The organism is Mucilaginibacter jinjuensis (assembly GCF_028596025.1).
In the GTDB taxonomy this organism is placed as follows: domain Bacteria; phylum Bacteroidota; class Bacteroidia; order Sphingobacteriales; family Sphingobacteriaceae; genus Mucilaginibacter; species Mucilaginibacter jinjuensis.
The window spans coordinates 4610206-4667876 of record NZ_CP117167.1 but is presented as its reverse complement, the minus strand read 5'-3'; the positions used below and the strand labels follow the sequence as shown (position 1 = coordinate 4667876).

At 42.1% G+C, this 57671-nt stretch carries 36 protein-coding genes (1 of these 36 running past the window's edge); 22 read left to right on the top strand and 14 right to left on the bottom strand.

Annotated features, from left to right (window positions below; genetic code table 11):
• Window positions 1-288 precede the first annotated feature (288 nt).
• Entirely contained in the window at window positions 289-891 is a 603-nt protein-coding gene (locus PQO05_RS20180; RefSeq protein WP_273629249.1) for a TetR/AcrR family transcriptional regulator, read from the bottom strand.
• A 21-nt stretch (window positions 892-912) separates the two neighbouring features.
• Complete coding sequence (locus PQO05_RS20175; RefSeq protein ID WP_273629248.1) at window positions 913-1647, bottom strand: SDR family NAD(P)-dependent oxidoreductase; 735 nt, start codon at window positions 1645-1647, stop codon at window positions 913-915.
• Window positions 1648-2044: 397 nt separating this feature from the next.
• On the opposite strand from PQO05_RS20175, the gene PQO05_RS20170 reads away from it, so the two are divergent.
• Window positions 2045-3262, top strand: coding sequence for an IS4 family transposase (locus PQO05_RS20170; protein WP_273629247.1), 1218 nt, complete (start codon window positions 2045-2047; stop codon window positions 3260-3262).
• Between the two features lie 196 nt (window positions 3263-3458).
• Here the strand turns inward: PQO05_RS20170 and PQO05_RS20165 are convergent, their stop codons facing one another.
• Window positions 3459-5477: a M13 family metallopeptidase gene (locus PQO05_RS20165; RefSeq protein ID WP_273629246.1), complete on the bottom strand. Its 2019-nt coding sequence runs from the start codon at window positions 5475-5477 to the stop codon at window positions 3459-3461.
• A 315-nt stretch (window positions 5478-5792) separates the two neighbouring features.
• Between PQO05_RS20165 and PQO05_RS20160 the strand changes: the two genes are divergently transcribed.
• A complete protein-coding gene (locus PQO05_RS20160; protein ID WP_273629245.1) occupies window positions 5793-7496 on the top strand; it encodes a DUF4062 domain-containing protein in 1704 nt (567 codons plus the stop codon).
• 34 nt (window positions 7497-7530) lie between these two features.
• On the opposite strand, the gene PQO05_RS20155 is transcribed toward PQO05_RS20160, so the two are convergent.
• On the bottom strand, window positions 7531-7971 hold the full coding sequence (locus PQO05_RS20155; protein WP_273629244.1) for a winged helix-turn-helix transcriptional regulator: 441 nt from the start codon (window positions 7969-7971) through the stop codon (window positions 7531-7533).
• Window positions 7972-8282: 311 nt separating this feature from the next.
• Complete coding sequence (locus PQO05_RS20150; RefSeq protein WP_273629243.1) at window positions 8283-8624, bottom strand: hypothetical protein; 342 nt, start codon at window positions 8622-8624, stop codon at window positions 8283-8285.
• Window positions 8625-9095: 471 nt separating this feature from the next.
• Between PQO05_RS20150 and PQO05_RS20145 the strand changes: the two genes are divergently transcribed.
• The 9 genes from PQO05_RS20145 (at window position 9096) to PQO05_RS20105 (ending at window position 17512) form a co-directional block, all read left to right on the top strand.
• Window positions 9096-10328 carry a DUF6515 family protein gene (locus PQO05_RS20145; RefSeq protein WP_273629242.1) on the top strand — a complete coding sequence of 411 codons (1233 nt, stop codon included), beginning with the start codon at window positions 9096-9098 and terminating at the stop codon, window positions 10326-10328.
• A gap of 212 nt (window positions 10329-10540) precedes the next feature.
• Window positions 10541-11161: a hypothetical protein gene (locus tag PQO05_RS20140; protein WP_273629241.1), complete on the top strand. Its 621-nt coding sequence runs from the start codon at window positions 10541-10543 to the stop codon at window positions 11159-11161.
• A 40-nt stretch (window positions 11162-11201) separates the two neighbouring features.
• The gene (locus PQO05_RS20135; RefSeq protein WP_420490476.1) at window positions 11202-11444 is read left to right on the top strand and encodes a winged helix-turn-helix domain-containing protein; all 243 of its coding nucleotides are present in this window, start codon (window positions 11202-11204) and stop codon (window positions 11442-11444) included.
• 52 nt (window positions 11445-11496) lie between these two features.
• Window positions 11497-14004: an XrtN system VIT domain-containing protein gene (locus PQO05_RS20130; RefSeq protein ID WP_273629239.1), complete on the top strand. Its 2508-nt coding sequence runs from the start codon at window positions 11497-11499 to the stop codon at window positions 14002-14004.
• Window positions 14005-14006: 2 nt separating this feature from the next.
• Window positions 14007-15344 carry an exosortase N gene (gene xrtN, locus PQO05_RS20125; RefSeq protein WP_273629238.1) on the top strand — a complete coding sequence of 446 codons (1338 nt, stop codon included), beginning with the start codon at window positions 14007-14009 and terminating at the stop codon, window positions 15342-15344.
• Complete coding sequence (locus PQO05_RS20120; RefSeq protein WP_273629237.1) at window positions 15344-15844, top strand: hypothetical protein; 501 nt, start codon at window positions 15344-15346, stop codon at window positions 15842-15844. The genes xrtN and PQO05_RS20120 overlap by 1 nt, the downstream gene beginning before the upstream one ends.
• A 12-nt stretch (window positions 15845-15856) precedes the next feature.
• On the top strand, window positions 15857-16234 hold the full coding sequence (locus tag PQO05_RS20115; RefSeq protein WP_273629236.1) for a ribosomal maturation YjgA family protein: 378 nt from the start codon (window positions 15857-15859) through the stop codon (window positions 16232-16234).
• Window positions 16235-16236: 2 nt separating this feature from the next.
• Window positions 16237-17004 (top strand): oxygenase MpaB family protein, encoded by a 768-nt coding sequence (locus PQO05_RS20110; RefSeq protein WP_273629235.1) that lies wholly within the window; start codon window positions 16237-16239, stop codon window positions 17002-17004.
• A gap of 175 nt (window positions 17005-17179) precedes the next feature.
• Window positions 17180-17512 (top strand): hypothetical protein, encoded by a 333-nt coding sequence (locus PQO05_RS20105; protein ID WP_273629234.1) that lies wholly within the window; start codon window positions 17180-17182, stop codon window positions 17510-17512.
• Window positions 17513-17517: 5 nt separating this feature from the next.
• Here PQO05_RS20105 and pbpC read toward each other — a convergent pair whose 3' ends face one another.
• The 3 genes from pbpC to PQO05_RS20090 form a co-directional block, all read right to left on the bottom strand.
• Window positions 17518-19890, bottom strand: coding sequence for a penicillin-binding protein 1C (gene pbpC, locus PQO05_RS20100; RefSeq protein ID WP_273629232.1), 2373 nt, complete (start codon window positions 19888-19890; stop codon window positions 17518-17520).
• 13 nt (window positions 19891-19903) lie between these two features.
• Entirely contained in the window at window positions 19904-25510 is a 5607-nt protein-coding gene (locus PQO05_RS20095; RefSeq protein WP_273629231.1) for an alpha-2-macroglobulin family protein, read from the bottom strand.
• Between the two features lie 126 nt (window positions 25511-25636).
• Window positions 25637-31801 (bottom strand): alpha-2-macroglobulin family protein, encoded by a 6165-nt coding sequence (locus PQO05_RS20090; protein ID WP_273629230.1) that lies wholly within the window; start codon window positions 31799-31801, stop codon window positions 25637-25639.
• Between the two features lie 475 nt (window positions 31802-32276).
• Between PQO05_RS20090 and PQO05_RS20085 the strand changes: the two genes are divergently transcribed.
• Complete coding sequence (locus PQO05_RS20085; protein ID WP_273629229.1) at window positions 32277-32846, top strand: RNA polymerase sigma-70 factor; 570 nt, start codon at window positions 32277-32279, stop codon at window positions 32844-32846.
• Entirely contained in the window at window positions 32843-33829 is a 987-nt protein-coding gene (locus tag PQO05_RS20080) for a FecR domain-containing protein (RefSeq protein ID WP_273629227.1), read from the top strand. The genes PQO05_RS20085 and PQO05_RS20080 overlap by 4 nt, the downstream gene beginning before the upstream one ends.
• A 35-nt stretch (window positions 33830-33864) precedes the next feature.
• On the opposite strand, the gene PQO05_RS20075 is transcribed toward PQO05_RS20080, so the two are convergent.
• From PQO05_RS20075 to PQO05_RS20060, 4 genes are all read right to left on the bottom strand, one after another.
• Complete coding sequence (locus PQO05_RS20075) at window positions 33865-35451, bottom strand: carboxypeptidase-like regulatory domain-containing protein (protein ID WP_273629226.1); 1587 nt, start codon at window positions 35449-35451, stop codon at window positions 33865-33867.
• Window positions 35452-35756: 305 nt separating this feature from the next.
• The gene (locus PQO05_RS20070) at window positions 35757-36545 is read right to left on the bottom strand and encodes a DUF4249 domain-containing protein (RefSeq protein ID WP_273629225.1); all 789 of its coding nucleotides are present in this window, start codon (window positions 36543-36545) and stop codon (window positions 35757-35759) included.
• A gap of 5 nt (window positions 36546-36550) precedes the next feature.
• Window positions 36551-38884 carry a TonB-dependent receptor gene (locus PQO05_RS20065; protein WP_273629224.1) on the bottom strand — a complete coding sequence of 778 codons (2334 nt, stop codon included), beginning with the start codon at window positions 38882-38884 and terminating at the stop codon, window positions 36551-36553.
• Between the two features lie 314 nt (window positions 38885-39198).
• Window positions 39199-39690, bottom strand: coding sequence for a cupin domain-containing protein (locus PQO05_RS20060; protein WP_273629223.1), 492 nt, complete (start codon window positions 39688-39690; stop codon window positions 39199-39201).
• A gap of 748 nt (window positions 39691-40438) precedes the next feature.
• Between PQO05_RS20060 and PQO05_RS20055 the strand changes: the two genes are divergently transcribed.
• The 4 genes from PQO05_RS20055 to PQO05_RS20040 all read left to right on the top strand — a co-directional run bounded on the left by PQO05_RS20055 (window position 40439) and on the right by PQO05_RS20040 (window position 49847).
• The gene (locus PQO05_RS20055; RefSeq protein ID WP_273629222.1) at window positions 40439-41524 is read left to right on the top strand and encodes an AAA family ATPase; all 1086 of its coding nucleotides are present in this window, start codon (window positions 40439-40441) and stop codon (window positions 41522-41524) included.
• Window positions 41525-41530: 6 nt separating this feature from the next.
• Complete coding sequence (locus PQO05_RS20050; RefSeq protein WP_273629221.1) at window positions 41531-43891, top strand: S8 family peptidase; 2361 nt, start codon at window positions 41531-41533, stop codon at window positions 43889-43891.
• A 115-nt stretch (window positions 43892-44006) separates the two neighbouring features.
• The gene (locus PQO05_RS20045; protein WP_273629220.1) at window positions 44007-45206 is read left to right on the top strand and encodes a hypothetical protein; all 1200 of its coding nucleotides are present in this window, start codon (window positions 44007-44009) and stop codon (window positions 45204-45206) included.
• A 414-nt stretch (window positions 45207-45620) separates the two neighbouring features.
• Entirely contained in the window at window positions 45621-49847 is a 4227-nt protein-coding gene (locus PQO05_RS20040) for a sacsin N-terminal ATP-binding-like domain-containing protein (protein WP_273629219.1), read from the top strand.
• Between the two features lie 50 nt (window positions 49848-49897).
• On the opposite strand, the gene PQO05_RS20035 is transcribed toward PQO05_RS20040, so the two are convergent.
• Entirely contained in the window at window positions 49898-50182 is a 285-nt protein-coding gene (locus PQO05_RS20035; RefSeq protein WP_273629218.1) for a hypothetical protein, read from the bottom strand.
• A gap of 338 nt (window positions 50183-50520) precedes the next feature.
• On the opposite strand from PQO05_RS20035, the gene PQO05_RS20030 reads away from it, so the two are divergent.
• Together PQO05_RS20030 and PQO05_RS20025 are read left to right on the top strand one after the other, a co-directional pair.
• On the top strand, window positions 50521-52479 hold the full coding sequence (locus PQO05_RS20030) for an AAA family ATPase (protein ID WP_273629217.1): 1959 nt from the start codon (window positions 50521-50523) through the stop codon (window positions 52477-52479).
• The gene (locus tag PQO05_RS20025; RefSeq protein WP_273629216.1) at window positions 52476-53444 is read left to right on the top strand and encodes a hypothetical protein; all 969 of its coding nucleotides are present in this window, start codon (window positions 52476-52478) and stop codon (window positions 53442-53444) included. Before PQO05_RS20030 ends, PQO05_RS20025 begins: the two co-directional genes overlap by 4 nt.
• Window positions 53445-54007: 563 nt before the next feature.
• Here PQO05_RS20025 and PQO05_RS20020 read toward each other — a convergent pair.
• On the bottom strand, window positions 54008-55108 hold the full coding sequence (locus PQO05_RS20020) for a Fic family protein (protein ID WP_273629215.1): 1101 nt from the start codon (window positions 55106-55108) through the stop codon (window positions 54008-54010).
• A 190-nt stretch (window positions 55109-55298) separates the two neighbouring features.
• Between PQO05_RS20020 and PQO05_RS20015 the strand changes: the two genes are divergently transcribed.
• The 3 genes from PQO05_RS20015 to PQO05_RS20005 form a co-directional block, all read left to right on the top strand.
• On the top strand, window positions 55299-56357 hold the full coding sequence (locus PQO05_RS20015; RefSeq protein WP_273629214.1) for an XRE family transcriptional regulator: 1059 nt from the start codon (window positions 55299-55301) through the stop codon (window positions 56355-56357).
• A 1-nt stretch (window position 56358) separates the two neighbouring features.
• Complete coding sequence (locus PQO05_RS20010) at window positions 56359-56814, top strand: hypothetical protein (RefSeq protein ID WP_273629213.1); 456 nt, start codon at window positions 56359-56361, stop codon at window positions 56812-56814.
• A 392-nt stretch (window positions 56815-57206) separates the two neighbouring features.
• Window positions 57207-57671: the 5' portion of a multiubiquitin domain-containing protein gene (locus PQO05_RS20005; RefSeq protein ID WP_273629212.1), read on the top strand. It continues 672 nt past the right edge of the window; only the first 465 of its 1137 coding nucleotides appear in the window; its start codon is at window positions 57207-57209; its stop codon lies off the right edge, out of view.

Genomic DNA, 57671 nt, shown 5'->3' with positions numbered 1-57671 from the left:
GTTTGATATTGTTTTATCCGGCACTAAAATAATAATAAATGTATTGAATTGAAAATCAAATATTTAATATAAAATGCAGGTGTTTTATGCTTATTAAGGCACTGTAACCTCATTTAGCAAAAAAGCCTTTTCAACTTATCATTGAAAGGGCTTTTTCTTGTCCCCGCAGGGGCTCTCGCAGAGGACCCTGAGCACGTAGGCAGGTTTGTTAAGCAATGCAGGGTCCTTTACAAAAGACCCTGCACGGACAAAAAGGGCTGTTTTATGATTGCTAAAGCGGAGAAGATATCAAGACAAACTAATGTCATTAATCACCTTTTTTGCCAGATCTAATAGGCGGTTTACATACTCCATGTTTTGGGTAGATCTGGCAAACAGGGAAGCGCCCTCAATGAGAGAAATAATATGAATAGCCGTGCCTGCTGCGTCGGTTTCAGGCTTAAATTCTTTTGCTTTAATGCCTTGTTCAATAATTGCTATTATATCGTTAGTCCACAAATTAAGGCCTTTTCCGGCTTTGTCCCTCAATAACTCATTGGTGTCATCGGCTTCGATAGTTGTGTTCATGAAAGGGCATCCACCTGGGGTAAACGGTGTTTTGGCCGATGGCAGATGAAGTAGCACATGGGCTAACAGTTTATCCTTAAATCGCTGATGCCGGCCAGCTTCATTATTGAGTAAAGTGCGCTTTAATTCAGCATTGAAGTCAAACACGGCAACCGTCAGGGAGTCTTTGTTTTCGAAGTTGCCGTAGATACTTCCCCTGGTCATGCCGGTTGCTGTTTCAAGATCTTTAATAGAAGTACCCGAAACACCTTTTTTATTGAATACTTCGGCAGTGGCCTTCACGATGCGCTGACGTGTTTCTGCTGATCTGGGAATAAATGTCATTACAAAAGAATTAAGTTTCAATTACCAGGCGACCACCTTACCGTCTTTAAAAAACTGACCGGTTGGCCCACCTTTAGGCAAAGTTGCTGCAAAAACAATGCTTGCCGCTCCCTCGCTTACCGGTCTACCGCCAAAATTAGCTAAAACTTCATGGGTTGCTGTTATCCCCGGCGTAGCTGCATTTACAAGGATATTATCGTTTTTTAAATCGAGGGCAGCCTTGAGTGTTAAGGCGTTGAGGGCCGCTTTAGAAATACTGTAAACCGAGATCACATCCCGCCACGGATTAGTAAGGCTATAACCTTCGCCACCAAAAGAACCCGAACCCGATGATACGTTAACAATCCTTGCATGCGCGCTTTTTCTTAATAATGGCGTAAGGTATTTAATGGTACTCCATGCGCCAATAAAGTTACTTTCCAGCACGTTCCTGATGTCGTTAAGCGCTACATCTACTGTATTGTATTGATCGGGAAACAGGGTGGCGTTATTAATCAGTACATCCAATCTGCCAAACTGCTTTTCAATCTGCCGGGTAATTGCCTGTACTGCTGTTTCTTCAGTTACATCTAATGCCATAGGCACAACATCCAGTCCTTCATTAATTAAAATATTTGCGAGTTGCTCAGCAATCTCCTGTTTTCGCGAAGTGATGATCACTTTGTAACCCAAGTCTGCGAGTTGCCTGGCGGTTTCGAAGCCTATTCCTGTTTCTTTACCTACGCCGGTAATTAATGCCAATTGTTTACTATCCATACTGTTTGTAATTTTAGATACAAATATATAACGATCGTTATATGAAAATTATTGTAGATGTAGAATTTACTGTTGGATGATAAAATGGTGTCTTTGAAAGGGCTGTTTTAAACCTTAACCGTCTCCGCAGAGTCTCTTGCAGAGAACTCTGCGACAGGTCTGTAAATCATTGCAAGGCCCTTTACAAGAGAGCCTGTATGAATAAATAGCTCTCTTTTGTCATTCCGAGAAACGAGGAATCTTCTTCGCCTTGTATAGTTGCCAATTATGTAGCAGAAGATTCTTCACTACGTTCACTGTTGTCCGGTAAACGATTTTTTTGAAAAAGATAAGGGGTAGCTTTTCGGCTACCCCTTTTTTGTGTTGATATTAGAGTTACCACACTTCAATATTCAACATGGGCAAAAGTACTTTTTTTACCGGACAGCCGGTATTGAATCAGCTGCTGAATTTGATTGACCGCAATTCAGTAAAGGCATTGGCAAGAGCGGGACAATATGACCGTTATTATCGTTATTTTGATACGCATACACATTTAGTCACCATGCTTTATTGTGTGTTAAACAAGTGTACAAGCAGCCGGGAAGTGGTTAGCGGGATGAAAGCCTGTAGTAATAAACTCGAACATGCAGGTATACAAAAGGCGCCGGGAAGGAGCACACTATGCGATGCCAATATGAAACGTTCCTATAAGGTTTTCGAGTTATTATATGAGCAGATTTATCGCAGGCATAAGCAACTTTTACCGGACAGCCGGTCGGTAAATAACCTCAAACTTTTTATAGCGGATGCCTCTACCATCACTTTGTTTCAACAAATACTCAAAGCCCCCAGTCCGGGTAAGTTCAACGGTAAAAGGAAAGGCGGTATTAAAGTACATACGCTGATCGATGCAACCGATGACGTTGCCATTCAGGTTAGTTTCACGGCAGCGAGTGCAAATGATATGACCTTTCTAAAGGAGATCAACCTGGAAGCCGGTTCATTTATCGTTTTTGATAAAGGCTATGTAGATTACAGTCAATATGAACGTTTAACTAATGAAGGGGTATTTTTTGTCACCCGCCAGAAAAAAGATGCCCGGTATGTGGTTACTGGTTCAAATGAAGTTAGCCCTGAAGACAAGGCATCTGGTATAATTGCTGACCGTTTGATCACCCTCGGCACACGCACCCATCGTAAAAAAATCAAGCTTAAAAGCCGTCAAATTACCTTTTTCGATAAGCAAAAAGCCAGAAAATTTGAATTCCTCACTAATAACTTTTCATTATCACCACTACAGATAGCTGATCTTTATAGAAAACGCTGGCAAATCGAGATCCTGTTTAAAAGGATCAAACAAAACTTCCCCCTCAAATACTTCCTGGGAGACAATGAAAATGCGATCAAGATCCAAATATGGGGTGCTTTTATTGCCGACCTGCTCATTAAACTTGTACAGGTTCAACTTAAAAGGAAATGGGCTTTCTCCAATTTGAGTGCTATTATCAGGTTACATCTGATGAGTTATATACATCTATTCAATTTTCTGAACGATCCTGAAAGGCTGTCCACTACAATCACCGGGGAAAAGCAATTAAAATTAGGGGGCTCACAATTTGGTTTTAAAACTTAATCCCTCTAAAACCCACTCAATGCCTCTTTTACTATCTCCTTCATTTTTTACCGGACAACAGTGCACTACGTTCAGAATGACAAAAGCTTTTTGAGTACTTGCGCCTGTACAGGCTTCTCTATAAGAGACACTACACAAACAAAAAAGCCCTTTCAACTTTGCTGTTGAAAAGGCTTTTTCTCTGAGTTTTAGCTCCCTACCAGACCTTTACTCTTTGATCTTCAGCTTTATAATTCTTATCACCCGGCTGTATATTAAATGCCCGGTAAAAAGGTTCAAAATTCATTAATGGGCCGTTTACCCGCCACATGGCCGGCGAGTGCGGGTTGGTGTTAACATAAGTACGCAGAAATGCATCCCTTGTTTTTACCCTCCAGATCCTTGCTATCGAGATAAAGAAGCGTTGATCTGGTGTAAAGCCGTCAATTTTCTCATTGCCTTTTCCTTGTTCCGTCATCTTAAATGCATCGTAAGCAATGGCAACGCCACCGTTATCTGCCGTGTTTTCGCCTAAGGTTAGGTGACCTTTAACGTGTACCGTATCTAAAACTGTGAATGAGCTATATAAATCTGCCAGCTGATTGGTTTTTACTTTAAACTTTTGGTAATCTTCTTTTGTCCACCAGTTTTTTACGTTGCCATCTTTATCATACTGTGCGCCCTGGTCATCAAAAGCATGGGTCATTTCGTGGCCAATTACCATGCCTATACCGCCATAGTTGATCGCGTCATCTGCCGAAAAATCAAAATAAGGATATTGCAAAATACCGGCAGGGAAAACTACCTCATTTTGAGATGGATTATAATAAGCTGTAACTGTTGATGGCGTTGTAAACCATTCAGTTCTGTCAACCGGTTTATTCAGTTTTGCCAGTTCAACCTGGTAGCTGTTTTGGTTGAGTGAGAGCACATCTTCAAAGTATTTGGTTCTTGCAATCTGTACCCTGTCGTAATTCTTCCACTTATCCGGGTAGCCGAGTTTTTTTGTGATGGCGTATAGTTTTTCCTTCGCTTTTAGTTTGGTACTATCGCTCATCCAGTCCAGGTGATTAATCCTGTTTTCGAATGATTTTTGCAGGTTATTTACCAATACCAACACACGTTTTTTGGCATCCTCGTTAAAATATCTTTTCACGTAAAGTTGCCCCAGCGCCTGACCAAGGTAGCTGTCAACGTTTTCCGTCATAATTTGCCTGCGCGATTTTTGAGTGGCCTGTCCGCTTAATACGCTGCTAAACTGAAACGAAGCATCGATAAACGGTGTACCCAATGTTTCCGCATAGTTTTCGAGTGTGCCGGCTTTTAAATATGTTTTCCAGTCTGCGATTGAAACAGACTTCAATATCGTATTTAATTTATCGTAATAGGCAGGTTGGGCCATATCAACCGAATCTGTAACGGCACCTAAATTGGCAAGCAAGGTAACCCAACCTATATTGGGTTGTGTTTTGTTGATAGATACAATGGCCAGTTTATGATAATTGGCGTGTACATCCCTGCGTTCGATATTTGTTTTATGCGAAGCTGCCAGTTGCTTTTGGATATCATAAACAATAGCTGCATCTTTTGCGGCAACAGCAGCAGAGCTGCCGGTTAGCTGAAATAAGGTACTAATATATTGCTTGTAAGCTTGCTGAATTTTGAGCGTAGGTGAATCTGTTTTGAAATAATAATCCCGGTCGGGTAAACCGATACCGCCCTGGTACACATGGGCAATATTGATCTTGCTGTTTTTATCATCGGGAGAAATACCGAAAGCGATAATAGAGCGGTTGCCCGATTTATATTCAGTTGCTACAAACTGGAGTAGCGACGGTACACTGGTGATGGCATTAATACGCGCCAGTGTTGGTTTAACAGGTTCGTATCCGCGTTTATTAATAGTAGCCATATCTATACCGGCTGCATAAAAATCGCCAACCTTCTGCTCAACGCTGCCCATGGTATTTTTACTTTTTGAAACACTATCGAGGATGTTTTGAAGCAATTTTTTTTGCGGGATATTCATAAACGAATAAGAACCCACACCCGATTGATCACTGGCAATTTTAACGGTATCGTACCAGCGCCCGTTAACATAGCGAAAGAAATTATCACCAGGCTTTATCGAAGGGTCTATCCCGGCCACATCAACAAAGCTTTTCTTCTGAGCATCCGAATAGGTTGATATACCCAATAATGCTGCCGTTAAGCACAAGTAAAGAGATTTTTTCATAATTGATTTATGCTTAAAGGTAATAAAATTTTGAACGAACGGAAGGTGGGGCGTTCAGTCTCCGTAAAGGCAGATAAACCCTTTTTGTCATTCCGAGGAACGAGGAATCTTCTTTGTCTGCATACTTCCGCAAATTCTGGCGCAAGTATGCAGCGTTGGGATGTGGGGTTTAGTACTTGTGCTTATACAGGTTGTTGTTTGTCGATAATGTCACAAGTACTCAGTTGCACAAGGCTTGCGCTGCATACTTGCGCCAGAGAAGGGAGAAAGAATAAAATTATTGGATTATTACTATATGATTGTATATTTAATATTATGTCGACAAGCGAATATAAGTTCCCAATTTTTATAAGTTCTCCCGAGTATAATCTTATTGATCTACGAGCTGAACTATCAAATTTCTTAGGAGATTTAGGTTACAATCCTATTTTAAGTTCTTCAGAAGGATTTCCTGATTATACACCAGAATTTGAACCATGGGAATCTTGCCTAACTGTTTTAGACTCGTCGTTCATAACACTTCTAATTATTGATAACAGATATGGAACGCCTTTAGAGTGGAAAGCATTTTCAGAAATAATATCAGATAAAATATCGCCCACTCATGGAGAGTATAGATTCGCTCATCACAAAAAGAAAAGGATATTAGTTTTTATAAGAAAGGGGTTACTTGAATATTACCAGATATATCGGGAAGCAATAAAAAAAGCAAAAGGGGACGAAAATTTGGCAAAAAGAAGATTAGGAAAAATTTTACCAAAAACGCTTGATTACCGGACATTGGAATTTATAAATGAAGTGAAAACTCGATCACCAATTCCGTGGATAATTGAATTCAAGAATGTTGTAGATATAAAAAAAGAGGTTCAAAAAAAACTATTAAATGAGTTAGCTGATGTATTCTTATTCAAGCAAAGGAACCTTGAAGCAGTTTTACGTGCATTTGAGATCACTATGCAGGAGTTACCTGAAGATAAAAGGTCAGAAACTTTACTTAAAATTGGAGTGACCGCAGATCTCTTAGAAAGAATAGATTCGTTAACCGAAAAAAAGCGAGAGTTAGAATTAAGTTATACAAAAATTGAAAATGATCTAAAAAAGCTAAAAACTAACAGTTCAAAAGGTACGTTGGAGTTCACTTCAAAAATTGTAACGGATCAATATTACAAAGTCAATGATTCTCTTAATTTAGAAAAAGAAACTCTTTACGAAAATATACTAACCCGTCCAAAGTTAGGCCTTGATGGGACATCATCGGTATTAGGTTCGGACAAAATAACCGGCCTTACTGGTCTTAGTAGATCAGTATTAGGCCTTGATGGGACATCATCGGTATTAGGTTCGGACAAAATAACCGGCCTTACTGGTCTTAGTAGATCAGTGTTAGGCCTTGATGGGACATCATCGGTATTAGGTTCGGACAAAATAACCGGCCTTACTGGTCTTAGTAGATCAGTGTTAGGCCTTGATGGGACATCATCAGTATTAGGTTCGGACAAAATAACCGGCCTTACTGGTCTTAGTAGATCAGTGTTAGGCCTTGATGGGACATCATCGGTATTAGGTTCGGACAAAATAACCGGCCTTACTGGTCTTAGTAGATCAGTGTTAGGCCTTGATGGGACATCATCGGTATTAGGTTCGGACAAAATAACCGGCCTTACTGGTCTTAGTAGATCAGTGTTAGGCCTTGATGGGACATCATCGGTATTAGGTTCGGACAAAATAACCGGCCTTACTGGTCTTAGTAGATCAGTGTTAGGCCTTGATGGGACATCATCGGTATTAGGTTCGGACAAAATAACCGGCCTTACTGGTCTTAGTAGATCAGTGTTAGGCCTTGATGGGACATCATCGGTATTAGGTTCGGACAAAATAACCGGCCTTACTGGTCTTAGTAGATCAGTGTTAGGCCTTGATGGGACATCATCAGTATTAGGTTCGGACAAAATAACTGGTCTTGGTAAATCAAAGTCCTCAGATGAAAAAGCCAATGATCCTGAAAAATCAAAATCTTAATCCCTTATGCCGACGAACGCGTGTCTCGTGTGTTTTACGCTTGCACAACGTCCGCCGTCAAATGCTCCTCCCTTAACAATTTCTGAAAACCCTCAATTCCAGCCTGACCGGCTGCGAATAAATCTATTGCAGGTTTATATTTCTGCATGTTTACAGGCTCGTATTTAATACTCCAGCCGATGGCCGATACTAAAACAGGGAGCAGATCAATGCTTTTTTCGGTAAGGCTGTAGGTTACTTTTTGTTTGTGGATATCATCGGGGCCTTTGCCTTTGGTAACCAGGCCTTCTTTCTCAAACATGGCAAGCCTGTCCCTTAAAATATTGGATGCGATCTTTTCTTCCGACTGGCGCAGCAGTTCGTTAAAATGGCGCCTTTTATAAAAGATCATATCGCGCAAAATCAACAAGCTCCATTTATCACCAATTACCTCAATTGCGAGGTTTACCGGGCAATATGATCTGTGTGGTTCCATTTTTTTAAATTATTAAGTAATAAGCGCACTCCTGTCTCCGCAGGGTCTCTCGCAGAGGACCTTGAGTACGTAGATAGGTTTTTAAAGCATTACAGGGTCCTTTACAAAAGACCCTACACGGACAATAAAGCAATAAATCACAATTAATTTTCGGCATCCGAAGGTGTGATTTACAACTGGTTGCAAATATACGAACCCGGAAGTGATTTAATTGTCGCCTTAATGTATGGATAAATTGCAAAATGTATATTTACCTAAAAAGCCTTTAAACATAATGCTTAAAGGCTTTTTAATAAGGGAGTAATTGCTGATTAAGCCTGATTTAAAAGTAAACGCAGCGGACTTAATGGCCCAACCGGGATCAGGTTAAACTCCATTAATCCGGCTACGCCCAGTGGTAATGCTTCCAATAGCGTGTGTGCTTCTTCAACGGTGGTTACATTCATAATGAAGATAACACCGGTGCCATCAACCTTTGCAAACCAATTATCGATTTTACCGCCCAGGTACAACTGAACAGTGGCTGGTACTTCACGTTGTAGAATAGCAAACCTTTCGGCTTTGTCTGTTTGTAAAGCTTTTTCGTTAAGGCTACCAATGGCTATAACTTTGCTGATAGCGATGGCAAGTGGATTTTGTTCTTGGGTACTCATGATACTTTGATTTAATAGAATGTTTTTTTATACTTTTAATTGTGTTTTAAAACCAGTTGTTATTTAAAACTACATTGCAAATGTATTTGAATTAATTTAATTGCAACTGGTTTTAAAATAAAAGTAGATAAGAATGACAAAAGCTCGTCACAAAAAATAACCTTTAAGTCAGTAAAAGTGTAACAGGGTGCGATCTAAAAAGCATTAGAAATCGGATTTAATTATCTTCAAATCAGTATATTGTAATTATACTATTCGGTATAATAATTACTTTTAAGTCTGTAACATGGAACTTTCCACTAAATAGTGAGCTTCTTGTTCTATCCAACAACCTCAAGGGTGGGCAACTTATCCCCCGGATATTACGTAATTAAAGTAGCGCCTGCCTGCCAATTTTAAGGAATAAAACATTTATGTTAGAAACCGTATTTTTGTATCAGCCTGTGAGATATAAATTAACCCCTAAAAGCTATGAACAGAATTCCTAAAAAAGGAATTGCTACAATATTGCTATCTGCAACATTCGCAATGATATTCGATCCTGTTTTTGCCGGTATCGCACCGCAAAACCAAAACCAGGATCAAAAGCCGGTGCAGCAACGCCCAGTACGCCAGTCAAATGGTAACGCTCCGCAGCAACGCCCTCAAAATAATAACCCACAGCAACAGCGTCCACCGGCCAGCAATGGCGGTCAGCGTCCGCAAGGTGGGGGATGGCAACGCCCGCCTGCAAACAATGGTACACAACCAACGGGTGGCCAGCCGCCGCAAGGTAATGGTGGGCAACGCCCGCAAGGTGGATGGCAACGTCCTCCGGCCAATAATGGTAGTCAGCCAACACCAGGTAATAGTGGCCAAACCCCACCCGTAAATAATGGTGGCCAGCCTCAGCAGGGAAATAACGGCCAGCCTCAACAAGGCAATGGTTGGCAGCGGCCTTCGCAAGGTAATGGTAATCAACCACCTCAAAATAATGGAGGCCAACGCCCACCGCAAGATAATAGCACGCAACCTCAACAAGGTAATGGAGGCCAGCGTCCGCCGCAAGGTAATAACGGTCCGCCGCAGAATAATAATGGCGGTCAGCGTCCGCAGTGGAATGGTGGTCAACGCCCTCCGAATGGCTATTACAGGCCGGGGAGCAATGGCGGTGCCCGCCCTGGTGGTGGTTATTACAGGCCACCGGTGTATCATCCCACCCGCCCGGTTTATGTTTATCGCAGGCCAACTTATGTGTACAGATACCACCCGTACCGCCCATATTACTGGGGACCTGCCTGGCATCCAATAGGTTTCTTCGCAGCAGCTTTAGCTACTACGGCTGTTATTGTTGCGTTAAATAACCAGCAATATTACTATGATAACGGTGCTTATTATGAGCCTGCTGCCAATGGCTACCAGGTTATAGCTGCCCCGATAGGTTTGGTAGTAAATGGCCTGCCCGAGGGTTACAACACCATAGCAGTTGGCGATTATACTTACTATTATTTCGGTGGTGATTACTATGCGCAGGTACAAAATGGCTACCAGGTTGTAGATGCGCCTATAGGTGCAGTGGTAACCAACTTGCCCGAAGGTGCATCAGAAACGGTTATCAACGATGAAACCTTTATTTACTATAACAATACCTATTATCAGCCTATCAATATTAACGGGCAAAATTGCTACGAAGTGGTAGATATGCGCGAGCAGCCACAGCAGTAAATTAAATTGTGTTTTTAGAAAAAGTCCCTCAGCTAACGTTGAGGGACTTTTTTGTTATGTAGAAACTTAAACCGTGAAGGTGGATCAATAGCACTAAACAAGTTTGGTGGAGATTCATTACTACAAACTTTTGTATGCATCCTCTAATTTCTTTAAATAAAATTTGGATAAGTAAATTAATTCAACTTACTTTGAATCACAAAGTACTTTATATGGAAGAAAAAGATCTTTATTCCGAAATCAGTTCCATCCGTACGCTCATGGAGCGGTCTACCAAGTTTATATCCCTGAGTGGTTTATCGGGCGTAATGGCTGGCATATATGCTTTAGTAGGGGCAGGCATTGCTTATAAGCTACTTTATTTAGACCATATCGAGCTGTACGTTAATAGAAATGACACTATTATGCAGTTGTTTTTTGTGGCGTTAATTGTATTAATACTTTCTGTAGCAACAGGTATTTGGTTAACTGTACGCAAAGCAAAACGTAAAGGCCAAAGCGTATGGAACCAAAGCAGTAATTTGCTGTTAAAAAACGGTGCATTACCTTTGCTAACCGGTGGCTGCTTTGTTTTGCTGTTGTTTATACAAGGGCATTTTGGCATTATAGCACCGGGCTGCCTTATATTTTACGGCCTGGCATTGGTTGCCGCAAGCCAGTATACTTATGGCGATGTAAGGTGGCTTGGTTTAAGCGAAATTGCTTTAGGCCTTTTAGCAACCATATTACCGGGTTATGGTCTGTACTTTTGGGCCCTGGGTTTTGGTGTACTGCACATTTTATATGGCAGTGTGATGTACTTTAAATACGACCGTGAAAATAACGCTAACTAATTTCGATAAAGCTTTTGAAAACCGCGTACGCTTACAAATTATGAGCGTACTGGTGGCTAATGAGAGTTATGATTTTAACTCGCTGAAAGACTTGCTGGAGGTAACCGACGGCAACCTGGCATCGCATTTAAAAGCTTTGGAGAAAGACGAATATATTACTGTAAACAAATCCTTCCTGGGGCGCAAGCCCAATACTCGTTACCAGGCATCGGCAAAGGGGATTGCTGCGTTTAAAAAACACCTCGAAGCACTCGAAAATTTAATAAAGCAACAGAAGCTTTAAATTTTTTTGTCTATTAACTTTGAAATACAAAGTACTTTTAAATAAAATAAAAATGAAACGAATCACAATCTTACTATCACAAGATCGGCTGTATCTGGCAGGCATTATTCTTATCATCATCTCGGCAATGATATTAGCTGTTACCGATCAGTTTACCCGGCAATCAGCTTCAGGGGCCTTCTTTTTTAATTATGCGTTATCGGCAGGCTACTTGTTCGTGTTGCTTTTTGGCAAAGTATCCAAACGGGGGCTAAATCTTTCAGAACGGAAGATAGGGCATATCATTATGCTGCTGGTACTGTGGTTTATCAGCGCATTTGCATTAAACCGCGAAATGAATGTGTTTGATCAGTCAGTACCGTGGCTTAGCGTATGGATCGTATTATCAAGCGTAGCGTTGATACTGGCGTCCATGTACCAGGCATTACCGGGGTTGTTAAATTATATCACGTTCTTTTTGTTGGGTGGTGCTTTTTTGCTATTCAGTTATTATGCCATTTACTTGTTGCCTCTTTATGTCTTTAGCATTATTGGCATTATTGCGATAGGTATTTCGTTGCACACCTATGTGCCGCTCGGGTTGGCTATTGTTACGGCCATTTTAATTTTGAGTGTATCGCGCCAAAACATAAAAATGCTTTACATGGCTATCGCCGGGTTTGCTTTACCGGTAATAGGTTGCATTAGTTTTTTGATCTGCTGGAATACAGCCAATCAGAAGATTAACCTGCTGATTAATCAAAACGCTTTAAATGACGCTAAGCTACCCGCCTGGATTAACGTAAGCCAGCACATCGACAATTCATTTTGGGCCGAGCGTATTTTGAAGGCCGGATTAGTGTATCATGAAGTTTCAAATGATCATTTTTTCTGGGGAGGTATGCCGTCGCACTCTTTCGATGAACCGAAGCAGCACGATCCGCTGGTGGTTATAGCAACGTTACTTTTTAAAAAGCCAAACCTCGACGAAAATGACCGTATTAAGGTCTTAAAATCGATGTACAACTCACGCCACCAGGCACAAGAGCGCCTTTGGTCGGGCGATAACCTCGAAACCATTAGTGTGATCAGTAATGTAAAATTGTTCCCCGAATACCGGATGGCCTATACCGAAAAAATGCTCACGGTAAGGAACAATGCCGATTGGAACTGGAGTAAGCAGGAAGCCATTTATACTTTCCATTTGTCAGAAGGTGCGGTGATATCATCCCTGTCTTTGTGGATAGATGGCCGCGAGGCAAAATCAAGGCTCACTACCAAAGCTACGGCCGATTCTGCTTATCATCAGGTAGTAGGGGTAGAGCAGCATGATCCATCTGTGGTGCACTGGCAGGAGGGCAATACGGTAACTGTTCGTGTATTCCCATGTACCACTACCGAAAATCGTCGTTTTAAAATCGGCATTACCAGTCCGCTTACTAAAAAGGGCGACAAGCTGATTTATGAAAATGCTTCATTTGAAGGCCCGCAAGCAGGTAACGCTTTAGAATCTATGCAGGTTACAACGGCAGGTAATGCTTCTGAGTTGCAGTTGCCGGCTGTATTTAAGCAAACTACTTTAGGTGTGTACCGTGCCGACAGGACTTATCAGCCCGACTGGCAAATTGCCTGCAAGGCGCCGGCTCTTGCTACCAGCGCATTTTCATTTGCAGATACAGCCTATCAGGTCAAAAACTACGAGGCGAAGCTGGAAGATTTTACGCCTGATAAGATTTACCTCGATTTGAATAAATCGTGGTCCGAATCAGAATTTAACCAGATCTGGGATAAAATAAAGACCAGGCCGGTATATGTTTATGATGACAAGCTGATGCGCCTTACTGATGATAATGTAAAGGATGTGTTTGATATCATGAGCCAGCAAAATTTCAGCATGTTCCCAGTCAATGCAATTAGTGACCCGGCAAGGGCGCTGATCATCTCTAAAAGCACCGACAGTGCACCAAACTTAAGTGACCTCGAAGGCAGTGATTTTGAAAAGGATTTGACTACTTATTTAAAAGTACCTACGCAGATCAGGTTTTATAACATAGGTAATCAGCTTAGCCCATATCTTAAAGCCTTAAAAGAGTTACGAATATTTAATTATACCGATGGTGAACCCAAAGATCTGATCGCTTTATTAGACCAGCACCAGTTTGTGAAGAACCAGGAAGATGACCAAACCGTGGTACTGAATAATGCGAAAGTGATGATCCAGAAAACAACTTCCACTGACATTAAAAATGCGCCCGACCATGTGTTGCGGTTGTTTGCCTACAATGATCTGATGAAGAAGGTTAGCGGCGACTATTTCAACCATAATTATGTACAGCCTGCAAATATTGCCGAAGCCGAAAAAGCGTTCATCGTATCCCCGGTGTCGAGCCTCATCGTGTTAGAGACACAGGAAGATTATAATCGTTTCGGGATCGATGAAAATAAGAACAGCCTTAAAAATGCATCGATGAAATCATCAGGTGCAGTGCCCGAGCCACAGGAGTGGTTATTAATTGTATTATGCCTGGGTGTTGCCGCGTATGTATTATACAGTAAAAAGTTAAAGCCTCAAAACCTGTAAACATGTTAGCAATAAGGCTTAAAAAAACAATTGTGATGCCCTACCTGGCTATTGCCTTTGGCTTAACCTATCTTTTTATAGCGCTTTGGCTACTGCCTGCCTATTTAACCTGGGACGCCAATTTATTTGTAGGGCTGCTGCTGGCACCTTACATCTGCACGGCCGACGAAAGCCGGTATTCGTTACGGTACCTGGTCCCCGCTTTATTAATGTTGGCGCTGGCAATTGTGGTGCCGGTTAAAACCATGCTTTTTATAGCCATGCTGTTTGCCATATTATTATTGTTAGAAAATAGCCTGGGCAAGCTCAGCGAATCATTTTTGTTCCTGTTGTTCTTTATTTCGCCGGTGTTTAAGTACATTATTAGTATGGTTGATTTCCCGGTAAGGCTTTGGCTTACATCAAAAGTTGCCGGTCTGTTAAATATGATGGGCATTAAAGCTGTAGCAGCCGGGAACCAGATCCAACTGGATAAATGCGATTTCTCTGTAGATCCGGCTTGCGCAGGGCTTAATATGCTGATTATATCACTTATCATCTGCCTGTTTATTTTAATGCACTATCAACGGCAAACCGGTAAGCGGCTGCGGTTCATATATCTAACAGGCTTGTTTTTAACAACCATCGGCTTAAACGTGATAGGTAACTTTTTCAGGATACTGATATTGGTGGTTTTTAAAATTATGCCGGGTACATTTTATCATGATGCAGTAGGCATCGCTTGCCTGGGTATTTATGTAATTGCGCCGTTGGTAAAAGGAGTAGGGCCCTTACTAAATTATGTAGGCATTGCACCTAAACCAATTATTGCATCTAAAAAGAAGCATAGTTTTTATTTGATCAGGTATCCCATATTACATGCCGGTTTTGCTACCCTGCTTTTATTGGTAGCCCTTAATGTGGTAAGTGCTGATAAGCTGATCCCTGCATCGAAGGAAATAGAGCTCGATGGCTTTTACAAGCAACAGATGGACAACGGCATTATGAAGTTTGATGGTAAACAAACGCTCATCTATATAAAACCAAGCGCCTTTTATGTACCCGGCCACGATCCCATGATTTGCTGGACAGGCAGCGGCTATATATTTAACAACATTAAAAAAGAACAATGGAACGGCATTGAACTATATACCGGCACCTTACAAAAAGGTAAGGATAAAATTTATGCCGCCTGGTGGTTTGATAATGGCTATATGCGAACTACAAATCAACTGCAATGGCGTTGGGAGGCCGCAAAGGGTAAGCATCCGTTTTATCTTATCAACGTTAACGCCGCTAACCGGCAGGTGCTGCAAAGACAGGCAGGTAGTTTATTAACAAACCCAGCTTATCTTAAATAATGATGAAAAAACAAACCGAAACCCGGCTTATACAATATATTAACTGCTGTATCTGGATAATGATAGCAGCCCTGGCCCTAAGTGGAATAACCGCCTTTCCCTTACAAACAGAACTAAGCTGGCTGGTTAACCACAGCCAAAGTTTACCAACATTGATGAGCCAATGGTTACAAACCATTTATCTTGCCATTGCAAGCACCAATAAAAACTATCCATACTTAAGTTATGGTACCGATTGGCTTGCTTTTGCGCACCTGTTACTGGCTTTGCTTTTTATAGGGCCGCTGCGTAACCCGGTTAAAAATGTGTGGGTGGTTGAGTTTGGGATAATAGCCTGCCTGCTTATTGTTCCGCTTGCTTTTATTGCGGGGAGTATCAGGCATATTCCGGTTTTCTGGCAACTGATCGATTGTTCATTTGGCGCAATAGGCATTATCCCGCTTATAATATGCTACAAATACATTAACCTTTTAAAATACATTAAAGTAAAAAGCTTATAACTAAACCTTATCATGTTTAAATTCAATCCCGCTTATTTTATTCTCGCTGTCGTATTGTTTTTGGTCGAATTTTTTATCGGCTTCTACATGCACGATGCTATTATTCGCCCTTTCGGGGGCGATTTCTTAGTTGTTATCCTGCTGTATTGCATGGTTAAAAGTGTTGCCGATACCAGGGTGGCCGTTACCGCAATAGGAGTGCTGCTGTTCTCTTACGTTGTAGAAACCCTGCAATACTTCCACATTGTGAATATACTGGGCTTACAAAATTCCCGTGTGACTTGTATTATTATCGGTACCGGTTTTTCATGGATAGATATGCTGATGTATACGCTCGGCATTCTGCTGGTATGGCTTATTGAAGTTAAAATACTCCGTAAACCCAAATAACGATGAAGTATTTTGTAAAAGAAGATTCGATAGTGCGGGAGATTTGGGGCAAGGCTGATACGGTGCTGTTTATTTTTGCGGCCTCAGCCGCCGAATTTGCCCTGAACAAGGCAGTGGACTGGCTATACTTTACCGGTAAGCTGCCGGCCGATCCATTGGGCAGATTATTTTCTACAGTTACCTATGCGCAACGAATTATCTTCTCGACTAATAACGAAGCCTGTGCTGCCATAGATCAAATTACGGCTATTCACAAACAGGTTGAGCATGCGCGCGGTAGCCAGATCCCCGACTGGGCTTACCGTGACGTTTTATTTATGCTGATTGATTATTCGATCCGCGCGTACGAGCTGTTAGAATGTAAGCTGACACTGGCCGAGAAAGAAGAAGTGTTTCATGTGTTTTGTAAAGTAGGCCTCCGTATGGGGTTTGAAGGCTTGCCTACAACTTATAATGCTTGGAAAATTATGCGCGAAATACACCTGAAGCAAGACCTTCAGTTCAGTAATTTTACCGTCGATCTGTTTAAACAATACCGGCAACATTTAGGAGGTGTAAGATTCCCCTTATTAAAGTTGGTACAGGCCTTAATGGCCCCTTCGGATGTAACAGATTTGTTGAAACTCAAACAGATCAGGCGTTTAAAACCTTTGCTTTATCTGTATAAAATAAGTAGCCATATTAAATTACAGGTATATCTTAAAAATGCACTTTTACCTGTGAAGTATAAAATTGAAATCCAAAATCTGGATACCTATGGTGGCCGGTAACAAATGTTATTTATGTACTCTCCCGTACTTATACGTGGTAATATTGAAGTATAAATACGCAAGTAAATTAACCAGAATAGCCAATCAATAACGTATGAGGTAAACTCATTTTAATATTTTGATAGTTATATAACTAATCAGTTTATTCATTCGTAAAAGCTCTAAGTTTTGCGATATGTTTACAAAAACCTTGTACACCTTAATTACGGATAATGGGTTTAGAGTTTTGGAAGTAATGCCAATTTTCCAGAAATCGGAAAGGGGGCAGCTTTGTATACCTGAGAATTATATTATCCACGAACAATTACTTCATATTGAACATTCTCCACGCTATGCGGTAGAGTCTGAGCTGGCGTTTTTAGGGGCTTTGATAGTTCCTTTAAATAGCCATCATTGGACCTGGTATGGGCGTACACCAGGTTTTAGTACGCATGATTTTGAAAAGATCGTTGGTTTTATCCGCCATTACAAGATGCCGCATTTAAAAGATATTGGTATATATGACTAATGTCTTTATTTCCCCTTATCTAAAACTTCAAAATAAGATTGCAGGCGGTTGCCGTTTGCATCAACCAGTGTTAGCACGTGTTTACCTGCTGATGGGTTTAAAGCCATTTGATGATAGTCTTTGGTTTCCCCTACGTATTGATTATCCAGGTGCCAGAATATTTTAATGCCTGTTTGCCGGTGCGCTGCATTGCATATCATCCGGCCGCGTGTGCCATCAGCTTCTAATGGTACATATACTTTTGCACCATCTTTTGGATATATTAATTCCATAGGGTGCTGCAAGGTAGCCGCACAATCTGCCCGGAAAGGGGGGAGAGGTTTATAACTATAATTATGGCTGCGGTAATAAAACTCCATAGATGGGGGCAGCACAAACCAGGGCACATGAACCATGTTTGCAGGTGCCTCACATACAGAAGTTACCTGCCATTTACGGCTTGCATCTAAATGTACTAATTGATGAAAGGGGCAAACCGGAGCTTTTAAGCCACTTTTGGGCATAAATAAGGTATCAACATGGTCGCAATTTTCACCTGCACGGTAACCGCTTTCGTGGCACACTGCCATCATTGTCATCTCTCCCGCAGGCACCGCAAACCAATCACGGGTTACAGGGAGTTGCCTGAAGATCTCGAACAAAATAGGGGCAGCAGTGTTTACGCCGATTAATCCGGGGCGGCCTTCACCATTGGTATTACCAACCCAAACACCTACAACATAACGTGGGGTTACACCAATTGCCCAGCCATCCCTAAAACCGAAGCTGGTGCCGGTTTTCCATGCAATGCGTTGCGTGGAGGTAAATTGCTGCCATAATAATTCATCACCAGGGCGCATTACCTCCTCCATTGCCTGAAAGGTGTAGTAAATAGATGCCGCATCCAGCAGTCCGCCTTTTTCTAACTCAGGGGTAACGCGAGGTGCCGGTTTGTATACGGGGTTGCGATAATCGTTTGGATTATATTTCCCTTTATATTGTTGATAATGGTTTAGTACACGTGCCATATCCGCGTAAGCACCGCTTAGTTCCCATAGTGTGTTTTCGCTGCCGCCTAATATTAATGATAAGCCATAATGGTCTGCCGGTTGTTTAAGCGTGGTCATCCCCACATTACGTAACAGGCTGTGAAAGCGGTCGTACTTATACTGTACCAGCATTTTAACCGCCGGTATGTTTAATGATCTTGCTAAGGCTTTTGAGGCGGACACAGCGCCATCATACCCAAGATCAAAGTTTTGGGGGTGATACCCAGCAATTTGTGTAGGTATATCGGGGATGAGGCTATTAGGCAATATCAACCCATCGTGCAGCATGGCAGCATACAATAATGGTTTTAAAGTACTGCCGGGACTGCGCGGCGATGCTATTACATCTACATCGCTTTCCATATCCTTATTTTCGGGGTGACTGATATTACCCACATAAGCTAAGGTTTGCCCGGTTTCCACATCTAAAACAATAGCCGCCGCGTTGCGGATGTCATTGCCCTTTAAAAGCTGGTGGTGTCTTTCAATAATATCGGTAACATTTTGCTGTAAAATGCTGTTGATGGATGTTTTTATACGGCCACCATTTTGTTTATGGGCGATATTATCGGTTTTAAAACGCTGCAGTAAATGAGGCGCAAGCGTTGGCAGGGGGAAAGGCTTTTCGGGCACAGGCTCCAGTTTGGCAAGCGAGGCGGTGGTAGCGTCAATAATATGTTGCTGTCGTAAATGATCCAGCAATAAATTGCGTTTTCGGAGTAGTATCATCCTGTTTTTACCCGGATGCACCAGCGAAGGCGAATTGGGCAGCACGGCCAGTACGGCCATTTCGCCCCATGAAAGCTTATCGGGTGCGCGGCCAAAATATCGCCACGATGCAGCATCGAGCCCTACAACGTTGCTCCCAAATGGTGCATTGCTTGAATATAAAGCCAATATCTCGCTCTTTGAATGCGTAAGTTCTAGTCTTAAAGCTTTAAATATTTCGAGCAGTTTTTGCCATACCGTGCGGTTTTTTCGGGTTGATAAACGGATCACCTGCATGGTTAACGTACTGCCTCCGCTTACCACGCGCCTTGCCCTGATGTTTTGTTTAATGGCACGGCCAAAAGCCAGAAAATCAAACCCGGGGTGGTGCTCAAAACGTTTATCCTCAAAGGCAATAATACAGGCTTTGAATTTGGGCGGCACATCAGCATTATACGGAAACCGCCATTGCCCGTCGGATGCGATTGATGCACCTAATAACTGCCCCTGGTTATCATCAATTACAAACGAAGTTGGGGCGTTAAACAGATGTTTAGGGATACAAAACCAAAACAGTATAATCAGTACCAGTACAATACCGGCACTGATTATAGTCTTAGGTTTTTTATATATCGTTCTCAATGTTAAACAATCCCTACTTCACCACCTCAACCCATTGGCCTTTTGCCAATGCGCTTATCGAATTGTTATACATGGCATCGCAATAAATAGCAGGCAGGTAATACTTGCCGAGGTACGAAGCATTAAGCATCACATAATAAGTCACCTCTTTATTTTCCGGCAGACTGAAATAAGTATTTACCCGGTCATCACGAATATCGCGGTAATCAGACTCTGATGATTTAAATGCATCATCACCTTCCATCAATCTGGTGTTCAGGATCTCCCATCCCGAAGGGAAGATCTGGGTAAGCGCCATGTTATCGTATCTACCCCGGCGCCCCGGATTTTTAATAGTTACCTGTGCCACAAAATCGGTTCCTTGTTTTAACTGCGTAGGGTCAACAGGTATGCCTTTCAGTGTAAAATAGTTTATACGCATTTGTAGCACATCCGGGTTATTGATAGGCTTAACATCCTCGCCGGTAACGGGCTGGCCGTATTGTATCAGCCTGATATATAGTTTGGTACTGCTGTTGTTTTTTAGCCCCAGGTTACCGTTATCAGCTACCTTTGTTTGTGAGATATACGAATTGGAATTAACCGTACCATGCGTTGCGCCAGCCTGATAGTTAAACATTAGCTTGCTGTGCGATGTGTTTTTACCGCAATATTCGGCAATGGCAATTAAGCTATAGGCTGTGGTTTGGGTGCTGTACCACGAGTCTTGTGATAAACGAGCCGCCACAGTTTTCAGCATACCTGCCGCTTGCTGTTGTTTGCCTAATAAAGTCAGCGTTTCTAATATCATGGCCTCATCGCGCAGGTCTGAGCCGTAGGTGCCCCACATGCTGTTGTATGGTTTTATCGTGAGTGGTAATCCGGCCGTCATGCGTAAGCCAACCTCTGGCTGTCCGGCTAATTTGTAAGCGGCAGCCAAACGCCATTTGGCCTCGACGCTGATGTATGGGAATTCTTTTAACCTGTTCATGGCCCCAAGTTCAGGCGCATGGGCTAAAGCCAATAAGTATAAGCGGTAAGCCTGGTCAAGGTCGGCACCATAAAAGCTGCGGGAATCGGGTGCCCAGGTTAATGCTTTCTGGCGCTGATAGGTTTTCCAGTGCTCTATAAAGCCAACCGGCAATGCATAACCTGCGGCTTGGGCGGCCAGCATAAAATGCCCGGCATAGTTGGTGCCCCAATCATCGGCCTGGCTACCATCTGGCCAGTAACTTAAACCACCACCAGGTAGCTGAAAGCCCGAAAGGCTGCGAATGCCTGCCTGTATATTGCGGTTTATAAATGCTTTTTGTGCCGATGACAGATCAGTAAGCTGATTTAGGTACAATTGTGGAAATACTGCCGAAGTAGTTTGCTCCACACAGCCGTGCGGGTACTCAATTAAGTAATCAAGCCTTTTTGCCAGGTTAAGCGGTGGGATGTTCGATGCCTCCAGTGTGGTTTTATTGGTGCCATTCATACCAATGGCTTTGTACGGGGTACTCCATGTTTCGCCGGGGTTTAGTTCTTTTTCCAACACACGCGTTATACCGGGATTAGGATTGCGTACCGATAGTTCGACATCATAAGCAGCCGTTTCATTACCGCTGCGGGCGGTCACTTTTACCTTACCAACGCCAATGAAATTTTTAACATCCAGCGCAAAAGTTACCATCTGATCGCCCGGTTTGGTAAATGTTACTGTTTGATGGTTGTTGCCGCCCAAATTGCTAAATACGGTCGATTGTACATCTACGCTAACCGTTTTAATGCTATTCTCGGTTGCAAAAACAGTGACAGGCAGTTGTATTTTTTCTGTCGGTCCCAGTACGCGCGGCAGGGTGGCCAGTATCATTAACGGTTTTTTAACAGTAACGTCTTTATCGGCAAAGCCGTAAGCGCCATCGTGCCCGGCAATTACCATTACTTTAACCGAGCCGATGTATTGAGGCAGGGTAAAAGCATGCGTTTGGCGTTCACCGGCATTTAGACGGAATGGCCCCATAAATTTTACCACCGGTTTAAAACGGTTAACGGTGATGTTTTTGTTGAGATTTCGTCCCCCGGCATCACCACCTATGCTGAGGATGCGTTCCAGGTCGCCGCCATAAGCGCCTATTACATAATCAAACAAGTCCCAGGTTTTAACGCCAAGTGCTTCGCGTGCATAAAATGTTTCGTGAGGGTCGGGTGTTTTGTAATTGGTGATATCCAGCAGGCCTTCATCAACAATGGCCAAAGTATAGGTCATTTCCTTGCCCGATGCCTCAGACACTGTTACCTCCGATTTTGTTTCGGGCCTGATCTTATCCGGCATGCTGATCACAGGTTTTAAAATAGTGGCTGGATTATCAACCAATAGTGGTATAGCACCATACATGCGGATAGGCAAATCATTAATGGTTTGCGAATGCGGTTGTAATAAAGTAACGTTAATAAACACGTTTGGCGCCATCGTTTCATCAACCTTAAATTTATATTGGGTTTGCCCTTTATTAGTATTTATCCAATCGGTTTTTAAAACTTTTGTGCCGTTTTCAAAGCTGATTAGCGCCCTGCCATTGGCCGGGGTAGGTATGGTAAGCACAGCTTCTTCGCCCACTTTGTAATTCTTTTTATCGGCGGTAAATGATAGCATGGCGGCCTCGCTCGGGTTATCCTGTTGTAACCTTTGCGCCCAGTTTGGCCAGTCTATATAAACCTCTTTGCCGGTGGTATGGCCGGTTTCTTCATCTTTAACCTTTACCAGAAACTGGCCCCAATCGGGTTGGTTAATCCGCATTTTCCATTTGCCGCGGCCGTTAACCAGCGTAATGGTTTCTGTTGTAATCAGCTTGTTGTACTTATCCTGTGTAAAGTTGCTGTTTTGGGTACCGGTATTATCCCACCACCAATGCCATTTAACTTTGTATAGTTCAACCTGTACGGTGCGCTGGCCTTTAATGAGGTTGCCTTTGGTATCCACATCAGCAATATCAAAAACATGATCCTGATCGGTAACCAACATGCCTGACAATGCGTTGCCCTTCGGCGCTTTTATACCCACATAACCCGGGTAAACGTTATATGGCAGGCTCATTTGGTTGATGCTGAAATTACCGCCCGGCTCAAATACCTTAACCATAAAATTAGCCCGTAGCTGGCCCGGGGCTTCTTTTTCGGCCTCTACATCTGCATTGATATTGGTATTACCTTCGGCATCCAGTCTACCATCAAAAACGGAGCTTACCTGGGTATCAAAAGTTTTGGTTGGATCATCAAACGAGTAATCGTCGAATCCCTTAAACACTGTTGGTTGTGATGATAGATAAGCATCAACCTTAGCTTTTAAATTTTGCGCGATACCTCCAAACAACCATTTGGCATTGAGGCTGCCCTCGGTGTTTTGGCCTTTGGTCAGTTCTGTTTGCCCTTTAAAGTCCAGCTTTATTTTTAAGCGGTTAGGCATAATGGTTTCAACCTTAATGTTTTTGGTAAACGTGGCGCCGCCAACCTTCACCTTGGCAGTCCAGTTGCCGGTAACATCGGTAACCTGTGTAGCCGTATGGAAGCTGTAAAACCCATCGACAGGTTTGTTCTGCGTAATACGGCTATACAGCTGCCCCATTGGGTTGTAAAAGCTAAACTCAACCGGCATATCGGGTGGCAGTTTTTTGCTTTTATCTTCCAGTATAAATGATACATAAATGCTATCGCCCGGTCGCCATACGCCGCGTTCGCCATAGATGAAACCTTTAACGCCGCTCTGTACCTGGTCGCCGCCAACATCAAAGCGGGTGAGGGGCAGGGCGTTGCCATCATCCAGTTTTAAATAGCCGCGCTCATCGCCGCGTTTGGCAACCAGCAGGTAAGGTTTGCGTTTAATATCAAACTTGGCCAAGCCGTAGGCATCGGTTGTTTGTTTTACGATGATCTGTTTTTGATAATCCTGCAGATCGAGTTCCAAGCCCGAGATAGGCTGAGCAGTTAAAATATCGGTAGCAACCACCACCATGCTGTTATCGGTGCCGCGTTTAGCAACTAAGCCAATATTAGAGGCTATGATGTTACGGGTTGCCCATTTATCTTTGGTGAAGTAAGAGTTGGTGCACGGGTTGTCCTTATCTGCCCAGTTATAATTTTCGGGGTAGTAGCTGTTGTACCGGCTCCAAAACTCATCGTCCTCATCACTTATAGCCCCAGAACCGTAATAATCTCCGTCTCCGCCTTCATATTCATACCCGTCTTCATCGGTTTTGGCAGATTTAGCAGGCCCGCCTGCACTGCAATTGTACAACGAGTATTCTTTACGGAAGCCGATGATCACCCTGTAAATAGCGCCTGGCTCTGTGCGGATCAGTTTATCCAGATCGAGCATAAAGCGGGTCTTTTTGTTTAGGTTGACAGATTTATCGGCATCCAAACGGATCGTTTTTTCGACCACCGGTTTACCAACGCGCCTTAACTCGCTTTTACCATCAAAATCATTTTCCTGAAAATATTGGGCTACATTATCTTCATAAACCTTAATAATACTCACATCAACCGCGTTAAGGTTAACGGCTTCGAAAGGCATCATTAACTTACCCGAACTTGGCAAAATAACACCCTTGCCCGGTATGGTAACCGCAGGCAGCTTGTTCTCAAAAAACACGTTGGCTTTATAGCTTTTCTTGATTTTTTGGTGCGAGATGTTTTCTACGCCGGGGTTTACAAATACGCTGTAATTACCATCCAGGCGTTCGGTGGCGTAAACTTTAACCATGCTGCCCTCAATGGTATAAGCAGGCTCGGTAGTATTACCAATGCCGATAAGTCCGTTTAGCTCCTGACCAACCATGATGGCATCAGAGAACTGAACCAAAACGTATTGTTCCTGATCCTGTACAGCGCGGATATCCAGTACCCTGAAATCGCCCACTGCCGGTACATCGAAACTTTTATTGCCTTTTTTAGTCACACTGATCGGGCTGCCATCCCAGGTTATTTCTAATGGGTTTGTAGCGTTTGCGGCGCGGGATATTTTATCAACCGTAAAAGTGTGTGTATGGTTGTAGGCATTATGCTGCCAGCTAATATGTGTAGCCGATGGATAATTTACAGCGATGATCTTTTCTATCTGCTCATTTTTTTCAGCATCGGCAGTTTGGATCGTGCCCTCCAGTTTCATTTTATCCATAGAAGTACGGGGCGAGGTTTGCAGGCCGTTAAATGTAACTGTAAAATCAGGCGCCATGGTTTGAAAGCCAAACTGAAACTCCTGGAAATGATCGGGCACGTCTGTTACCTTGCCCAGCTTAAAAGTAGCGGTATAAGCCTTGTTGGCATCAAGCTGTTTATCGGGCTTAAATTCAATAGTCAATGCATCAACCCAGTATGCCTTTCCTTTAATAGATGGGCTAAAACTGAAGATTCCATCTGGTAAGGCCTCGTTTTGTGCATGAACGCCCTGCACATGCGATACCAGTTTAATGCGGATACTGCTCTCTTTTGAAACAATACCCGAGGTATAGGATTCGATGTATTTGCTGAAGGATTGATCGACGGTTTTAGGCTTCGAAAAATGCTTTAATGCAAAGGCGGCTGCCACTATTAAAATAAGCAGCACAGTTGTGATAAGGATGCCTTTTTTACTTGTAAAAAAGGCTTTTATGCTTGACATATTAAGGTGATTTTGTAATGAAAATTATAAAATTTAAATCACAAATTATTTAATTATAAAAATATTTTTTTTCAGTTTAAATCTCTCCAAAAGTTGAATGTTTCTACTGATTTTGCTGATCTATTTTCAATTAGTTTTAATTTTTTCTGTACCGCTATACGCTGTCATGGCGGGTTGATACATGCATTGCAAAATAGCTGGCCCGCTTGCAAATTCGCCTGCATGGGCAACAACAAGGTCGTAAGTAATTTCAGAGATCCCTTTTGGTATGGCTTCAGTAAACACCTCTGAACCGGTATCTCTCACAGATCTGTAATAACTAAAGCCGTTGTTGTACTGGTAACCACTGTTGTTTTCTTTAGGTTCAAAAGCCGCTGCGCGTGGGTCGCTGATATGTACAAACTTTAATCGTTGGTTTGTTTCTATAATTAGTTTAACCCGTACCTCGTCTCCGGCTTTTAACAGGGTTCCCGGACTAAGTTTTTGCCAGCCTTTTTCCTTGTCGTTGGTATAAAATTCTTTAGTTAGTTTAACCGCTTTGTTAAGTGTATCCAGCTTTGATGGTTCGGCAAAATAGTACCAGGTTAAATTGCCGCTTGTGTTTGTACCCTGTTGTTTTAAGGTGATGGATGCCGGCATTTGCTTCGTCTTAACCAGGGCATTAGGCACGCCATCTAACAAACCATCAGAAACAGCCAGGTTATGGTTTTCTATTTGTGCCGAAAATGCTTTGGTTTCTCCAAATGTGGTGCCTTTGTCTTTCTGCAATAAATCAATGGCAGCTGCGGTGGCTTTGGTGGTTTGCCAATGCTCATCCTGTTTGGTGGTTAAAAGCCATTTTACGATGCCTGGTTGTATTTCTTTATACTTACCGCTTAATTCAAATGCTTCGGCGAGCAGCGCCATTGTTTCTTCTGCCGAATTGTTTAAGTCTTCGGTATCTGCAATAGCTTTCCAGCGCAAGCCGTTGGTAGCATCATTAATGGCTAACTGACTGATGTTTTTTAACTGTTGCTGTGCTTTGGCATTAGCTATGCTACCGTTGGCGCAATACCTGAGGCTGTTAATAATAAGCAAGGTTTGTTGTTCGAGGCTTTTAGTATTTGCAACTCCCCATGCAGATTCTAGGATTGAATTTATCTTCTCAGATAGCCCGGCTGGCAAAGGATTATCTTTAATCCAGTAAGACAGGGCGTAAAGCTGGTAAAGATCATAATACTTATCCTGCGCATTGCTTAGCAACAAATTTTGCTGATACTTAACCAGGCGGTTAATAAACTCAGTTTGCTGTGCTGATCGCCGGGAGGCTGCTACCCAGCCCATTTGTTTTAACTGGCCAAAACCTGCCAGTACATAAGCCGAAATGTAAGCATTGCTCTTTCCGCCTTCGAACCAGGTTATGCCACCATCGGCTTGTTGCAATTTGTATAATTTATCCAAATGCTGCTCTATGCCGGTTTTGGTTAGCGAGGTATCCAGTAAATGAAATAATTGCTTTTGTTGGCGAGCGGTTTGGTTGCCAATGTTTAACCATGGCATTGCTTCTTCGGGTAGTTCATCGGTTAACTGGTCGTTTTTAGGCTTATCTTTTTCTATAAGAACGGCGGCATTCTTAAACGCTTTTTGCGCTACGGTATCCTGCTGCATTAATTTGAGCGCAGTAACCTTTGCCCTTAGTTTATTGAACGATTGCTCCGCACAATCATACGAGTAATTGGCCAGCCACGGCAGCGCATAAATTAGCGAGGCCTGCGGTTTTTGGGTGATGGATAAACCCACACCGTATAGTAAAGCATCGGCGGGTAATTGGGCCGGTGATACTGTAATGGTTGGCTCATTTGTAAAATGGATTGCCTGGCTTTGGCGGGTAAATACTTTGGTTGATAATATGGGGATAATATGCTCTTCGGCATCTGCAACGCTGCCACTTGTTGCAGTAACTACAATTTTAAGTGGGTTAGGTTGCTGAGCCGGTATGCGTAAAGAAAATGAAACAGCGCCCAAACTCTTTTTATTGAGCTTAAAAGCTTGTGTGCTACTTTCAATTATGGCGGCGGTAAGGTCTTCGCCCGTTACAGCATCTTCTATTTTGCAGGTTGCTTTGCCTTGTATGGCCAAGGTATCCAGGTTGGTTATGCGGCTTTGCAGGGTTATTTTATCGCCCCGGTATAACAGGCGCGGCATATTAGGCTGCACCATTAAATTAAGCTGGGTTTGAAGCTTTTTTTCCAAATAAGCAAATTTGGCATTGCGGGTATGGGCAAGCATTTTCCAGTTCCATTCGGTAGCGGTTTCGGGCATGGTAAAACTGAAGGTATAATAGCCATCTGTGCCTGCATGTACCTGTGGTAAAAAGAACGCCGTTTCATTAAAGTTTTTACGGACTTTTGCTACCGGCTCTTCCGTTGCTCCGGGCAATATAATTGGCCCTTTGGTGCTGATGATCACCACACCCTGTGCGGCTTTGGAACCATAAAGAGCTGTTGCATCGGCACCTTTTAAAACCATGATCTGGGTTATGGAATTAGGGTTAAGTCCATTGAATTGACCCGAATAGATCTGCCCGTCTACAATAATTAAGGGCAGGTTATAATCATTAGGGCTGGCTACCCCCCGGATCATTATACCACTTACACTGCCTGTTACATCCCGTCTGGCTTGTGCGCCATAGCCAACTACCACAACTTCATTTAAGCCTTGTGCCTGGCCTATAGATGTATTTGCAAACAGCAAATCCTTACTAAACTTCTGCCCCGGTTTTGTGCGAATTTCACGCATCATTATTCTGGTATCATCTTCCATATAATTTCCGGCTCCGACGGTTCTGGTTAACCAAAAATTCCAGGCACTGTCAAAGTAATAAGGGTTAGGAGTAGTGTTTGGTACATTCCAGTGATGCTCCTCCAATTTATCTAAAGATGCATCATACAGGGTGGACATGATTTCGGCTGCCACATTTACACTTTTTGTTTTAACCGAAATTGTAAATGTTTCCTGTGCGCCGGGCACCATTACCTTCCTGTATTTCTCGACAATGATTTCGGGTTGGGCACCATTATCAATCATAATATCAACCCGTTTTAAATGCGTATTAATTTTATTATCCTGCACGGTAATGCGGTTAATCTGCAGTTTACCGGTTGCATCCATCGGGATCTTATATTTCCAAACCCGTACCCCGGCTTTTTCTGTCCTTGTTTCGTAAATGTTTCTGATTACCTTCTTTTTATTGATACCCACATAAAGCACCTGGTACAAGGTGTAATTCTCAGTTTTGCCAGAGCTGTACCAGGTTAGCACATCACCGGTTTTGGCTGCATTAACGGGCATATAATCAATGTCATCAACAGGAGTATTGCCTGTCTGGCTATCAAATACATTAAAGTTGTTGTTATACTGCCCGGTAATTTTTCCATTCTCTTTTACTTCGGCAAAAAGCTGGTAAAAGCCAACGGCAATCTTGTTTTTGGGTAGTATAAATTTACCGTGAGTAGCTGTGTTAATCACGGTATCGAGTATCAGGGTTTTCTCTTGCTTTACAGGCCGGGCATTGGCGTTGTTCGGAAACCAGGTGTACCAGTCGGCCTTATCATAATACCATTGGTCTACAGGCTTAATGCTATTCAGGCTAAAGCCGGGATTGCTTACCTTATAAAGTTTGATGTTTACGTTGCGGCTTACCACGCCCTCAAATTCGGCACTGGTGTTTACGTTCAACGCAGGGAGCGCCTGCCTGTCGTAAGTTTTATCTAACGGAAAGCTGATACTAACAGGGCGTGAGCTAATGTTGAACCTTTCACTCAGCTCGGTACTTTCGCCTGTAGCATCGGTCGCGGTTGCTTCTATGTGGTAGTTAAAATTCCAGATAACAGAATCGCTTAGGTTGGCTTTGGCAACTACCGTATCTGTCACCGGGATCGAAAGTTCACCTTTTTCATCAGTATAGCCTGTTTTGTTGATCAATTTAACATCAATATAATCATTGTGATTACTCTTTCCTACAAGAATGCGCCCGTTACGGCTTATGGTATAATTAACAGGCAGATTGCCCAGATCGGCACCGTTAAATGATCTTAATTTAAATTTGATCACAAAAGGTTCACCGGGGAGCAGCATTTTTTTCTGCTTCTCCATATTTAGCTCGATGGTAGGCCTTTTGTATTCTTCTACCCGGAAACTGCCATTGTTTTGGTAGCTACTTCTTGGTTCAGAATCAATTCGCCAATTGCCGGTTGCTGCAGTTTTGGGGATAGTAAAGGAGCCGGCAAAACTTCCGTAATCGTTTATTTTTAGTAAGGCAGAGTCTATTTTCTTATTAAAAGGATCCTGCAGCATTATTTTGTCGTTGGCATTCTGTAACCATTTCTTCAAATTGTCTTCCCCAATATTTGCGCTGTTAAAAAGTATAGGGTCGCCTGTGTTGGGGTCGTTGGTTAAAAAAATAATCTTGTAATGTACCGTTTGGCCGGGTCTGTAAATGCTTCTGTCGGTAAAAATCTCGGTTCTAACCTTTTCGTTGTAAAAATCGGCGAGGTTATCGTAATCGTGTTTGTTATATACATCATTACGCAGGTTATTGGTACGAACATAAAAGTTATAGCCGGTGGTATCGCCCTTGTATGTAATGTTGAGGCTATCGGCAGTATCTTCCTCAATATTGATATAACCATTGGCATTAATTACACCTTCAATAGCAACCCGTTCTTTTTTCTTAAACGCCTTAACCTGTGCACCAACCAGGGGGAACCCAGTTTTGCGGTCGAGGATATATATTCTCTCATCGCTGTTAATGGCAGTTATGCCGGTAACTTCAAAAGGCAGGTTGTTAATATCATAACTATCGGTCTTAATCGGCGTTTTACTAAACAGCAAGCGGTAATGCCCTGCGGGTAATTGCTTCAATTTTAAGTAAACGCCATGCTTGTTATGATCGGCAGGCAGGGGCAAGGCAAAATCGCCTTGTGCTACTGGTTCGTGGTTTAAAAGTTGCGCGGTAGCCTTAACCATTGCAGCCCCCGGCAGCTCGGTTGAACCAATACGGATAACCCGGTAATATAATTTATCGACGTTTCTGTACATAGCCCTGATCGGGATTTCATTGCCGGGGAGATGCTGATTATCCATTTCAATACGAATGGTACTTGCCTTGATTTGCAGCGCCATTGAATTAAGCACCGTATTAAACACTGGGTACTTTAATATCAGGTTTTTATTTTGCTCGTATAATTCAAGCGCCTTGGCCGGGTAAAACTGATACTGAGGGGCGAAATTGCGGTAAAAATCGTAAGTGTATTGATTCCCAAAACTGGCATACTTGTTACCCTCTTCATTCCAGGTAAGGCACAGTTGATACACCGAATGGGCTTTAAGTTCAGCATAAGGCGAGGTGATGCCTGCCTGCAAATATTTAATATAAATGTTGCGTGTGAGCGAATCGGCATTGCCATTCAGATAGATGTTTTTTCTTGCCAGTGATTCGATAAAAGCAGAAACACCGGCATCTGTTTTATGAAATGAAAGCCAGTGCTGATAAGCCGCCATAATATTGCTGTTTTTAGCGTAGGCTGCAAGGCTATCCAGTTTGCTTCTGAAATCTGTTGAATTTAGAGACAGCCAGTTTGTTAGTGAAGGCCTGGCCTCGTTACTATAAAAACGCCTCGATGCCAGCAGATTTACCCGTTCTGCTAAAACAATGTCCTCAAATTTGGGGTCGAACAAAAAAACATCAGGGTTGGATGAAAGCCAGAATAGTTGTTTGCCATCAATCTTTGTGTTACGGTATTGTACTGCTGCATTGAGGTCATTTTCTACCAAACTATCGCGTTGACTGCGGGTTAGGGCTGCATAATCAGTTTTTAAATCTTTAGTGCGATAAGTTGCCCCGTTAAAGCGTAATGATCTGCTATCAAAGTTACTGATGCGCTGGGCCCGCATAACCAATAAAATTGCCCTGAGGGCAGGCCGTGGTTTGTTTTGTAAAAGCGTATCAATAAAAGCGCTATTGCGGAAATACAAGGTGTCTTCCGTCCGCCTGTCGCGTATCTGCATCAGGTCATATAAACTGCGGGCTAATAAAACATCATTGTTGGCTTTCTGTGCCTGCTTCTTTATAACTTCCAGTTCCTGCCGGGTTTGTACCAACGTTTTGTTTTCTACAATTGCAGTTTCAAGGCTTTCAATACTTTTAGTATTTGACGAGTCGGAGGCAGTTTGGCAGGTTCCGTCTGTTAATTTAAACACCAGTATAGTAAGCAGAATATACTTAAGGAAATTAAGAGGAAGAGGTTTCATTGCACAAGGTTTGATGTTCAATTTAGTGATTTTTATTTAAGGATGCCTTAGTTATCACTTTTCCATAAATGAAGTGAAAATATTTTTATTCTGGGTGATTGAGGGAATCATTCACGCTGAGAGATTAAGTGGTTTTTGTTATCTTCATAAGCACGTCATTGCGAGGTACGAAGCAATCCCGACTTGAAGAGCCGCTCTGTATAGTTCGCGATTGCTTCGTACCTCGCAATGACGTGCTAATTGTTTATAAACAGAAAAGGTGTTTGATCATCGATCATGCTGTCGAACGCGCGCCCAATCTTAAACATATTTTTCTCTTACCCAATCAGGGTAAACCCTAATCAATGTGTCATCAAACAAAGCAAAGATGATGTTAATAGCTATCGGCACCTGGTTGTAAGTATGGAAAATAAAATAACGGGATTTGGAAATCTTGGATTAACTTCCCAAATGATGTCAAAATCAGTACCCAACAATGAATGAAAAGCAATTAACGGCAGGTTTATTTGGCGAGGTTGAATTTGAGACTTTGTTTAAGGCCCATTTTAAGGAGCTTCATGCCTATGCCTTTTCGTTTTTAAAGGATTGGGATAAGGCAGAAGAAGTGGTGCAGGGACTGTTTCTGAAGCTATGGGAAAAGCGCGAATTGCCGGAAATGCATACCTCGATCCGGTCGTATTTGTATAAGGCGGCTTATCATGACTGCCTTAACCTGATACGACGCGAAAAGGTGCATCAGCAATACCAGTCGAGGACGGCATTTGCCATGAAGGATGAATCTGACAATGCAGCCAATACGATTTACCTGCGCGATGTGCAATCCAAACTATCTGCAGCGCTTAATAAGTTACCTGAGAAGTGCCGGACAGTTTTCCATCTAAGCAGGTTCGAAGAGTTAAAGTACCGCCAGATTGCCGATGAATTGGGCATTTCTATTAAAACAGTAGAAACGCAGATGGGCAAAGCATTAAAAATTTTACGTGGCGAAATGAGAGAGTTTTTGCCATTGATAGCAGTTTTATTATTAAAAATATTCAGATCATGAAAGAGGAAACAGATGAAGATATGCTGATCAGGTATATTCTTGGGGAAACGACAGATACAGAGCGGGATGCCATGGAATTATGGTTGAAGGAGGATAAGGCCAATATGCACAAATTAGAACAAGCTAAGTTTATCCTGGAGCAGAGCCAACAACTTGCCCAGCAAAGCCCGGCGGATGAAAATGAGCAATGGGAGAAATTTAAGGTAAAAAGAGACGCTTTAAATAATAAGGGGAAGGTAAGATCAATTACTACACTTACCCCCTGGCTACAAATGGCAGCTGCGATTTTGATTTTTGCAGGCGGGGCTTCGGTAGCCTACTACTTCTATAACCAGCATGCCGGTTTAAACGGACAGCTGCAATCATTCACCAGTAAAGATAAGGCAGTGGTTGATACCTTATCAGATGGTTCCATTGTTCATTTAAACCGGTACTCGAGTGTAAGCTGCGTAACCGATTTTAAAAAGACCAGGGAAGTTAAACTAACAGGCGAGGCATTTTTTGAAGTAAAGCACAACGCTTCGGTACCCTTTATTGTACATACAGATGGCGTAAATATCCGCGATATCGGTACGGCATTTAATGTTAAGAGCCATACCAAAAATGTTGAAGTTGTGGTAGAGAGCGGCATTGTACGGGTTAGTAAAGATAAAGCAGCGGTACAACTTAACCCACAACAAAAGGTTGTTGTTAATAATGCCGACAAGCAGCTCCATGTGGAAGCGAGTACCGATTTGTTGTATAACTATTACAGGAGCAATGAGTTTATTGCCAATAAAACACCCCTATGGCGTGTAATTGAAACCATTAACGAGGCTTATGATTCGCACATTGTTATTGCAGATAAACGCCTGAGTAATTTACCGTTAACAGGTACATTTAAGAAAGAATCGGTAGATAAGTTCCTGCAGGTATTGTTACTCACCACTCCGGATCTTAGAATGGAACAGGTAGGGGATAATATTATCCTTAAAAGTAAATGAGGCTTTTAATTAACGCAGAATAATTTGACAGGATTTTACAAAAGGAATTGCAAGCCGTAGTTAAAACCAGAGCTCCAGACAATCTTGTTCCCGTTCTCGAAATGCTGGTTAATTACCCAGCCGGAAGTCTTCAGTTGATTATCTTCAGGGGAACGGGCCAGGTCCAAAGTTGGCCCGGCGAATAAACGGAAGCGGTGATAGGTATAAGTAGGCAGCATTTTTAGAGAGTGGACGTTGCCCTGCACACTGGTAAAACTAATCCCATTTTGGCTGGTATATTCTGCATCCAGACCAAATCGTTTCACCCTTAAAGTGTGGACACCAAAACCGAGGTCAAGGCCGCTGACACGACTGACGTTATTGTACTCATAACCAACCACACCATAGAGGGTATGCCCGCCCGAGCGAAACTCTAAATGGAGCGTCGATGCATTATCCGCACTAATACCAATACCCTTGTCTCCATTTTTAACCAGGTTTAGCACCCCAAGCGTATAATCGCTGCTATCGGCAATATTGATCAGGCCTATCTGGATTCCTTTCACTTTTTTAGCCCTGTTCAGAATAGCAGCAATTTGGGTTCCTGCTACACTTTTAGCCCTGTTAACTATATACGAAACCTGAACGCCGCCAGAGGTATCGACAAAGTTACCCACCAGGGTAGCTTGTACGCCTGATTTAAAATTGTGTGCGATATTAATAATCCCTGAAGCCTGAAAACCCGACGCATTGTTTACAACATGATTATATAACCCAGCCAGTTGAACGCCTTTAAAATTTCGGCCCACGAAATTGAACAAAGTTGCCGCCTGGAAGTATTTCACATCGCTACGGTCAATATTAAAACCGCCTGATAATTCCACGCCATCTATCCCGGCTGTATAACCACCTATAAGGTTGATTGAAACATGGTTAATTACCTGGCTGTTAAACATACCGTGCGAACTAAGCCCCGGTGTAAGTGATATTTGGTAAGGGCTGTACTGGAACAAACCGCCCAGGTTCATGTCCTGGATCATTTGTTTGGATGATACAAATAAGCGGCTCAGGCCGTTCCGCTTTTTAAATTTGCTTTGATCGGCGGTGGGATCATATTTATACCTTTTTTCTTTTACTGTTGAATTTACAATAACCACATCCTGAAGCAGGTAAAGGGATGTATCCCTGTAATTGTCTTTAGATGCAGTCAACATATATTGGCCATCGGGCTTTTTAAGCCTTAGTTCAAAATTCCCCTGCGCATCGGTGAGTGTAGAGGTGGAGAAATTCTTTTCATAAACGCTAACCCCGCTGATATTTTGATTAGTCTGTACATCCATCACATGGCCTTTGATCAGGATCTGATCTGGCTGGCTCCGGTCTGCATCGGCAACCATATAGAATCTGCCGGGCGCGTGCCTGATCACGATATAGCCGGGTACTTCCTTAAATTCATAATTGCTGCCAAAAAGTTTATTCAGGAAGTTATCAAGCCTGCCGTTATAGGGCCTAACAGCTACCACACTATCAGCACGTACATACTGGTTATTGTAAACAAAACTGAAATTGCTTTTGTAAGCCACTTTTTGGAGCAGGGTGCCCAGTTTCATTTTCTCATTACTGGCAATGCTTACCTGTTGCATCAGTTTGCCTTGCGCATGAGTTTCTAAGCAGCATAAAAGCAGGGCAGGGAGTAAAAAAGGTAGATGAGTGAGTCTTTGGAGCGAGTTCAAGAATATAATGCTAATTGATCGGAATTAATTGAGACCGGTTGTGCCCAAAGATTTCCCTGCACGGGCAAAAATATAAAAGTATAATCATTACACCTCATTAAATTTCTTACACAACAAAAGGCCAATAGCCGTTCTTTAAACAGAACAGCTATTGACCCGTTGTTAGTAAAAAATGATTAAGCTAAGTTTCTGGCATTATCACCATCCGGTGTTTATTACTCAAGTTTCCTTTTCTTGCTGCTAACCGTTTGTGCGCTGAAATAACCAAGGCACCCGCCGGATATGTTTGAAGTTGGCGTAGCCGGAGCTGCCTGTTGAGAATTATAGAAAGCAATGTTTTCTGCTTCTGATAAAAACGTGTATGCACCTTTGTCTGTGGTAACGAGGCTCACGTTAACGATGTCATTCTTTTTGATTGCACCGGTATCCAAGGCCACATCGGTGTTGATGTATTTACCATTAGAAAGGCGGTCTTCAAAAGTCTGGAACCGTTTTACCTTTACGCCATTTACCTCAACCGAAAACTTATAATAATTGGTATAAGCAGCAGGGTCTTGAAAATGCACCACGGGTTGTATCAGGTTTTTCACAATGGTATGATCAAAGGTGATCGAATCCAGCGCTACCGCGTAAGGCATGGTTGATGTAGAGGTATACGTTTTACCATCCAGCACTACTTTAAGTTGATAAGTGTTACCGGGTTTACCAACTATGGTATGGGTGGTATACGTTCCTGTCGAAGTTTCTGTCAGTACATCATTTACACCTGCAGTTTGATCTGTAATAGTTACCGTTGCGCCAGAAACGCCGGGGTAAGTATTATCAGCATAAAAATCTACCGACTTAGAGATGTTTACATGATAAGGGCCGGCGGTATCACTTACAGCGCCTTCAATAACCAGTTGCGGCGGTGAGTTAACCAGCGGTGGTTCTATTGTTTTGGTGCATGAATAAACCGTAATAGCGAGTGCAAATAATGCTATGATGGATCTGATATTTTTCATCTGTATTAGAATTTAAAGTTATAAGTAACGGCAGGTACAGTTTTGAAAAGTGTAGTCTGCAGTACCTGTGTTTTGTTTGCGTTTTTAGGATCAACCTGGAACTCGATGGTATAAGGGTTGGCATAACCATACGAATTATAGATCGAGAAAGTCCAGCTACTTTCATATTTAGCCGTTTTCTTAGCCAGCAGGGTTGCACCCAGGTCAAGGCGTTGGTAGGCTGGCATGCGGCTGCTGTTACGCTCGCCGTAGTAATAAACCGGTGCGCCGTCTACAGAAAATTTTTGCGAAGGCCATGTTACGGCGTTGCCCGTGTTGTAAACAAAATCGGCAGAGAAAGTCCATTTCTTAGTAGCCTGGTACATACCTACTAATGAAATATGGTGGGTTTGATCCTGCGTTGCAGGGTAATAGTTTCCATCGTTAATTCCGGCTATTTTCCTTTCGGTGCGCGATAGGGTATAGCTCAACCAACCGGTAAACCGGCCGGTTTTCTTTTTAAAGAAAGTTTCCCAACCATAAGCCCGGCCACTGCCATAAAGCAGATCTGCCTCTACATTCTCATTACCTATTAAATCCGCGCCGTTCTTGTAATCGATCTGGTTCTGGAGTTTTTTATAATACAACTCGGTCGAAAACTCGTACGCATTCTGATGGAAGGTACGGTAGTATCCGGTCGAGATCTGATCAGCTATTTCCGGTTTGATATTGTTGCTGCTTGGCAGGTAAACGCTTGTTGATGAGAAGGTAGAATTGCTCAGCAAGTGAATATTCTGCACGTTCCGGTCATACGAAAGTTTAATAGAGCTCTGCTCATTCAACTGGTAACTTGCAGCTATACGGGGTTCTGGGGTGAAGTATGATTTAACAATCTGCCCGCTGTTATAATGTGCACTATCGGCCTTATTGCCATTTTGATCATAAGTATAGAATGTGCCTGGGCCTAGCACGTTCAGTTCACTTAAACGAAGCCCGTAGGTGATCTTTAACTTGTTAGATGCATTCCACTCGTCGGAAACATATAGTGCGCTTTCCAGCGAGTGCTTTCTTTGCAACGAAATATCATTGTAGCTTGATGATTGGGAAGAAGCCGCATCACCCGGCTGCGTTAAATGCAACGTGGTTTCGAACCCAAAACTTAATTTATTAGCCGTGTTAAGGTAATAGTTGAAATCCTGTTTAAAGTGAAGATCATTGATGGCAGAGGTAACCTTCACATCATTGCTATTATCCTCAATATGTACGTTGTAATTGTATTTACTGTAGATCAACGAAGTATTAGAGAATAATTTGCTGCTGAAAATATGGTTCAGCCTTAAGGTACCGGTCATGTTGCCATAATCAAGGCCGAAAAGGTCTTTGATCGACATTACGTCCTTCCCAAAATAGCCTGATAAAAAGATCTTGTTGTTATCGTTGATCTGATAATTGGCTTTCAGGTTAAGATCATAGAAATAAAGTTTGCTGTTTTTAACCGTAGTATCCTTGGCAAAGCCGGTAAACAGATCGGCATAACTTCTCCTGGCGCTGATGATAAAAGAACCTCTATGGTCAAATAACGGGCCTTCTACAGTCAACCGGGACGCAATAAGACCAAGCCCGCCGCTTACGCCAAATTTCTGGTTATTGCCATCATTCATCTGGATATCTTCTACAGAAGAAAGTCGCCCGCCGTAATTGGCTGGCATACCGGCTTTATAGATAGAGATATCCTTGATCGCATCTGAGTTAAAAACGGAGAAGAAACCGAAAACGTGAGAAGCATTGTAAACAGTTGCCTCGTCCAGCAGCATCAGGTTCTGATCAGAACCGCCACCGCGTACAAAGAACCCCGCGTTACCATCGCCAGCTGAAACAATGCCGGGCAGGAGCTGGATGGTTTTCAAAATGTCTTTTTCACCCATTAATACGGGCACATTTTTCACCTCATTAATAGTGAGGCGTTGTACACCGGGAGGCAGGTTTAAAATGTTTTTGCTTTTAGATGAGCTGCTTTTAACCACAACCTCTTTCAACTGGTTTTGTCCTGAAGTAAGGCTTAAATTATGCAGCAAGTTTTTAGTGAGCTGAATTTTTACGGTATCGGTAATATAACCGGTATAGGTAGTAAGCATGGTGTAATTACCTTCGGGTAGGGCGATGGAGTAAAAACCATAGCTATTGGTGGTAATCCCTTTGCCGGGCAGTTCTAAGAAGCTCACGGTTGCGGCGGGCAGGGTTTCGCCGTTTGTTTTATCTTTAATTGTTCCTGAAATGGTAAAGTGTTTTTTTGTTTGCGCCTGCAACAGGGCAGGAAAAACGAGTAGTGAATAGAAAATAAACTGCTTTAATTTTTTCATGTGTTGATAGTTTCCGGGTCAGATTGACTAAATCGTCTAATTGTGCTTGTTTGATGGAGGACACACTTTTTTAGGTTTACCCTTACGCCAATTTGTTTTTTTCTGACTTGAAAGAATTTGAGACAACCCGGGCATGGTTTTGAAGAAGGCTACCGTACCTCGTATTTGGCATCTATAGTGAAAACAAAACACAGGTTCTTAGATCATAATCCTATAAAATCAAAAATGCCCGTTCGTATTCAGCGAACGGGCATTTTATTTTGGTGGAGCAGGAAGGATCAAGGTTGAACATTTTTCAACCTCAATAAATAATATTATTTATGGGAAGGGTCGTTTTTGGGATCAACATAAGTTACCCCGGATGGGCCATAACCGGTGATTTCGACAATAACAGGTTCTTTCCCGGTCATCGCAAAGTGATTCTGCCCTGCAACTTCCGAATAGATGCTGCCAGCCGGCAAAGTTTTGAGTTTTGTCTGGTCAAATTTGTTGCCATAACCAAAGTGCCAGGTTCCGGACAGCACGGTGGCCGCACGTTGATCCGGGTGCAGGTGAGCTGCAATTTTAGTATTTGGCGCAACCTCGAGCAGGATCATATAAATGCCTGGTTTAGCGGGATTGCCCATAATCACAATTTCCTTAACAGCCGAATAATTGGATGATCCGGGAACATTGGCAGCAGCGGCAGCCTTGAGCGCTTTAATTTCCGTTGGAGTCAGGCGAAACTGTCCGTTGTTAGAAACCTGAGCATTAACAGCGCCGGCAAATAAAAGCATGGGCAGTAGGTAGATAAGTCTGCGAAACATAAGGTGAGTTTTAAATGGTGAAAAAGAATTGATTTATTTAACAAAACGATGCTATTCAATTCAAATACCATTTAGGTTAAGCTGCTGATAATAAATGATTTGAAGTTTATCCGGGGATTGTAAACTCCGATATGTAGTAATTTTAAATTGATAATGACGATATACAGTAATCACCTGTTAAGCACAAAAAAAGCCTTTAGCTTTAGGCTAAAGGCTTTTTTGTTTTCAGTGGAGCCGGAGGGAACGCGAAAAATCACGTAACAGGCTCGCTTTCAATATCGATATTCTGGTTTTTGCCCCTGCTCACCGGGTGCTCACCAAATGGGCACTAACTGACCCTGAAATTATGCTACTTTATGTATTATTATAAAGATAAAAATTAATTTAGAACTGGTCAAGAGTTTTGAGTTACATAGGTCATTGCATCTTAGGATCAACGGGACTTGAATCGTATAATCAGATGACCAGCAATCCTTTCGAATTATTTAGCTTAACCAAATTGGCGATCTGCTTAGCAAACGCGTAACGTTGAAATCTGTCTTGTTCCTTAGTGATTTTAGGTTGATCGGTACTTAGAGCCGTAACGCAATATAAGCCTAACTTTTCAAAATTTTCAAATCGATGTGAAGAGTTGTTTTTGCTGTAAAAATACGTTATTTTATTATAAAATTACGATAATTGTTATTTTATTCCGTTTAATGATTTATTTATAACGATTTGTGTATATTTGTGCACACTAGAAGAGAGTATGTATACTGAAATTATAAAAATCATCGAAGGCGGTTTAAATAAAGACACTCAAAAAGTATCTAACTATGCGCGAATGCTTGCGGAAAATCTTGCGAAGGGTGGTGATGAGAAGCTATCTGAAAAAATAAATAGTCTGTTAAAGAACAATAAATCTCAGGCAGTGTATCTCGATCAACTCGTGGCTACTCCTGTTGACCAGGAGACAAGATTAAATATTGTGGATTTTGTTATGCCCGATGATAACCAAATCGATCTTGTTTTCTCAAAACAACTGGAAAATGCCATTGGGCAATTCGTTAGTATGAATGCCCACCAAAACGCTTTGCGTTCAGCCGGGCTTGATGTGAATTCGTCTTTGTTATTATACGGTCCTCCTGGTTGTGGCAAAACTACAATAGCACGTTACATATCAAAAACGTTAAATCTGCCTTTAGTTGTGGCTAGATTAGATTCTTTAGTATCGTCGTTATTGGGTAACACCTCAAAAAACATAAGGAAAGTATTTGAATTTGCCGGTAAAACACCCTGCATACTTTTTTTAGATGAATTTGATGCGATTGCGAAGGCACGTGACGATCAGCATGAACTTGGGGAATTAAAACGTGTGATCAATAGTCTGTTACAGAATATTGATGAGTTCACAACTAATAACATTTTGATTGCTGCAACAAACCATCATGAGTTATTAGATAAAGCTATTTGGCGCAGGTTCAATCACATTATTGAAATAGGACTGCCTGGTAAAGATGAGATACCGGATCTCCTCGACCTGTATTTTAAGAATTATGAATGTGAGTTTTTAGCAGACGGTAAAAAAATTGATAAGGTAGTTAGTTTGCTAGAAGGACTATCGCCAGCCAATATAAGGTCTATTGCGCAGAATACGATTGCTAAGAATATTATATCAGCGAAAAAATCGATCAGTTTTGAAGATTTTATCTTTCAAATATTTCTCTTTAATCAGCATGGTGCCTATAATCAAGAACAACTAATTAATTTTTTAAACACGCAGGGTGTTGCTCAGACCGCAATCAGTGAATTGTGTAATATCTCTATCAGACAAGTGAGGAACGTCTTAAAATAGAATACAATGGAAAATAAAAATTTACCTATCAAACTGTTCAAGAAACGTGACGAGGTGGATGATCGTCGTACTGAGGGTATGTCCAATGATGAACTGCCGAAATGGGCGCCAAGCCGTGAGCAATTATTGGAACGATCTACTCAATTCATCAGTGTGATGGATACTGCAAAGTCGCTATTGCAAGAAAGAAGGCAACGTCAAAATCATTTGCCGGCCATAATGAAGGTTACACTCAATGAGAAAGCTATTGCTAAATCACATCGTAGCCACGTGGGAAAAATATTTAACGTTAGTCATAAATTCAATTTTGTCGGGATGTCTGACGAATGTGATTTGCTTGTTAAAGTTGACAACATCCAGGATGTAGATACTATATCCAGAAATTTGCGACTTGTTGATGATAACGCGCATGGTTTGGCTTCAATAGATAAAATAAATTTATACAGGCCATATGTGGAAACACAACAGGGCGGAACTTTAAAAGCCAGGCTGTTTAATTATAACGATTACAACCTAAATCGTATTGTAGAACAACTTTTTAGGGAAAGTTTAGAGCTAAGGGATATTGACTTTAAAAAAGTACGATATGCTGATGACTTAACTATCTATAAATTGGAAAACGTAACAATTGACCAGTTACATGAAATAGAGAATTTCGAGGCACTTTATTCAATAACACCGATGCCTAAACTAACTGTCGGGATGGACTTTGTAGATGCTGATAAAACACTTGAAGTTAAGTTACCGATAAAAGGAGTTGAATATCCAGTTGTGGGTATACTAGATTCAGGAATACAAGACAATGAACACTTAAAGCCTTGGTTGCTCCCTGATTCATTTTCACCATATCCCGAAGATTTGATGGACAAGTCCCATGGTACTTTTGTAGCTGGTATAGTTGTGTACGGTGATGAACTGGAAAATAAACCTTGGACTGGTATTGACGGTTGCATGTTATATAGCGCAACGGTATTCCCTGATTTAAGAAAAGAAAGTATTGATGAAGATCAGCTAATTGAAAATATCAGAGAGGCAATAAATTCAAGGCCTGATATAAAAATTTGGAATCTTTCAGGCGGCCTTAAAGTGGAGTGCGACCTACACGATTTTTCGGATTTTGGTAAATTTTTAGATAATATACAGCAGAAAAATGATATCATAATCTGTAAGTCCGCAGGGAATTGCCAGAATTTTATAATACCAGCAACGCCACAAAGGATACCAAAATCAGCAGATACATTACGTTCACTAGTTGTTGGCAGTATTGCCCATGCAAAGAGCGCGACCGATATTGCTGAGATTGATTGGCCATCTCCATTTAGTAGAACTGGTTTCGGCCCTAATCATTTAATAAAGCCGGATGTAACCCACTATGGCGGAAATGCTGGTAAATCACCAAGCGGGCACCTAAGTACATCTGGAGTATATTCATTTGCGACCGATGGAAAGATTGTAAGCAACGTTGGCACAAGTTTTTCAACACCACGTATAACTGCTTTAACTGCTGGTTTGGATCATAAAATAGCAGAGAATTTTAATACACTTTTGTTAAAAGCACTGATCGTGCATTCAGCAAAATACCCGTCTGCAGTAAGCCTTAATTCCTTAGAAAAGATCAAATCAATGGGTTATGGTTTGCCAGATGATGTAAATAATATCCTCTATAATTCTCCTAATGAGATCACGCTTATCTTACAGGATACAATTACTAAAGGTAGTTATTACGAGATTCTTGATTTTCCTTACCCAACTGATATGGTTGAAAATGGGTTATTCTACGGGGAAGTGACAATTACTTTGGTTGCATCACCTCTTTTAGACAGTAGTAGTGCAACGGAATATTGCCAGTCAAATATTGATTTATCTTTTGGTACATATGATAAAGTAAAAGAACGGGATATATCGATGCGTCATATTTTAAATGAATTTGGACCTGATGGTGCTGTGAATTTATTGAGGGAAGCGCTTTACAGTAAACGGACAATGGATAACCCTATGAACCGTTTTTCAAACGAACGCGTTTTAAGGAATTACGGTAAAAAATTTCACCCATTAAAAAAATATGCGATAGACCTTGCTGAACTTACAGAAAGTAATGCAATAAAAGCTCTGACCGCCCCCAAAAAATGGTTTTTCCGTTTGGAGGGCTTGTTTAATGCCTATGCTGAAGCTAAAGCGGCCGATGATGATAGTATCGAACTTTCACAGGAATTCTGCGCCATTGTAACAATCAGAGATAGGCGATATAATAGAGAGGTTTATAATGCCGTATCTCGCCAATTAGACAGTAACAACTTTATTTCACAAAATATCAAATTGAGAAATGAGGTTAATATCAGATATGGTGGCGGTAATTCCAATGCATAACAAAAGCCATTCAAACAAAAGCCCTGTTACGTTAAAAACAGGGCTTTTTGGCTTGGACAGCAAGTGTAAATGAGCATTTTTTCTTAATTTTCAATTCAATCATTAAGGTTTTAATATGCGCTATCAATATGAACCGTTAGCAGAGGAATACAAGTTCCAGACATTTCTAAAGGACCTATTTAATGCCATTCATAATAGCTCCACATTTGAAGAGTATGGTTCCAAGGGGCATAATCAGCATGGAATTGATCTATATAGTCCTGGTTTGAAAATCGCCGTGCAGGCAAAAAAAAAAGATATTCACCGGAGTCAAAGGCTGATCATCAAGGAATTATTAATGGATTTATCTGAAACCCTTAAACAAATTGAAAATTTTCCGCATCCTATTGACCAGTTATATTTTGCAACGACTACAAAAAAACATATAGCCATTCAAAATGCCTGTATGGATGCCAGTAGGACTCATAGTATAAGTATAATCTTTTTCAGTTGGGATGATATACAGGCAAAATTATCCGAGTTTACATTAATTCGAAATCAATATTTCCCGCATTTAAAGGAAGCATCTACGGTACTCCAAAATGACTTACGAGAAAAGATAAGAAGGCTTGAAACGCTTATCTCGAAAATTGAAATTCAAAATCCGAATGCCAAAAAACAATATCGAGATATACCTTATACTGATATTTTGCTACCAATAATGCCGGAGGAAGCTCAAAAAACGCTGACTGCAATAATCATGAAAATTGCTTTGTTTCAGTCATTCGCGCAAATCCAATATAAGCGGTTCAGGTGCCTTTTCAATTACAGCGCATCATATACCCAATTCGGTGATGGAACATATGCGCCGGGATTTGAAATTATTTGCGGGGAAGTTAAATTTCTTTCAAACTGTACTAGGCTGATAAAAGAACTTCAATATAATCCAGACCGCTTTTGGGAGCAAGTTGATCGTTATATAGATAATAAGGATTTCAACTATATAAAATTGAGAATGGAATTATTACCAGTCGAAGGATTAACTTGTTATGACTTTGAAATCGACGGGCAAACTGGCAATTATTATATCAAATTGAAGATGTCTGAAGAGCTTGAATATCACAAATTGAATTCGCTAAGTGCGGTTTTGCCCTTTATAGCACAGCTGACGAAACCAATAATTAGTTTAATTGATTTTGATAAAATAGGCAAGCATTCGGCATTCATGAAACTCTTCCTATTTAGTTTAAGAGAAAATTCTTTTAAACGCAGTTTATTAAAAGTGAATGTCGAAGATTTTGATGACTGGGATTTTGAGTATTATCCAAGCGAATAAGATTAAATTAGGGTTATTACGTTAGCCGGTGAAGAAGCTTCGCACATTGCTTTATTGAAGATATAAGGGTTTAAAAATGTGTCTTTGATATAGGATAATATTAATAGTGGTCCTAAGGCTTACGATATATATAAACCGCATTGCATTCCAGTCCGCTGGCAATTAGTGAGAATGTTTGTCATGAAATCTGAATCGCTTGTTTTCTCTCAGAAAAGTCAATGTTGATGTTACAGGTACGGACCTTTTTTCTCTATGAATATCCTGGCTTTTATGCGCAAATCGTCCCTCGTGGTTGGGCTTTCCGCTATATCTTCTGCCGAAGGACACCGCCTGAATCCCTTATGAAAAATCAATCGGCCGCATCGGTGAAAGGACGCTATACTTTATTATCTTGCCATAACCTTATTACAGGATATGGATCAAGATATCGAAGCACTTTTTCAAAACCATTATCAATATTATGCGACCGTCGGTATCGAAACGATTAAACAGCAGGCCGGCCAGGTAGAGCAGGTCAGCATAGACTATCAGGGAAGGGTAATCTATGAATTGCTGCAGAACTCTTTCGATAAAGCCCTGAAACAAATAAAGGTGCTCGTTAAAAACGGCAACCTGTATATAGCCAACGACGGCACCCGGTTCACTTACAGAGAAAATTATAACTATCAGCAAGGCTCCGATATCCGCGGAGATTTTCAGGCGCTTTGCTCGATATCCACCTCCGATAAGGATGTTAATACCAGCATAGGCAACAAAGGCGTAGGTTTTAAATCCGCATTTTCCGTGTCTTCTCATGACTATGCTGATATACATACCGACGGAAATATCATCGGCAGGGATAACGTGATCATTCGTCGGACCTTGGTGTCGTTCAGGATATACGATACTTTCAAGGATGCAGACGATATTCCGGATCAGTTAGATATGGTAACCGCCGATAAACTCAGAGAGCAGATCGGTAAAGCGAACCTTCACAATAAAGATAAAGGGGTACCCGGTTATTATTATCCTATTTTATTAAAAGAACGCGATGCCGTGGTGTCCGGGTTGATGGACGAGGGCTTCGTTACCGTGATCCAGGTTCCACTTTCGACCGGCGGTATTACGGATATGGCACGCTTTTTCCGTGATATCAGCGGCATCAATTTCCATTTCATACAATTGCGCGTCAATAATCCGATCACAATCCATTTTGAAACCGAGGGTGCCGAAAATTTGACCTTCCAAAGGGGGATTCAGGAGAGTGAACCAGGGCTGCTCTTTCATTGCCCGGTAAATGATAACTTAAAAACATTAGCGCAAAATGCCGGCATTAATCTCAGGCAGCCAAGGGTAGCGGTCTATTTCAGAACTGGGCTTGATAAACACGGAGAAACAGGCAAGCTTTACAACTACCTACCGACGACGATAAGCTCACCCTTTCATTTTGTAGATCTACATGCCGACTTTCACACCTCCGTCGATCGGACAGGCATCAACTGGGATCTTAAGATAGGCGCTTACAACAAAGCCTTATTAGAAGCATGCACCGAGCTTTTATGTTACGCAATAAACAGTTATCTCGATTCCACCCACAGGCAGAAGCTAAATTACCGTTATATCGATACCAGGGAACTGGCGACAATGGCGAATCTTGATTTTAAGTGGTTCTATCTGAAATCCGATGGCGGCCTAGATACATTCCGCACGGTTCGCAGGATACTGGATATTGGGAATAACCGGTATGCCATAGCATCCACTCTGCTAGCCAATATTGCGTTGAAGTTTTTCCGTTCCGCACCTCAGGGTGGCAAAGATGCTTACACCAGTTTTTTTAATCACGTGGCAGGTTTTACGGACAATTTTGCAAGGGGATACGGTGGCTACAGGGAGCGCACCACCGAATTTAAATTACAACTAGCAAAAGACCTTGTCCGACTAAAAGCCCAGGTAATTCCCGAGGGGCCTGAAGGCCCCGTGTCGATTACCGACGAAATCATTTTTCGAGATAACAGAAACGATCTGGCCAAAGTTCCGCCATTCATCGGCGTAAACCTGACCTCGTTCGAAGTGCCTGACGAAGAACTGAAAAAAGGGCTCGGCATCAAAAATTTTAATGATCGTAACGAGATCCTTAAATATTTTCGCCAGGTGTCGCCAACGGGCAATTTCAGGGACAAAAAGAGTGCGTACACCGTCGATGAACAGCGATTGCTATTAAGCAGTATCGCTTCGATGATGGGCAGGAATACGGAAACGATCGTCTCGACCCACCGCTATTCAGGCTACGTCAATTCCAGAGGCGACAATAACAGCGTTGCCGACCTGGCGAATTTCGCACTGTCGACCATATTTCTGAGGACAACATCGAAGGTTTACAAACCGGCGCAACTATGCGCCAATGACGAAATCGACCTTAAGTTTCTTCCGGAAATGCCGGAGGGCGTGCATGTCGATACTTTTCTTAAGTATCTCGGCGTCTCCTTTAATCGGGAATACCGTTTCGTCGACAAGCCCATCAGCGACAGATTGATGAAAGGCCTTGATTATATCCCGGCGATCTCGGTACGGCCGGGTGGAAAAGATGATCAACTGGTGTATGCGAATATCGTCAGGCATGCCAGGATCATCTACCGAAAAAAGGAAGTACACCCGGCCGTGATCAACAACCAGTATTCATTTTTAACTGAAATGAAGACCTACGAATTCAAGGAAGAAGGTATTCCGTTGCTTGTCAGGAATTATGATTCTTTTCCGAAAATCTATCTTGATATGCTGCTGGCGGTATGCCGTAAAAATATGGCTGTGAAGAAAAACGATATGGTCAGGTTCTATCAGCAGGTTTTTCGGCCCTTCCTTAAAAAACTTAAAATATGCCTTGTCTCCGAACGCGGCGAACTGAAATTCGTCAATGCGGGAACGCCGGTTTTCATCGTGACGAGCGAGGATGATTATAGACTCGCCATTCAGCGCGATATCCCGGTGCTCTGCTTTTATGTAAGTCGGATCATTAATCCTAAAGATGACAATCTGAATGGGACGATAATCATCTTCAGGGAGGGCAGGCTCCACGTCGCCGATCCGGTCGATAAAACGGCTTACTTCAGAACCTTGCTTGAAAAGAGGATGTTTTATTTATTGAAAGAGATCTCGATTTTAAGGCTAACAAATCTGGATTATTTTGAAAGCCCGGAATTGATTGTTCAGTTATCGGCAAAACTGGCCTGTACCAGATTTATCGAGGCTTCATGTCTCAAACGGGAAATTCATTCGGATTACTTCGAAGAGCCTGTTCCGGACGTTCGAGAATTCGACGCGGATAAAACAACAGTCTATATGCTCAGGGACCTTCAGAAAAGTGGCGCGGCGCAGGCGATCGCCAAAGGTCTGCTTACTAGCCATCAATATGCAGGTGCCGTCGAATTGATTATCTTCCATAGAAGCGATAGCTCCCTCGAAGTACTATATGGAAAGTATAGGGCCGATTACGAAGTATTTCAAAAAAAATGGATTACCAATTATTCCGATCGATTTGCTAGGTTTGTAAGGAAGATCATGTCCACCGCTGGAATAAGCCGGCCCAATAACGACCCGGCGTGGTACCGGTACAATATGCAACACAGAAGCCAACTCCTGCTGGCCATTTACGAGAAGGGTGATCTCGGTCGTTTGATTCAGATTATAGATGGGATCAAGGAGACCTTCGATAATGGTGTTTTCTTCTATTTCGCATTGGACATCGACTATAATATGTACGATGAACGCATCGCAAGGCTCAAGCTGATTATCGATGCACACCCGGGAGATGTGGCGGATTCGTTCGCTAAGCGGGTCAAGGCACTGATCGGCAAACTCGGAATCGATGACCCGCTGGACAGACTGGAAGGTGAGATGAGAGTCAGCTATCCGGGAGCATTTGTCAATGGATCGGAAGGTGAGCGCCTCCGCGAAACTAAGGAGCAGGTCGGTATAGAATCGGCAGTCGAGCGGATCTTCAAGAGCTTTCCGGGCACTCCGGAACGAACGCAGACGCTTTTCCACACTGGGGAAAATACCGTAGTGCAAGTAGATATTAAGATGAGAAAGGTGATTTATCAGGGGAAAGATCTTCCCGGACAAGGTAGCGAAGAAACGGGGGCCAGCGGCGAGGTCGACGTTCTTCTGGTGATGATCCGCCACCTGTTGTTAAAGACCGTGCTTGAACGAAAGAAGGCGTTGAAGAAGGTTTACGAACTGATCCTTGAAAAGTCGAAAAAGGATGATGCCACGATTAAAAAGAAGCGGGACATCTACAATAACTGCCTACATTGTGTCGACGACGATCAGGCCCTTACTAAAGCGCTGATCCCTTTTTATTATGTAACTCTCCATGATAAGTACGCCTTTGCGGATTTGTTCGCCTGGTATGACGGTCGGGCAATGGTGATCGAAGTTAAGTCGACCACGAACGCCAGAAAGGGTGATTTTACCTTATCGGGCAGCGAAGTCAACGAAGCGATGGGAAACAATAATTACATGATCGTCCGGGTGACTCCGGAGGAAATGATTTTTCTCGGGAACCCAATCTTTGATATAAAAGAAAAGCTGACAAAAATCGAAGGGACCAATTTCGAGATCATTCCTACCGCCTATAACTTTAAATATTTCAAAACTGAACCATGATTAAATCAATCAAGTGATCTTTTCCGACTCTTCCTGGGCTGGGAAAAACTTCAGTGAAATCTTAAGACACGGTTTGGGTTTGAAGGATGTATTGTCGATTTTAAACATTGCCAACTGGAGGCCGGTACGGCGGCCTCCAGTTGCTTGGAACGGCTGATGGATGTGTCGCCGAGGTTAGTGGACAGGCTTTCCCTGTCCTGCATGATCTGGCCAATCTTTTCTGACACCATCTTAGCGGTATTCCCCGCTAGTTGGCCGACCTCCATATCGTCGACAATGTTTAATACCACATCAGCAGCCTCGCGACCGTATTCTTTGCGCAAAGTGCTGGTCATATGTGCATTTTTATATAGCAATCCCCATTTATGGCGCTGAGCGTGTGAATTACCTCTGCCAGTACCCTTGTCCTTCCGCAAATCTAAAAATCATTATGCACAAACAATCCTGGTCATTCATCAAAAGATTGTTTTATTGAAGGCATAGGCAAAAGATTTTGCGCAAAATCACTGATATCCTCCCGATGCTCTAACAGTTAAATCAATTATCCGGTAATATTTTATAAACTGCGACATGTCAAAACCGCGTTTATGGTGTTCAACTGCTTTAATCATGTATTTGGTAGATTATAATTACATTCGCTATCGACTAAAACTTTATTAACGATTAATCATACATGGAACAAGGTCTGAAACTGATCGCCATTAAACCGCTATTGCATTGCGCCCCCAAATTTCTTAGGGTCCTTAATCCTGGCGAGGTTTATTATTTATATCAAGGTTATAAAATTTCGCCACACACGAAAACACAGGAAAAGATCACCTTACCGCAAACCACCGTACCTGCCATATTCGATATTGGCCACATTAAAGTCGAACTCAGTGCCATCGTGGGGAAGAATGGTTCCGGAAAAAGTAGTCTCGTAGAACTGTTTTACGCCATACTCTACAATATCGCCCATCGACTGGATTTTATTGAAGAAGGAGATGAAGAAGGTGAGCCATATTTGAAAGAACCAGATGTGTTTGCTGACATTTATTATCAATTGAACGGTACCCACTATCGCATCCGCTCAGTGGGCAGCCAGCTATTATTAAACGAGTTTAACAGCAATGGCATAGGTTTTAAAAAAAGCCGAGGCATCCGCAACCTTAATCAATTAAGCGCCCTTTTCTATTGCATCGTAATCAATTATTCTCAATATTCCCTGAATAGTCGAGACCTGGGTCATTGGATAAAAGCGATATTTCATAAAAACGACGCATATCAAACTCCGATAGTGCTGAACCCTTTCCGCAAAGAAGGCAATATCGACATCAATACGGAGACTTACCTGGTCCGTTCCCGGCTGTTGGCCAATATCATGGAGGGAAAGGATTATGCACTCTGGTTCAATTCCGAACAAAAAATACCGGAAAGACTGATTTTTGAATTAGATGAAGATAAACTAGGTTATAAACCCGAGGAAGAAAAACGAAAGGAGCTTTTAGAACATTACGAAACGTACTGGCCTGATACGGACCGGGCTATTATTGATCATTTTTTTTCAGGTAAAAAAATAGAACTCGGCAATGGCGAACTGGAGGAATTTGCCAAAAAATATATCCTGTTAAAACTGGAAAGCATTTCCCGGAAATACAAACCTTACTGGCGCTTCCGGGATTTTATGAATCCTGAGAGCGACCAGTTGCGTCCGTTTGTTGCTAAACTCAAAGGTGATCTCAGCCACGTTGCGTACAAGATCAAGCAGGCCATCCACTTTTTGTACCTAACGACACTTCCCAAATTAAAAAAAGGGTTTGCGCGCAGCGTTTTCGGGTTGATACAACGTATTAAGGCGGCGCGCGAAAAAGAAGCGGGCTTACCTATCATCGAACTTATACCACCTTCATTTTTCAAAGTCGATATCGAGTTTCATAATAAGCATGACCGCTTCAACTTGTTGAGTTCCGGCGAAAAGCAAAAGATATACGCGTTGTCGTCCCTGATCTATCACCTTAAAAATCTTAACTCAGTGAAAGTCGACACCACGAACATACCTCGTGCAGAAAAACTGGTCAAGTATCAAAATATTAACATCATTTTCGACGAAGTAGAACTTTACTATCACCCCGAACTGCAGCGTCGTTTTATCAAAGACATGTTCGATAATATTCGCGCCGCAAAGTTAAATGATATCAAAGCCATCAATTTTCTTTTTGTGACCCATTCGCCTTTTATCCTGTCCGATATTCCCAATAACCATATTCTTTACCTTAAAGCCAAACAATACAAGACCGAACAACTTGCTCAGGTCGCTGAAACCTTTGGCGGCAATATCCATGACTTGCTTGCCAACAGTTTTTTCCTGGACGAAAATGGATTTATGGGCGAATATGCCCGGCAAGTTATCACCTCGGCGTTTTATTATTTATCACCGGATGACAGAAAATCTCAGAAAAAACCGGAACTGGAGATTGAATGGGACGAACTGAAAGTACGCAGCGTGATAGATATGATCGGCGAGCCGCTCATCAAACGCAGTCTCAACGAACTATTTACTGATAAGTTCCTGCCAACAGTTAGTGAGATCGACCGCGAGATCAAGCGCCTGCAGGGCTTAAAAGCCGCCAAACAAAGCCAATCGCAACCATGAGAGCTATCGCTATCAACGCTGTCAAACAAGTGATCAGCCATTTCAGCAAAGACATTAAAACGCAGCAAACAGACATTGAAAATCGGTTGCAGGAATTGATCGATACACCACTTACGGATAACCGTCAGCTGAGATACGCCCGGCTCCTTAAAACCAAGGCAGCGAAGATCATTACCGCGGAGCCTAAAGATCTACTCAAGATGCAGGCTGAGTTTGACCGGATCATCCATGCTGATGATATGGAATCCGATGTCTATGAAACTTTCCGGAAACAGATTCTTACCAAACTTCGTTACAGCCACCGACGGAGCGTATTCTACCCAGCCTATTTTGGACGGATCGGAATCAAGGCCTGTGTTTACTGCAATGCCCAATCCGCTTTGACCATCACCCGGAAAAAAGAAAAGGACACCGATGAAACGCGGCTTCAGGCCAAGTTCCAGGTCGACCACTATCTGGCGAAAAAAGCTTATCCCTGTTTCAGCATCTCTTTATTCAACCTCTATCCAGTCTGCAGCAGTTGCAATAATGTGAAAGGAACCAAAAAGATCGATTTCTCACTATACGTAGACCAACCTGCCACCTCAAATTTTAAATTTTACCTTGAAAAAGGCAGCAAGGGCAAATACCTGAACAGCCGCGACCTTCAGGATGTAAAAATATGTTTGGATAGCGGCAATAAAGCCTTACCCGCCGATTACTCCGACTACGCCACTCTTTTTGAACTGGAAGGTATTTATAAAGAGTATAAGGACGTAGCCAGCGAATTGATCTTAAAGGCCGAGGTTTATACCTCCGACTACAAGCGGACCTTGTTAAATAGTTTTCAGAACTACATGAAGGCCGAAAATATTGACCGCCTCATCACCGGCAATTACACCGCAGAAGAAGAAATTCATCAAAGACCCTTAGCCAAGTTCGTCCGCGATATCAGTATTGATGTAGGACTGATCGAAAAGAAATAACCAACGAGTATTTCCAAAATTCATATAATAGCTTAAAGTTGAGGCTGTTATCATGATTTATTTTTTAGGCTATTTTCGAGTTCAGAAAGCTGTTATTGATAGACGCATAGGAAATAAAAAAAAACGCAATAAAATAGTTCGAGTTTAGTCCTGTCGGGGCTGTTTGACACAACTAATTTGGGCAGCCCCAACGCGACTAAATTCGAACCAATTTGCAAAAGAAGTTCAGGTTTTATCTGTTCTTTCTTACTGATTCTACAATATTACATATGAACCAGGTACATGAATTTTAAAAATTTTCACGCGGGGGCTAATAGGTTTATTTAAGCTTTGCGGTAACTACAAACTTCCGGTTTGTATTATGAATAATAATAGGTTCAATTTCTTTTTGGACGAGTGAGTCAATTATCCTGCATATGCTTTATTGTCAATGGATTGATAATTTTAGAAATCAAAAGGTAATCGACTTTTTTGAGTGGGCTACCAACTCGGCTAACATCTGAATCGCAAATTGCATGAAACTGATTTCATAGTGGCAAGTAGCCCTAAACCTAATATTTTTATTAGGATGTAACCAAATGGTAAGTCGTATTCCTGCCACCTCCGGGTTCTTTTTCCAGTATGCCTTTTTCAATAAGGTCTTGTATGTCCCTTAAAGCCGTATCAGGCGAGCTTTTTGTCATTTTTGCCCATTTGGTACTGGTCAGGCTTCCAAAGAAATCATCCAGTAAAGTGGTGATCATATACTGTTGCCGGCTATTGAGCGCGGTATCACGATTGCGTTCCCAAAATTTAGTCCTGTTTACGACGGTGGCCAAAGTTTTTTCCGTATGATCCATCGCATGAAACAAACAATCCAGGAACCAACTTAGCCAGGTCGTTATATCCAGCCCTCCTTTTTGGGTTTGTTCCAGTATATCGTAATAGGCCGTTTTTTCACGAAGTATTTGCGCAGACATACTATAAAAACGTTGTGGTGTGCCGTCGGCGCGGGCAAGCTGCATATCCGTTATTGCTCTCGTTATACGGCCATTACCATCATCAAAGGGGTGTACGGTTACAAACCATAAATGCGCTACTGCCGCTTTTAGCACCATATCAGTCATTGGTTCCGAATTGAACCATTTTAAAAATGTTTCCATTTCAGCACCCAGGCGTTCCGCTTCGGGTGCTTCAAAATGTACTTTTTCCTTACCCATTGCGCCCGAAACGACCTGCATCGGCCCGGCTTCCGGCGTGCGCCACGCGGCAACCGTTATTTTATGCATTCCGCTTCTACCGGTTGGAAATAAGGCAGCATGCCAGTCGTACAGGCGGTCGGCTGTAAGTTCATCTGTATAACGTTGCGTTGCATCCAGCATCATTTCCACAACGCCTTCTACACTACGGTCTGCGGGGACAGCTCCGGCTAGTTCTATCCCTAATCTGCGTGCTATGGATGAGCGTACCTGTTCGGTATTTAATTTTTCTCCTTCTATCTCGCTGGATTTGGTTACATCTAGTGTAAGGGTATCCAGCACTGCTGTTTCCCGCAATTTAAAACCAGCAGAACTCATTAGGCCTAGTATACGCCCCTGCCTGTGGCGTACTTCTCCAAGCCGCGTCAGCAAAGCTTCCGTGTTCCAGGTAAAATTTGGCCATCCCTTTAACTGATGTATATACATATTCTCCGCAATTATGCGGTAAATGTAGCCATTATTCTCCGCATTTCAAATTATAATCCGCAAATTTGCGGATTATAAAAATGTTATTCTCCGCAAACTTTCTTTTTACACTTAAATACAAACAATTACTTAAATAAATTTGTATACACTAAAATAAAAATTGTATATTTGTATACAGGTAAAATTAAACATGGAAAATACAATAGCAACGAACTTGAACCGCATCCGTAGATGGAAAAACCTCACGATGCAGGAATTAGCCGATATGGCCGAGATTTCGAAACAGGCTATATCACATTATGAAAATGGTATCCGGCATCCTGAAAGCCATATACTCATCAGGCTTGCCAAGGCATTAAACGTTGACCTCGGCGATTTTTATGAAGATAAGGACGTTGAGATACAACTGAACAGTGTTTATTACCGACAGGGCAGCCATTTAAGCGATTTGGAAAATCAGGTAATTAAAGACTTTGCCAGTGCTTACATTAAGGATTACCTGGAACTGGAAGAAATTTCAGGCGAGCAGGTGTTGTTTGATAATCCGATTAAGGATCAAACGATCGCTAATCCTACTGACGCATTAAAGGCGGCTAAAGAGCTTCGGAAGAAATGGAAATTAGGCGACGCGCCTATATACAATATAGCGCACCTGTTGGAGCGTAAGGGCATACGGGTTTTTAAGGTTTTGTTCAATGTGAACATTGAAGGCTTGTCGGGCTGGGTTAACCATAACAGGATACCTGTCATCATGATTAACGCCCGTCAACAGGATATACCGAGAATGAGATTTACCCTTTTGCACGAGGTAGGTCACCTCTTACTGGCCATCAGGGAAAACACTACGGAAGAAATGATCGAAAGAATCTGCGACACCTTTGCAGGGGCGGTATTATTACCGGAAGAAATTGTTATTCAGACTTTCAGCAGGGGCAGAACGCGGGTTTCGATGGCCGAGTTGCGGAATATCAAAGAACTGTACGGTATTTCTATTATGGCCATAATGGTTAGGGCGAGATCGAGTGATGCCATTAGTATAGATCAGTTTTGCAGATGGCGGGAATCGGATTATTTCGGTGTTGATTCAGGAATGTATCCCGGTGAGGAAGAACCTAAAAAGTTTTTTCAAATGCTATACAAATGCCTGAGTGAAAACAAAATCGGTTTTGATAAGGCTGCCAAATTGAGTAAAAAAAGCGAGTTCCATTTTAGGAAGGAGTATTACGAAAACTTAGAATACGTTTTTTAAAATGAAAAGCTACGTTATAAATGATTTGCACTTTGTCCTTGTAATCAGCCGCATAGGTGGTATTATCAATTACCTGACACCGAAAGAGATCTGTTTTTATATAACGGATTACAATTTTGAAATGAAATGTACGGCCATCGAACAAAAACAGGCCAGGGCAATGATCGCTTTAGGTTTGCTTAAAATCATATCGCTGTCTGCCGACCAGGTTAAAGAATCGTTTCGGTTGTTTAATATTTATAAACCGAAGTTTATACCGGAAACCATTTCTTCGATTGTAGTGGCGCAAGGCTTGAACTTAACACTGGTGAGCGACGACATCCTGCTTACCAGTACGGCCGGTAAAGAATTAAAAACAAGGGTGTCAAGTTATAGTAACCTGGCTCAGAATCTGGTAGGGATTGTATTCGATATGGGCGGGAATGTGGACTTGGAAATATTAAATATGTATATATAAAAAAACCAGGAGGAAAAATCGCCCTGGCTTGTAAATGCAAAAAAGCATAAGCCTAATTAGCTCGTGTCTTTAAAGTATGTTACGATGTGGTAATCAAAACTACTTTCTTTTTTGCAATTCTGCAAGCTGACGACGAATTTTCAACTAAAAAACGCTGATTTAGCGCGGTTTAGTTCCTGAATGGTCGGATTTAACACTTATTAAATTAAAAATTAAGCAAGTTACTGAATATGATTCAGCCTGCTGCCGAAATGATACGCAGCACTTTAACACAATTTTTAACGGTTTTAGCAGCGCAATTTTAACAAGCTGCCTGCTTCGCCACAATTCAGTAATCGGTAGCGCAATCGTGCGTTACCCTGTTTTATAATAATTTAATAAGTAAGTACATTATGGAAAATATCAAAGAACCGCATGAGGTTCAACATTTTGCAACATCAGTTAATGAGATTGAGCTTCTGTTTCACGAGCCTAAAGTTAGCGGGTTAGAACTGATGGAAAAGGCTGACCTGAAACACATCGAATGCCTGGAGCTATTTCAGCTTTTTGAAGATAACTTCAAAAAAATAGCAAAGGATGAAATCGTTGATTTATCAGCAAAAGGGTTTGAGCGTTTTGTTACTAAAGAAGCCGAATACAGGGGCTATAGTGTAAACAATGATCCGGAAGTTACGGATAAACGTGAGCTGACCCCGGTGGAAATATTAAAACTGGCTGGCCTCGACCCGGAAGAGCATTTTCTGATTCTGGTTAACAAAGACGGCACTAAGGTTAGTTACGGGCATCAACCACAGGTCAAGATAAAAATTCAATGCGGCGGTATGCACTTTGTCACCGAACGTAAGGATTGCATAGTT

Bases quoted from the DNA above. Each gene is read 5' to 3' on its own strand.
- PQO05_RS20030 (WP_273629217.1), top strand. From the start codon at position 50,521: ATGGAACAAGGTCTGAAACTGATCGCCATTAAACCGCTATTGCATTGC.
- PQO05_RS20035 (WP_273629218.1), bottom strand. From the start codon at position 50,182: ATGACCAGCACTTTGCGCAAAGAATACGGTCGCGAGGCTGCTGATGTG.
- PQO05_RS20085 (WP_273629229.1), top strand. From the start codon at position 32,277: ATGAATGAAAAGCAATTAACGGCAGGTTTATTTGGCGAGGTTGAATTT.
- PQO05_RS20075 (WP_273629226.1), bottom strand. From the start codon at position 35,451: ATGCAACAGGTAAGCATTGCCAGTAATGAGAAAATGAAACTGGGCACC.
- PQO05_RS20150 (WP_273629243.1), bottom strand. From the start codon at position 8,624: ATGAGTACCCAAGAACAAAATCCACTTGCCATCGCTATCAGCAAAGTT.
- PQO05_RS20170 (WP_273629247.1), top strand. From the start codon at position 2,045: ATGGGCAAAAGTACTTTTTTTACCGGACAGCCGGTATTGAATCAGCTG.
- PQO05_RS20180 (WP_273629249.1), bottom strand. From the start codon at position 891: ATGACATTTATTCCCAGATCAGCAGAAACACGTCAGCGCATCGTGAAG.
- PQO05_RS20055 (WP_273629222.1), top strand. From the start codon at position 40,439: ATGTATACTGAAATTATAAAAATCATCGAAGGCGGTTTAAATAAAGAC.
- PQO05_RS20080 (WP_273629227.1), top strand. From the start codon at position 32,843: ATGAAAGAGGAAACAGATGAAGATATGCTGATCAGGTATATTCTTGGG.
- PQO05_RS20145 (WP_273629242.1), top strand. From the start codon at position 9,096: ATGAACAGAATTCCTAAAAAAGGAATTGCTACAATATTGCTATCTGCA.
- PQO05_RS20095 (WP_273629231.1), bottom strand. From the start codon at position 25,510: ATGTCAAGCATAAAAGCCTTTTTTACAAGTAAAAAAGGCATCCTTATC.
- PQO05_RS20015 (WP_273629214.1), top strand. From the start codon at position 55,299: ATGGAAAATACAATAGCAACGAACTTGAACCGCATCCGTAGATGGAAA.
- PQO05_RS20105 (WP_273629234.1), top strand. From the start codon at position 17,180: ATGTTTACAAAAACCTTGTACACCTTAATTACGGATAATGGGTTTAGA.
- PQO05_RS20135 (WP_420490476.1), top strand. From the start codon at position 11,202: ATGAGCGTACTGGTGGCTAATGAGAGTTATGATTTTAACTCGCTGAAA.
- PQO05_RS20120 (WP_273629237.1), top strand. From the start codon at position 15,344: ATGATGAAAAAACAAACCGAAACCCGGCTTATACAATATATTAACTGC.
- PQO05_RS20060 (WP_273629223.1), bottom strand. From the start codon at position 39,690: ATGTTTCGCAGACTTATCTACCTACTGCCCATGCTTTTATTTGCCGGC.
- PQO05_RS20040 (WP_273629219.1), top strand. From the start codon at position 45,621: ATGGATCAAGATATCGAAGCACTTTTTCAAAACCATTATCAATATTAT.
- PQO05_RS20155 (WP_273629244.1), bottom strand. From the start codon at position 7,971: ATGGAACCACACAGATCATATTGCCCGGTAAACCTCGCAATTGAGGTA.
- PQO05_RS20160 (WP_273629245.1), top strand. From the start codon at position 5,793: ATGTCGACAAGCGAATATAAGTTCCCAATTTTTATAAGTTCTCCCGAG.
- PQO05_RS20140 (WP_273629241.1), top strand. From the start codon at position 10,541: ATGGAAGAAAAAGATCTTTATTCCGAAATCAGTTCCATCCGTACGCTC.
- PQO05_RS20045 (WP_273629220.1), top strand. From the start codon at position 44,007: ATGCGCTATCAATATGAACCGTTAGCAGAGGAATACAAGTTCCAGACA.
- PQO05_RS20020 (WP_273629215.1), bottom strand. From the start codon at position 55,108: ATGTATATACATCAGTTAAAGGGATGGCCAAATTTTACCTGGAACACG.
- PQO05_RS20025 (WP_273629216.1), top strand. From the start codon at position 52,476: ATGAGAGCTATCGCTATCAACGCTGTCAAACAAGTGATCAGCCATTTC.
- PQO05_RS20090 (WP_273629230.1), bottom strand. From the start codon at position 31,801: ATGAAACCTCTTCCTCTTAATTTCCTTAAGTATATTCTGCTTACTATA.
- PQO05_RS20010 (WP_273629213.1), top strand. From the start codon at position 56,359: ATGAAAAGCTACGTTATAAATGATTTGCACTTTGTCCTTGTAATCAGC.
- PQO05_RS20110 (WP_273629235.1), top strand. From the start codon at position 16,237: ATGAAGTATTTTGTAAAAGAAGATTCGATAGTGCGGGAGATTTGGGGC.
- PQO05_RS20070 (WP_273629225.1), bottom strand. From the start codon at position 36,545: ATGAAAAATATCAGATCCATCATAGCATTATTTGCACTCGCTATTACG.
- PQO05_RS20115 (WP_273629236.1), top strand. From the start codon at position 15,857: ATGTTTAAATTCAATCCCGCTTATTTTATTCTCGCTGTCGTATTGTTT.
- PQO05_RS20175 (WP_273629248.1), bottom strand. From the start codon at position 1,647: ATGGATAGTAAACAATTGGCATTAATTACCGGCGTAGGTAAAGAAACA.
- PQO05_RS20165 (WP_273629246.1), bottom strand. From the start codon at position 5,477: ATGAAAAAATCTCTTTACTTGTGCTTAACGGCAGCATTATTGGGTATA.
- PQO05_RS20050 (WP_273629221.1), top strand. From the start codon at position 41,531: ATGGAAAATAAAAATTTACCTATCAAACTGTTCAAGAAACGTGACGAG.
- PQO05_RS20130 (WP_273629239.1), top strand. From the start codon at position 11,497: ATGAAACGAATCACAATCTTACTATCACAAGATCGGCTGTATCTGGCA.
- xrtN (WP_273629238.1), top strand. From the start codon at position 14,007: ATGTTAGCAATAAGGCTTAAAAAAACAATTGTGATGCCCTACCTGGCT.
- PQO05_RS20065 (WP_273629224.1), bottom strand. From the start codon at position 38,884: ATGAAAAAATTAAAGCAGTTTATTTTCTATTCACTACTCGTTTTTCCT.